Raw genomic sequence first — 57,671 nt, forward strand, 5'->3', positions numbered from 1 at the left:
GTGAAATTCCGTCGGAATCTGGGAGGACCATCTCCCAAGGCTAAATACTCCCTAGTGATCGATAGTGAACCAGTACCGTGAGGGAAAGGTGAAAAGCACCCCGGAAGGGGAGTGAAAGAGATCCTGAAACCGTGTGCCTACAAATAGTCAGAGCCCGTTAACGGGTGATGGCGTGCCTTTTGTAGAATGAACCGGCGAGTTACGATCCCGTGCGAGGTTAAGCTGAAGAGGCGGAGCCGCAGCGAAAGCGAGTCTGAATAGGGCGTTTAGTACGTGGTCGTAGACCCGAAACCAGGTGATCTACCCATGTCCAGGGTGAAGTTCAGGTAACACTGAATGGAGGCCCGAACCCACGCACGTTGAAAAGTGCGGGGATGAGGTGTGGGTAGCGGAGAAATTCCAATCGAACCTGGAGATAGCTGGTTCTCCCCGAAATAGCTTTAGGGCTAGCCTTAAGTGTAAGAGTCTTGGAGGTAGAGCACTGATTGGACTAGGGGTCCTCATCGGATTACCGAATTCAGTCAAACTCCGAATGCCAATGACTTATCCTTAGGAGTCAGACTGCGAGTGATAAGATCCGTAGTCAAAAGGGAAACAGCCCAGACCGCCAGCTAAGGTCCCAAAGTGTGTATTAAGTGGAAAAGGATGTGGAGTTGCTTAGACAACTAGGATGTTGGCTTAGAAGCAGCCACCATTTAAAGAGTGCGTAATAGCTCACTAGTCGAGTGACTCTGCGCCGAAAATGTACCGGGGCTAAATACACCACCGAAGCTGCGGATTGATACCAATGGTATCAGTGGTAGGGGAGCGTTCTAAGGACAGTGAAGTCAGACCGTAAGGACTGGTGGAGTGCTTAGAAGTGAGAATGCCGGTATGAGTAGCGAAAGACGGGTGAGAATCCCGTCCACCGAATGCCTAAGGTTTCCTGAGGAAGGCTCGTCCGCTCAGGGTTAGTCAGGACCTAAGCCGAGGCCGACAGGCGTAGGCGATGGACAACAGGTTGATATTCCTGTACCACCTCTTTATCGTTTGAGCAATGGAGGGACGCAGAAGGATAGAAGAAGCGTGCGATTGGTTGTGCACGTCCAAGCAGTTAGGCTGATAAGTAGGCAAATCCGCTTATCGTGAAGGCTGAGCTGTGATGGGGAAGCTCCTTATGGAGCGAAGTCTTTGATTCCCCGCTGCCAAGAAAAGCTTCTAGCGAGATAAAAGGTGCCTGTACCGCAAACCGACACAGGTAGGCGAGGAGAGAATCCTAAGGTGTGCGAGAGAACTCTGGTTAAGGAACTCGGCAAAATGACCCCGTAACTTCGGGAGAAGGGGTGCTTTCTTAACGGAAAGCCGCAGTGAATAGGCCCAAGCGACTGTTTAGCAAAAACACAGCTCTCTGCGAAGCCGTAAGGCGAAGTATAGGGGGTGACACCTGCCCGGTGCTGGAAGGTTAAGGAGAGGGGTTAGCGTAAGCGAAGCTCTGAACTGAAGCCCCAGTAAACGGCGGCCGTAACTATAACGGTCCTAAGGTAGCGAAATTCCTTGTCGGGTAAGTTCCGACCCGCACGAAAGGTGTAACGATTTGGGCACTGTCTCAACCAGAGACTCGGTGAAATTATAGTACCTGTGAAGATGCAGGTTACCCGCGACAGGACGGAAAGACCCCGTGGAGCTTTACTGTAGCCTGATATTGAATTTTGGTACAGTTTGTACAGGATAGGCGGGAGCCATTGAAACCGGAGCGCTAGCTTCGGTGGAGGCGCTGGTGGGATACCGCCCTGACTGTATTGAAATTCTAACCTACGGGTCTTATCGACCCGGGAGACAGTGTCAGGTGGGCAGTTTGACTGGGGCGGTCGCCTCCTAAAGTGTAACGGAGGCGCCCAAAGGTTCCCTCAGAATGGTTGGAAATCATTCGTAGAGTGCAAAGGCATAAGGGAGCTTGACTGCGAGACCTACAAGTCGAGCAGGGACGAAAGTCGGGCTTAGTGATCCGGTGGTTCCGCATGGAAGGGCCATCGCTCAACGGATAAAAGCTACCCCGGGGATAACAGGCTTATCTCCCCCAAGAGTCCACATCGACGGGGAGGTTTGGCACCTCGATGTCGGCTCATCGCATCCTGGGGCTGTAGTCGGTCCCAAGGGTTGGGCTGTTCGCCCATTAAAGCGGTACGCGAGCTGGGTTCAGAACGTCGTGAGACAGTTCGGTCCCTATCCGTCGTGGGCGTAGGAAATTTGAGAGGAGCTGTCCTTAGTACGAGAGGACCGGGATGGACGCACCGCTGGTGTACCAGTTGTTCTGCCAAGGGCATAGCTGGGTAGCTATGTGCGGAAGGGATAAGTGCTGAAAGCATCTAAGCATGAAGCCCCCCTCAAGATGAGATTTCCCATAGCGTAAGCTAGTAAGATCCCTGAAAGATGATCAGGTTGATAGGTTCGAGGTGGAAGCATGGTGACATGTGGAGCTGACGAATACTAATAGATCGAGGACTTAACCATATAATATGTAGCAATGTTATCTAGTTTTGAGAGAACATAAAAAACTTATTGACTTTTAAAGTAAATGAGTTATAATAATGATTGTCTCAAAAGAATAATGTCTGGTAATGATGGCAGAGAGGTCACACCCGTTCCCATACCGAACACGGAAGTTAAGCTCTCTAGCGCCGATGGTAGTTGGGACCTTGTCCCTGTGAGAGTAGGACGTTGCCAGGCAATATTATTCCGCAGTAGCTCAGCGGTAGAGCTATCGGCTGTTAACCGATCGGTCGTAGGTTCGATTCCTACCTGCGGAGCCATTGGAGAGCTGTCCGAGTTGGCCGAAGGAGCACGATTGGAAATCGTGTATACGTCACAAGCGTATCAAGGGTTCGAATCCCTTGCTCTCCGCCATAGGATTTATAATATTTGGCCCGTTGGTCAAGTGGTTAAGACACCGCCCTTTCACGGCGGTAACACGGGTTCGAATCCCGTACGGGTCACCACTTTGGAGGATTAGCTCAGCTGGGAGAGCACCTGCCTTACAAGCAGGGGGTCGGCGGTTCGATCCCGTCATCCTCCACCATATAAATTTTATATGAATAGTATTATCGCGGGGTGGAGCAGCACGGTAGCTCGTCGGGCTCATAACCCGAAGGTCGCAGGTTCAAATCCTGTCCCCGCAACCAAATGGTCCCGTGGTGTAGTGGTTAACATGCCTGCCTGTCACGCAGGAGATCGCCGGTTCGACCCCGGTCGGGACCGCCATTTTAATAAGGCTCGGTAGCTCAGTCGGTAGAGCAGAGGACTGAAAATCCTCGTGTCGGCGGTTCGATTCCGTCCCGAGCCACCATTTATTTTAATAAAATACGCCGGCTTAGCTCAATTGGTAGAGCAACTGACTTGTAATCAGTAGGTTGGGGGTTCAAGTCCTCTAGCCGGCACCATGTAAGTTTCGGAGGGGTAGCGAAGTGGCTAAACGCGGCGGACTGTAAATCCGCTCCTTCGGGTTCGGCAGTTCGAATCTGCCCCCCTCCACCATTTACATAGGGGCATAGTTTAAAGGTAGAACTGAGGTCTCCAAAACCTCCAGTGTGGGTTCGATTCCTACTGCCCCTGCCAAATATATTTACACAACATGGCGGTTGTGGCGAAGTGGTTAACGCACCGGATTGTGGCTCCGGCATTCGTGGGTTCGATTCCCATCAGTCGCCCCATTTTTATTTTAAAAATTACAAATAATCTAATGGATACTTACATATAATTAAGTAAGAATTCGATGGGCTATAGCCAAGCGGTAAGGCAACGGACTTTGACTCCGTCATGCGCTGGTTCGAATCCAGCTAGCCCAGCCATTTTTGCGGAAGTAGTTCAGTGGTAGAATACAACCTTGCCAAGGTTGGGGTCGCGGGTTCGAATCCCGTCTTCCGCTCCAATAAAATTTAATATGGCGGCATAGCCAAGTGGTAAGGCAGAGGTCTGCAAAACCTTTATCACCGGTTCAAATCCGGTTGCCGCCTTTTCTTTTGTGCCGATGTGGCGGAATTGGCAGACGCGCACGACTCAAAATCGTGTTCCTTCGGGAGTGTCGGTTCGACCCCGACCATCGGTATCATGAACGGCGTAATAAAAGACTCTACACCAAATGTGTAGAGTCTTTTTATGTTTTCATCACACTATAAAATAAGCAAAAATGGTGTGTTGGTGAAATGGTTATAAATGATTAAGGTAAACTTATTCATTTAGTACATGCGATACAGTTGGGGAAAACTACAAAACAATAAAGGGATAAATTTTTATCCCTTTATATAATTTCATTATTTTATAGAGAATTTCTCCAACCTGGTGACATGAAGTTAAATCCGACGCCACCAGTAGATATTAGTACATGATCAGCTGTTAATTTCGTAATTTCTAAGAACTTCTTTTCAAACTCTTCTCTGTTGTATTTGTACATAGTTGAGTGGCATGACCACATGTGCGTTGAAGTACTCAACCAGTCTCCTAATTCCTTTAATTCAGGAAACGACTCAAATCGAATTGGTTCATCTAATTTCATGAATCTCACTTGATAGATAGTTGGGTTTAATTTTTCTCCTATTCCTTTAAAAGCATGTGATTTTTTGTCTTTTGAATGTGTCATAATTCACCCTCCATCTTTTCTTCAAATTTTTTCCTATTTTTATTATACAACAATAGAAAACAATTATGGGAATAATATGGAAATCGGTATTAGCAATATAAAAAGACACTAACAGAAATGTTAGAGTCTTTTTGTTAAATTATACTATGTGCTTCTAAAATTCGTAATAAACGTAGGAATTCATGTATAATATAACTTGTCGAAAGAACAAAATGATAGTGATTTATATTATGTCTGTAATATGAATCAAAAATGAACTTTTTATATTTCTTTTAAAAATGTGTTGAACACACATTATATTTCATATTAATATTTTTATGTAGATTTAAAACGGGAAAGAGAGTGGAAAGTATGGGCCGTAAATGGAACAATATTAAAGACAAAAAAGCATCAAAAGATGCAAATACAAGCCGTATATACGCGAAATTTGGGCGTGAAATTTATGTGGCAGCAAAACAAGGCGAGCCAGATCCAGAATCAAACCAAGCACTAAGAGTTGTATTAGAGCGTGCGAAAACATACAATGTTCCAAGAACAATTATTGATCGTGCAGTTGAAAAAGCAAAAGGCGGTTCAGAAGAAAATTATGACGAGCTTCGTTATGAAGGATTCGGACCAAATGGAGCTATGGTTATTGTAGATACACTTACAAATAACGTAAACCGTACTGCAGCAGATGTACGAGCTGCATTTAGCAAAAACAGTGGTAATATGGGTGTGAACGGTTCTGTAGCTTACATGTTTGATGCGACAGCTGTTATCGGCCTTGAAGGTAAAACATCAGATGAAGTTCTTGAAATTTTAATGGAAGCAGATGTAGATGCACGTGACATTCTAGAAGAAGAAGATTCTGTTATCGTGTATGCTGAACCAGATCAATTTCATGCAGTACAATCTGCACTTAAAGGTGCTGGCGTTGAGGAGTTTACAGTTGCAGAATTAACAATGCTTGCACAAAGTGATGTAACACTTCCTGAAGATGCTCAAGCACAATTTGAGAAAATGGTTGATGCATTAGAAGATTTAGAAGATGTTCAACAAGTTTATCACAACGTAGACTTAGGAGAGTAATACGATAGATGACCCTTTTCGCTTAGCGGATAGGGTCTTTTTTATGAAGTTAATTAAGGTGATGAAGTATTAAAGGTATTTTGTTGTAGGTAGGGAATATGATTATAGGGATATATAAAATATTCATTATCTCTAGGAGGCTTAATATGGAACATAAGACACCAAAGCATATCGTTGCTGTAGCAGGTTATTTAACAAATGAAAAAAATGAAGTGTTATTAACAAAAGTGCACTGGCGAGCTGATACGTGGGAGTTGCCAGGAGGACAGGTAGAAGAAGGCGAAGCGCTCGATCAAGCTGTCTGTAGGGAAATAAAAGAGGAAACAGGGTTAACGGTGAAGCCTATCGGAATTACAGGCGTTTATTATAATACTTCTATGCATATTCTAGCTGTTGTTTTTAAAGTAGCATATATAAGTGGTGAAATAAAAATTCAACCTGAAGAAATACAAGAGGCTAAATTTGTTGATTTAAATGAAGAGAACATAGATGAGTATATAACGCGTCCTCATATGAAATCCAGAACGCTTGATGCAATGAGAGCAACACATTTTATTCCGTATGAAACGTGGGAAGTACAGCCGTATAATTTAATAGGAAGATTGTAAAGAAAAGAGTAGCCGATTTGAGATACATTCGAATCACTACTCTTTTTTTGTATACTGTTTAAGAAAAAGGTCAAAATAATAATAGCACTAGTATTGATTTGAGGAACATTTGTTCTGTATAATAAATCTATATGTTATATACATTTAGATTACTAGATAGTCAAAAGTATATATATTTGTAGATGATATAATTAAAGTGTAAAGTGAAAATATAATAGTCTTAAGGGTTTCTCTATTATTGGTTATTCGTACTTTAACATAACCTATATTCAATATTTCAGATGAATAGTAGATAAAAAAATACTGTGATACAATACTTTTTTATCCCACTATTTGCTGGGCAGTAAGCCTGATTGATGAGGGCTCATTAAAGTTTCACTTTATACCTTACAATGATGTAAGGTACGTGTAAGAGAAATCGATGGGATATTTTTTTACAACAATGTATTCTTAAAGTAAGAGTTATATGCTGTGTGGAAAAGAGGTGTTCAAGATGAAAGAACGAGTATTATCTAGGGTGAACTATCATCAAAAAGTTGCATTAAATCCAATGACTAAACTTTTTTATAAAGCCATCATATTATTATTATTGTTAAGTTGTACGTTATTATTCATTGGAAATGTAATGATTGAGAAAAGTGATATTAGTAAATTACATGTACCGGCTAAGTTAGAGGTGCCAGAATCATTAACATATGCATTTATTGCGACAGAAGATAAAAGATTTTATCATCATAACGGTTTAGATTATATAGCAATTATTAGGGCATCTGTTGAGAATATAAAGGCTGGTGGTGTCGTGCAAGGAGGAAGTACAATTACACAGCAGCTATCTAAAAATGCCTTTTTAACGAATGAACGTACATTTTCTCGGAAGTGGAAAGAGATTTTTTATACGAAAAAAATTGAACGCACATTTACGAAGGATGAAATTTTAAAATTATATGTAAGTAATATTTATTATGGAGAAGGAGCATGGGGAATTGAAAAAGCAGCAAACCTTTACTTCGGTAAAAAGGTGAACCAATTAACGTTGGCTGAAAGTGCAATGATGGCTGCTGTAGTAAAAGCACCTGCTTATTACTCACCTGCACAAAATTATGATAAAGCAGTAGAGAGACGTAATGTCGTTTTGAGACTAATGGAGAAAGAAGGCTATATAAGCCATGATGAGTATGTTCAAGCAGTTAGTGAGAAATTGGTAATTCGTCATGATATAAAAATAGAGCAGTCGATGTTAAATAGCGCACGTAAAAAAGCAGTAAGTTAAGAGAAGTTCCTACAGAGGAGCTTCTTTTTTTGAATAAATTGTGACAAATTGTGACACAATATCGTCACAATTATTGTGTTTTTGTAATTTATGTGAGCGTGTTCATTGCGTGACGTATATAAGTGTTGATATTATGTGTATTGTGTACAATGCTGTATACAGAATATGAATTTAAAGAGGAATGTATATGAAATCAAATAAACTCATGGCTCTTGGTATAGTTTTTTCTATCGCAGTATTAATTGTAATTGGAACAATTGCGTATAGCATCATAAATGACAAAAAAGATAAAGGGAATGAGATGTTTGCTTATTCTACGCAACAATCTTTAGGGAAAGATGATGCTCCAGTTAAGGTAGTTGAATTTGGAGACTTTAAATGTCCTGCTTGTCGTACTTGGGATGTAACAGTATTACCTCGATTAAAAGAAGAGTATATTGATAAAGGCAAAGTGCAGTTATACTTTATTAACTTCCCATTTATTGGAAAAGACTCAGATTTAGGTGCAGCAGCTGGTGAAGCAATTTATAAACAAGATAAAGATTCATTCTGGATCTTCTATGATGAGATCTATCAAAATCAAAAGAAAGATACAGAAGAATGGATTACAGAAGATTTGCTTCTTAGCATTGTGAAAGAGAAACTGCCGAAAGTTAATGTAGAGCAATTTAAGAAAGATTTACACAGTAAAGACATTAAAGAAAAAGTAAGTAAAGATTCAGATCGTGCTCAAAAATTAAAAGTTCAAGGTGCTCCTTCTGTATATGTAAACGGAAATCTTGCAAATCCTGATTTTGATAGTATGAAGAAGGCAATTGATAAAGAATTGAAAAAGTGATGAGGTCTCTCATCACTTTTTCGACTTTTTTCGATAAAATTCTTGCCTCTACTTTTTTTACATGCTATACTACTTTACATAAGTTATTCTAATATCTTATATGTAATTCATATTTGCGGGTGTAGTTTAGTGGTAAAACAAGAGCCTTCCAAGCTCTGGTCGAGAGTTCGATTCTCTTCACCCGCTCCAAATTTTATTAAATGTTTTTCTATAAATTGTGATCAACGCAGTGTTTCGTTTCCGAGATAAACGAGGCATTGCGTTTTTTAATGTTTGAAAAATATAATTACATGCGAAAATAGAAGTAAATAATAGTATTCCAAACGTGAATTACTAACCAATAGAGTGGTTACATAAGGGGTGGATTCATCTGAGGAGGCGATTAAGAGTGGATTTTGAACAATTAAAGCAAGATGTAATTGCGTATAGTAAAACAATTGGCATAGATAAAATAGGCTTTGCGAGCGCTTCTCCTTTTGAGGAATTAAAGCAGCGCTTAATCCAGCAACAACAATTAAATTATCAATCTGGATTTGAAGAGCCTGATATAGAGAAGAGAACGAATCCGCAACTGTTATTACCGGGTGCTAAATCAATTATTGCGATTGCTTTAGCATATCCTTCAAAATTAAAAAATGCACCATTAAGTAAGCGTGGAGAACGCCGTGGGATTTTTTGTCGTGCTTCTTGGGGACAAGATTATCATCTTGTTTTACGAGATCGTTTGCAAAAATTAGAGGCATATTTAATTGAAAAACTTCCCGATATAGAAGTGAAGTCCATGGTTGATACAGGTGAATTAAGTGATCGAGCTGTATCAGAGCGTGCTGGTATTGGATGGAGCGGTAAAAACTGCTCTATTATTACACCTGAATTTGGTTCGTACGTATACTTAGGGGAAATGATTACAAATGTTCCATTCCCGCCAGATAAGCCGATAGAAGATCAATGCGGGGGCTGTACGAAATGTATCGATATTTGTCCTACCGGTGCTTTAATACAGGGGGGACAGTTAGATTCGAAGAAGTGCATTGCGTTTTTAACACAAACGAAAGGATTCCTACCTGAAGAATATCGCGATAAAATAGGAAATCGCATATATGGATGTGATACGTGTCAGACTGTTTGTCCGAAAAACAAAGGAATGGATTTTCATAATCATCCTGAGATGGAGCCGGATCCTGAGCTAGTTAAACCATTATTAACGCCACTTTTAACAATTAGTAATCGTGATTTTAAAGAGAAATATGGGATTATGTCAGGGTCATGGAGAGGGAAAAAGCCACTGCAAAGAAATGCGATTTTAGCATTAGCACATTTTAAAGAAGCATCGGCAATTCCTGATTTAATTGGTGTTATGAAAGATGACCCAAGACCGGTACTACGCGGAACGGCAGCATGGGCACTTGGGAAAATTGGCGGAGATGGAGTAGGCGAAGCGATTGAGAAAGCGATGGAACGTGAGAAAGATAAAGAAGTGCTTCATGAAATGAATCGCGGGCTTGAATTGTTAGCACAGAAAAAAGAGTAGATAATATTTCCCTTTTTCATATTGTAATATGGGAGGGAGACAGAATGGTTGTAAAAACGAAGATTGAAAACCAAGTACAACAATTTTTAGCATATATAACGGAGAAAAGAACGAATGTGGATGGTATTGCTGAGGATTTATTACAAATGGCACTGAGAAAGAAACAATTGTTTCAAAGGCGTAGTGCACATATAGTGAAAGCAACTGCGGATGTTTCTTTCATTAGACAATTAAATAGTAATGACCATCAAGAAATTGATTATCAAATACATTTTAAATATTTAATTAAGCATAAAGAATTATTTTATATTGAAGAGGAACAATTAAAACGAAGAGTTTGTTTAAATAATAGTCGAATTATAGGCGATTCTGCTATTGAAGTGTCAGAAGAAATTAGAATGGGTGAGACATTAGAAAGGGATATTACGAAAGAGAAGTACGGTTCTTATCAGTATAATCGTTTAGAGGCAGTGAAATATGCAGAGCGTTGGTGGGATGACCGGAATCCTATGTATCGTAATTTCCCTGATAATTGTACGAATTTCATTTCTCAATGTCTTCATACTGGAGAAGTACCTATGAACGGGTATCCTAATATTCGTAAAGGATGGTGGCAAAGGGAGAATCAGTGGAGTTGGAGCTGGGCTGTTGCACATTCTTTTTATTGGTATTTGTCAGGTGCTACAACAGGACTTCGAGCAGAGGCGGTAGAGAGGCCAGAAGAACTTATTCTTGGAGATGTCATTGCTTATGATTTCGAGGATGACGGAAGATGGAATCATACGACGATTGTGGTAGCAAAAGATGCAGATGGTATGCCGCTTGTAAATGCACATTCAGCGAATAGCCGTCGACGTTATTGGAACTATGAAGACTCTAGTAAATATACACCACAAATGAAATATAAATTCTTTCATATTATTAATGGGTAGAGATTTTTCGCTCAAGTGGTATAATACGTAGTAGACAAAAAACAGAGGTGAATATCGCGTGGGAGTACATGTTGTTTTATATCAGCCAGAAATTCCAGCAAATACAGGGAATATTGCTCGTACTTGTGCAGCAACTGGAACAGAATTACATTTGATTAGACCGCTTGGATTTTCAACGGATGATAAAATGTTAAAGCGTGCAGGATTAGATTATTGGCAGCACGTAAAAATTACGTATTATGATTCAATTGAAGAATTTTATGAAAAAAATAAAGACGGTGAATTCTTCTATTTAACAAAGTATGGCGAGAAAGCTCATACAGCGTTTGACTATAGCAAGCGTGAGAAGGATTACTATTTTGTATTTGGAAGAGAAACAAACGGCTTACCAGCTAATGTAATCGAAGAAAACTTTGATCATTGTTTACGTATTCCAATGACAGATAAAGTACGTTCATTAAATTTATCTAATACAGCAGCAATTTTAATTTATGAAGCGTTCCGTCAACAAAATTACCCTGGATTAGATTTAGAAATCGTTTATTAAAAGTCGCCATATGGCGACTTTTTTTTATAAAATAAAAATAATATATAATCATACATTTAAAAGAGAGGACATAATCATATAGAATGGGATATATGATTAAAAATAGATAAGACGGGTTGAGATAAATATGAAGGAAGAATATAGTAATCAAAATACCTTTTTAAGTATGATAGATATGGATTTAATTAGACAAGGATTATTACATGCTATTCAAGATTTAGTATTCATATTGAAAGTTATTGATAATGAAACGTTTCAATATATGTATGTGAATAAAATAGGAATGGATTATGCTAGGTTAAGCGAAGAGTGCTATGGAAAAACTTTTGCAGAAGTATTACCAAAAGATATAGCGGGGATATTGCAAAGGCAATATGCAAAAGTAGTGAGAGAAGCGAAAGCACACACCTTTTGTGATGTAGTCAATTTACCAAAAGGTGAGATACATTATGAATCTTCACTTAATCCTGTCTGCGACGAAGAAGGAATATGTCAATTTGTTATTTGTATTACAAGAGATATTACAGCTCAAATTGAGGAGAAGACAAAGATAGAGGAAAAACAAATGTTATTTAAGTCGTTACTGGAATATAATAATGACTCAATTATATCTATAGATTCTATAGGGAGAGTTACATATGCAAATCCGGCAACGTATGAAATATTTGGATACCGGTATGAGGAATTAAATAATAAATTTATTTTTGAATTCATTAATAAAGAATATGAAAAAGATTTTCAAATTATATTTAAGGGATCGATGCAAGGAAAAGCAAAACAAATTGTTTCAAAGAAATATGTTCATAAAGAAGGGTACGAGCTATATATTTCTTTGAGAACTATCCCGATTATTGTGAACGGTGAAATTGTTGGGATTTATATTGTTACGAGAGATGTTACAAGGCAAGTATTAAACGAAATGCGAACAGAATATTTAGCTTACTATGACCAGTTAACGGGATTAATGAATAGAATTTCATGTACAAATAAGTTAAATACTTTTTTAAATGAGAGTGTAAATTTTGCACTTGTATTTATAGATTTAGATGAGTTTCATCGTATTAATGATACATTTGGTCATAAAGAGGGAGATAAAGTATTACAAAAAGTTACAGAATGTTTAAGCAATCTAAAAATAGAAGATATGCACTTATTTAGAGAACACGATGATCAATTTGTTATGTTGATAGAAAATATAACGAAAGAATATGTAGAGGAAGTTGCAAAAAGCATACTGAAAAATATTAGTGAATATTTTGTAATCGAAGAAGAAGATGTATATTTAAGTGCATCAATTGGAATTGTAATGGCTCCAGCAGATGGAGAAGATGAAAAAATACTATTTCAGAGGGTCGATGCTGCTTTAGAAAAAGCAAAAGAAAAAGGAAAAGGACATTATCATTTTTATTGTAGTGGATTAGACTGTGAGCGTGAACAAAGGTTTATAATAGAAAACCAGTTACATCGTGCTATAGAAAAAAATGAATTTTTCTTATATTATCAGCCACAAATTAATATTGAAACGAAAAAAATAGCTAGTATGGAAGCTTTAATAAGGTGGGAGAATAAGGAATTAGGATTTGTTTCTCCAAACCAATTTATTCCATTGGCAGAAAGAACAGGATTTATTATTAAGCTCGATGAATGGGTAGTAAATCAAGTGTGTCAGCAACTGCGCGAATGGTTAAATAAAGGATATGAAGTGGTCCCAATTGCGGTTAATATTTCAGCTAGACACTTTCGTTCTATTACATTAATAGAGATGATTACACGGGCTTTAAATAAGTACAATGTATCAGCTCATTTATTAGCGATAGAGGTTACAGAAGGAGCTCTTATACATAAAGATATATCAAAGAGAGTGTTACTACAATTAAAAGAACAAAATTTAAAGATTCATTTAGATGATTTTGGAACAGGCTATTCATCTTTAAGTTATTTAAAAACATATCCAATTGATACTTTAAAAATTGATCGTTCTTTTATGGAAGGTATACATATAGATGAACGTGATACGAATATTACAGCTGCAATTATTCATTTAGCTCATACTTTAGAATTGAATATAATTGCAGAAGGAGTAGAAAAAAAGGAGCAAATACAGTTTTTGAAAGAAAAGAATGTGAAGCTTGTACAAGGTTATTATTATAGCCGACCACTATCCAAATATGATATGGAAAATATGTATTATAAATAAAAAAATGATGTGCTAAAAGCACATCATTTTTTATGTGTACCTGGTTTGTCATTGTAACCGGATGTAAAAATAGCTGTAAGAAATGTGAGTGATACACCTAAAATTAATAATAATTTCATACTAATATCCTCCTTACTTTTTTCGGTTCATGAGTTTTATTTATTATCCAAAATGTATGTAAGGTTCTTAGAAGAAAAGAATTTATTTATAATGAATAGCAGTGTAAAAACGTTAATACCTATATTATACAGAATTTTCTTTGAATTTTGGAGAGAATTTTAGCGTGCTATTATATATTTCGTTTTGATTTAAAGAATGTTTAAGGACATCCTAGCATACCTTTTATAATAATCCGATTGAACAAGGAGATGGGGGAGGAGCTATAATGGATATTCTAAAAAAGATTGAACAGCATCGAGCAGCAGAAGAACGTTTACAATGGGAAGGTACGTTTGCGGAGTATTTGGAGCTTGTGAAAGAAAGACCATGGGTGGCTCAAACAGCACACTCTCGCATTTACAATATGATAAAAGACGCTGGAATTGAAGAAGTTGATGGTAGAAGAAAGTATAACTTCTTTAGTAATCAGCTCTTTGGATTAGAGGATGCTCTAGAACGTCTTGTAGAGGAATATTTTCATCCATCTGCAAAACGATTAGATGTTAGAAAAAGAATTTTATTATTAATGGGTCCTGTTAGTGGAGGGAAATCAACGTTAGTTACAATGTTGAAACGAGGATTAGAAACATATTCAAGAACAGATCGCGGAGCAATTTTTGCAATTAAAGGATGCCCAATGCACGAGGATCCACTGCATTTAATTCCACATCATTTACGAGATGATTTCTTTGATGAGTATGGGGTTAGAATTGAAGGGAATTTATCACCACTAAATGTCATGCGTTTAGAGCAAGAATACGGATCAAGAATTGAGGATGTAGTTGTAGAGCGTATTTTCTTCTCTGAAGATCGCCGTACAGGGATTGGTACATTTAGCCCGTCTGATCCAAAATCACAGGATATTGCAGATTTAACAGGTAGTCTGGACTTTTCTACGATTGCAGAATATGGTTCAGAATCAGATCCGCGTGCGTATCGATTTGATGGAGAATTAAATAAGGCAAACCGAGGAATGATGGAGTTCCAAGAGATGTTAAAATGCGATGAGAAGTTTTTATGGCACTTATTATCGCTTACGCAAGAAGGGAATTTCAAAGCGGGAAGATTTGCGCTTATTTCAGCAGATGAATTAATTGTAGCGCATACGAATGAAACAGAGTATCGCTCATTTATAGCAAATAAGAAAAATGAAGCATTGCACTCAAGAATTATTGTAATGCCAGTTCCTTATAATTTACGAGTAAGTGAAGAAGAACATATTTATGAAAAAATGATTCGTGAAAGTGATGTATCGAATGTTCACATTGCACCACACACACTTCGCGTTGCAGCAATGTTCACTATTTTAACTCGTTTAAAAGATCCGAAGCGTCCGGATATTGATTTAATTAAAAAGATGCGTTTGTATGATGGAGAAACGGTAGAAGGTTATAATGCGATTGATGTAGAAGAATTACAACGCGAATATCAAGATGAAGGTATGAAGGGTATTGATCCTCGTTATGTCATTAACCGAATTTCGTCTACAATCATTCGAAAAGAGGTACCATCTATTAACGCGTTAGATGTACTTAGATCTTTAAAAGATGGGCTAGATCAGCATCCATCCATTAGTAATGAAGACCGTGAACGTTACATGAACTTCATCTCATTAGCGAGAAAAGAATACGATGAAATCGCGAAGAAAGAAGTACAAAAAGCGTTTGTTTATTCATATGAAGAATCAGCTAAGACGCTTATGGATAATTACTTAGATAACGTTGAGGCGTACTGCAATAAATCGAAATTACGTGATCCGTTAACAGGAGAAGAAATGAGTCCAGATGAAAAATTAATGCGCTCAATTGAAGAGCAAATTGGAATTTCAGAAAATGCTAAGAAAGCGTTCCGTGAAGAGATTTTAATTCGCATTTCTGCTTATGCCCGTAAAGGAAAACGCTTTGATTATAATTCACATGAGCGTCTTCGTGAAGCGATTCAGAAAAAACTATTTGCTGATTTAAAAGATATAGTGAAAATTACAACATCAACGAAAACGCCGGACGAAAATCAGCTTAAGAAAATCAATGATGTTGTTGCGCGTTTAATTGATGAGCATGGCTATAATTCTTCTTCAGCAAATGAATTACTACGCTATGTAGGTAGCTTGTTAAACAGATAGTTTGATAACAAAACGCTGTCTCTTGTATTTTGCGGGACAGCGTTTTATTATCCGTTCATATGTGTATAAAGTGTCATACCTTGTCCAAATGTAATAAATTAAGATGCAATTTTATGAATTTATTGTCAATTATTTTTACAATATGCATATGATAGAGTAACCAACCATTCATACGAAAAAAGCCAACACAATACAATATGTTGCAAAGTAAAAATGTGTGCAACAATGCATTGTGTTTCTTTCTTATCAGTGGCTGAATATTTCTTTCTATTTATGTGAGTGGCAAAATTTTGTTTAGGATGCTCGGGGTATTGTATGAAAAACGTTATAAATGTTTATGGGATGATTTTCTGTGGGCAGTTACCTTTCAAATATTCTAGCTTGCATATTACAGAACAAAATTTATAGATTGCTGTTCATACAGGAAGACAATTACAGTAAGGAGGGAAAGGAATGGGCGAAGAAAATCAACCAAATTATACGATTTCACAGGAAAACTGGTCCCTCCATCGCAAAGGATATGACGACCAACAGCGCCATCAAGAAAAAGTACAAGAGGCAATTAAGAATAATTTACCCGATCTTGTAACAGAAGAAAGTATAGTTATGTCTAATGGCAAGGATGTTGTAAAAATACCAATTCGTTCTCTAGATGAATATAAGATTAGATACAATTATGATAAAAATAAACATGTTGGGCAAGGAAACGGTGACAGCAAAGTTGGTGATGTCGTTGCGAGAGATGGATCAGGTGGTCAAAAACAAAAAGGGCCAGGAAAAGGGCAAGGAGCAGGAGATGCAGCTGGGGAAGATTACTATGAAGCTGAAGTCTCTATTTTAGAATTAGAGCAAGCGTTTTTCAGAGAGTTAGAACTGCCTAATTTAAAGAGAAAAGAAATGGATGAAAACCGGATTGAACATGTTGAATTTAATGACATTAGAAAAACAGGATTATGGGGAAATATCGATAAGAAACGAACAATGATATCCGCATATAAACGAAATGCAATGAGTGGTAAGGCATCTTTTCATCCAATTCATCAAGAAGACTTAAAGTTCCGCACTTGGAATGAAGTATTAAAGCCAGATTCAAAAGCTGTTGTATTAGCGATGATGGATACGAGTGGATCGATGGGAATATGGGAGAAATATATGGCACGTAGCTTCTTTTTCTGGATGACAAGATTTTTACGCACAAAGTATGAAACAGTTGATATTGAATTTATTGCTCATCATACAGAAGCGAAAGTCGTTACAGAAGAAGAATTTTTCTCAAAAGGAGAAAGTGGCGGAACAATATGTTCCTCCGTATATAAAAAAGCATTAGAACTTATCGATAATAAATATTCACCAGACCGCTATAATATTTATCCATTCCATTTTTCAGATGGTGATAATTTAACATCAGATAATGCTAGATGTGTAAAGCTTGTTGAAGAGCTAATGAAGAAGTGTAATATGTTTGGGTATGGGGAAGTGAACCAGTATAACCGCCATAGTACACTCATGTCAGCCTATAAAAATATTAAAGATGATAATTTCAGATATTATATTTTAAAGCAAAAAGCAGACGTATTTCATGCGATGAAAAGCTTTTTTAGAGAAGAATCAGGTGAGAAAATGGCATAACCTCTTTTAAAGAGGTTCTTTTTTTGTAAACTTTTTATTTTTCTAGTTGACAATGATAATGAAAATCATTATCATTTATTCGAGAAATGATTACATTTCGAATTATATATTTCGGAGGAGATGTAAAGTTGAAACAAAATAAAAGAAAACGTATAAATGCAATGATTATAGCGGCGGCGTTATCACTTCCGTTTGCTGTTTATTCAACACCTGCTTTAGCGGCAGTAGCAATTGAGGCGAATAAAACTGGACAAGGTTTAGAAGATGGTACATATGACGCTGTTATTAAAGCGTATAAAGATAAAACGAATGAAGAGTCTATGGCAGCTGTTTATATAAAGGATCCGAAACTAACAATTGAGAATGGAAAGAAAATTGTAACAGCAAGGTTAAGTGATAGTGATTTCTTCAAATACTTGAAAACAGAAGATGTTCATACTCCTGGTGTGTTTCATGATGTAAAAGTAATATCAGAAGATAAAAAGAAAAACGGAACGAAAGTGATTCAGTTTGAAGTAGGAGAATTAGGAAAAAGATATAATATGCAAATGCATATTTATATTCCGACAATGGCCTATGATAATAAATATCAAGTGCAGTTTGAAGTAAATGCTTTAAATTTAGAAAATAATGTTCCAGAAAAGCAAAAGGAAAATAAAGAGGATCAACAGGATGAAGACGGAAATGTAATATTAGATAAGCAATTACAAAGGCATATTAATAAGTATAATTTAAATAGAGAGAATCTAAATACGCCAATAACTAAGGAAGATTTATTAAAAGTTAAATCTTTAATAGTCGTTGAAGCGAAAAGTAAAGGAATACAAGACGTAAGTGGTTTAGAATATATGACGAACTTAGAAAGCTTAACATTGGAAGAAGTTAAGTTAGAAAATATACAATTTATCTCAAGTTTGAGACAATTGAAATCATTAAGTATAACTTATGGTGAACTTAAAGATATTGGACCTTTGGCTGAGTTAGAACATATCGAAAGTTTAAGCTTGAGAAACAATAAAATCTCGGATTTAAGCCCATTGAGTCAAATGAAGAAGATCAAAATTCTAGATTTAAATAGTAATTATATAAAAGATATTAAACCATTATTTACAGTGAAATCTTTAAGGACTTTGATTGTGGCAAATAATCAAATTAGTAATGATAACCTTGCTGGAATTGAGCAATTGAAAAATGTAAAAAACTTATCTTTAAGTAACAATGGACTTACGAATATTGAACATATTACATCAATGAAAAAATTAGTAGAGTTAGATCTTGCTAAAAATGAATTAGAAAACATCGAACCTTTATCAAGATTATCTACTGTACAATCACTTAATTTAGAAGAAAACTATATTTCAGATATAACGCCACTTAGTCACTTAACAGACTTATATGATTTAAAGCTAGGTTCAAATGAAATTCGTGATGTTAGACCTGTTCAAGAGCTAGGAAAAAGAATATATATCGATATTCAAAGACAAAAAATCTTTTTAGATAATGTAGAAAAAGATAAGGAAGTTAAAATACCTATCTATAATTTACAAGGAGAGTCACTTGATACTATTCAATTGAAGAGTGAAGATGGGATAGTTAATAATGGTTCTGTTAAATGGGGGACTACTGGTGAAAAAACATACGAATTTACGTTGGATATAAAGCCAGAAGAGAATCGTATTAAGTTTAATGGAACAGTAATTCAAAATGTTGTTGAAAGATTAGACGAAATCAAGGAAACAATAAAAGAGGATAATGAACAAAAGGAAAATGTAATTCTCGATAAAACTTTACAACAACATATTAATAAAGAGAATTTAGGTAGAGAGAATGTAAACGCTCCTATCACAAAAGAAGATTTATTACAGATTAAAAAACTAGAGATACTTAAAGAAAAAGGAAATGAGATAAAAAATATAACAGGTTTAGAGTACATGACGAACTTAGAAAACCTCACTTTAGAAGGAGTAGGCCTGAAAAATATTGAGTTCATCTCAAACTTGAAACAATTGAATAATGTGAATGTATCTCATAATCAAATTGAAGATATAACACCACTATCTTCATTGGAAAATTTACAGTGGTTAAATCTTGCGGACAATCATATTAAAGATGTAACGGTTATTGGTTCCATGCTAAACTTATTTAGCTTAAATCTAGCTGGGAATGAGATTCGTGATGTAAGGCCGTTAATACAATTAGGTCAGTGGGGAACAATTGATGTTAGAAGGCAAAAAGTCATTTTGGATGATGCAGAAATAAATAAAGAAGTGATAATTCCTGTATATGATTTAGAAGGAGAGCCAATTGAAAAGATTACACTAAAGAGTGAAGGTGGAACACTTACTGATGAGGGAATTATTTGGAGTACTCTAGGGGAAAAAATATATGAATTTGATTTAGATGCAGATCATTATGAGACTGGCATATTATATAGTGGCATTGTCATGCAGAATATAGTAGAAAAATTAATACCGAAAGAAGAAGTAAAAGAGCCAACAAAAAAAGTTGAAGAAGAGAAAGAAGAAGTAAAAGAGCCAACAAAAGAAGTTGAAGAAGAGAAAGAAGAAGTAAAAGAGCCAACAAAAGAAGTTGAAGAAGAGAAAGAAGAAGTAAAAGAGCCAACAAAAGAAGTCGAAGAAGAGAAAGAAGAAGTAAAAGAGCCAACAAAAGAAGTTGAAGAAGAGAAAGAAGAAGTAAAAGAGCCAACAACAGGAGTTGAAGGATCGAAAGCGAAGGTAAAAGAAACAGGAAAAGAAATTGAAGGTTCAAAAGACGCGGTAAATCAATCAGCAGTAGTCCAAGAACAAAACGTGAATAATCAAGTTGTGAAAGAAAATAAACCAGCTGTTAATAAGCAAGAAGAAAATAAGAAAGCATTAGGAGCAACAGGTGGACAAGAGAATACATCAATATTACTTTCAGGCATAGCGTTAGTTCTTTCAGCGATGAGTATGCTTGTATTTAGAAAGAGATTATTTAAGAAATAAAAAACGTTTTATCTTATTATAACGTAAGATGATTATATGAGTTTTTGAGAAGACATTATCATGGCGATTTCATTTTGAAATATGCTTATGGTGATGTCTTTTTTAGAAGGAGATAAATGGAAAAGGTGTGAATATATTAGAGAAGGAGGAGAGATTATGTATGTTAGTTCAATTTCAAAAGTTGAAGACGCAGCATCATTTATTGCGAATATGAATAAAGATGCTATTCATCATGTTGGTTATTGCGGAGATGAGAAAAAGGAGGTGTTACATACGATTCTTCATGATTTTTCTGATATAGGCTGGGAGAAATCTTTCGTTGTTACTTATGAGGACAATAAAATAATTGGCGTATTAGGGTTTGATGTGGATGAAGTAAAGAGATGTGCAGAAATTTGGGGGCCGTTTATTAAAGCAGAGAATTGGGAAGAAGTTGCTTTACATATGTGGAAGGAACTTATAGAAAAGGGGCCTTTTCATATTGAAAAATTTTATGGTTTTTATCATGTAGAAAATAATAATTGTGCCCGTTTAATGAAGAATTTATATGCAAAAGAACAAGATCAACATAGTATTTTCAGTTTAAGTCATAATATTGTGGAAGAACGTAGTATATGCAATGTAGAAGAGGCTTTACCAAAAGTATTCGAGCAGTTTATCTCTTTACACAATCATACTTTTCCTAATGCATATTATCAAGGAAATGAAATTATCGAACATTTAAGTGATACGAATAAATTATTTGTAAGTATGAAGAATGGTAAATTAGAGGGTTACGTATATGTTGAAGTAAATCCGGAGTTTCAAGAAGCGAATATCGAATTTATTGCAACCGCTGAAAATAGTAGAAGAAAAGGTGTCGGAGAGCAGTTATTACAAGGGGCAATTCAGTATATTTTCTCCTTCCAAGAGATGAAAGAGATAGAACTATGTTTGAATACGAATAATGATCGTGCGATGGAGTTGTACAAGAAAGTAGGGTTTGAGGAGAAGGCATGTTTACAACACTATATAATAGAGTAAAAACCCATTCGTATGAAGATTATATTTCATACGAATGGGTTTTATTTCATTTACTTTGCCGCCCTCGGTAATAACAGATTCAGGACTAATTTGAGGGCCGAATTCTTCTTGTATAAGAGGTGATAATCGTTACATAACCTTTTTTATTTTTTTCGGAATTTCTTTCGTTTGCGAATTAACATCTTCTTTTTTTAGCTCTTTAAAAAGAGAAGTGACCATAAGAACGACTACAATAGAAAATGGTAGCGCAGCAATTATAGCTGCGATTTGTAGTGCATTTAATCCTCCAGCTTGTAATAAAATAGCGGCAATTATCGCGATTGTTAATCCCCATATAAGTTTTAAACTATTTTTCGGTGATAAGCTTCCGTTACTCGTTTGCATTGAAACAACAAATGTTGCTGAATCGGCAGAAGTAACGAAAAATGTGGCTACTAAAATTAACCCGATAATCGTTAAAAATGTAGAGAATGGTAGATGTGAAATAACAGCAAATAATCCAATCTCTGTACCATTTTTTGCAATTTCATCAGCTATTCCAAGCGATTGGAACATTTCCATATGAATTGCGGTACCACCAAATACTGCAAACCAAAATGTACAGATAAGAGTTGGGACTAATACAACTCCAAAAATAAATTCTTTTATTGTGCGTCCTTTAGAAATACGTGCGATAAATGTGCCGACGAATGGAGACCAAGAGATCCACCACCCCCAATAGAAAATAGTCCAGTTTTCAATCCAAGAAGAAGATTTTTCACTAAATGCTCCTAAATTTAATCCCATACTAGGTAAAGCGCCGATATAAGAACCGAGTGTAGATGTGAAATATTTCATAATAAATACAGTTGGTCCTAAAAGTAAGAAAGAGATGAGTAAAATGCCTGCAAGAGAGAAATTCAAGTTGCTCAAATATTTAATCCCACGATCTAAGCCAGTTTGTGCACTTGTTAAATATAAAACAGCGAATATAGCTATAAGTACGAGCTGAGTAAGTAAAGTGTTATGAATGGAAGGGAATAAATAGCTTAATCCTCCAGCAATTTGTTGAGCACCAATCCCAACAGATGGTACAATGCCAAATACTGTGGCTAAAACAGCTAGAATATCAACTGTTTTTCCAATACGAGAATTTTTCGATCGATTAAATAATGGAGTAACTGTAGCCCCGATAGTGCTACCTTTTTGTTTGCGGAATGTGAAATATGCAATTGTTAAAGCGACCATTGCGTATAGTGACCACGGAAAGAGTCCCCAGTGGAAAAATGAATATTGCATAGCGAGTTTGGCGCTTTCTTCTGTACCTGCTTTTCCTGTTAACGGATCTGTAAAATGTGAAATCGGTTCAGCGATTCCATAAAAGAGGAGTCCAATTCCCATTCCTGCCCCAAACAACATGGATAGCCAAGATGGATAATTATATTTTGGCTTTTCTCCATCTTTACCAAGACGAATAGAACCGTACTTGGAAAATGCTAAATAAGCAGCCAAAATAATCATTGTAGTCATAAGTAGAGAGTAAAACCATCCAAATTTATTGAGGATAAATGAGTTTAAAGAAGATGTAACACTTTGTAAATCGTAGCCTTGTATCCAACTTGCTGGGGTAATTCCCCATATAATGAATAATGTTGTTAGCAAGAAGGAGATATAAAATACACTGTTTTCTTTTTTTATCATAGAATCCCACCCTTATTTAATAAAGTTAACAATTATAATAATCATAACAATTAAGTTTTTAATTGTCAAAAAATTCCCTTTTTATAATGTGAAAGGATGCAATTTGTTTTAGAGAGGTAAAGAGCAATGCGTTCACGATATGTACAAATTATAGGAAGAAATAATATGAAATATTGCATTTTATATTGTTACATCCAGATTTTATGTTAAATTCTTGAATGGAATATTAAAATAGGGGGCAAGGATATGAACAAGAAATCAAAGATCAATAAAGTGATGCTTAGCATTAGTACAATGGCTTTATCGCTAGGCGCACTTCAAACTCATGCAGCAGCGGAAGAAAAAGTACCGTATAACGTGTTAAAAACGAAACCGGTTGGAATTGAAAAGTCGGTAGATGAAGTTGGACATATTTCAAAAGTTGATGAAACTTTATCATTTCAAGAACGTTTAAAAGTAGGAGATTTTTCACAGCGACCAGCATCTATTACGAAGAAAACTGCAGTAAAGCAGGTTAAAGAAAGCTATTCAATGGCTGATTTAAACAAAATGAATGACCAAGAATTAGTTGAAACGTTAGGCAGTATTAAATGGCACCAAATTACAGACTTATTCCAGTTTAATGAAGATGCAAAGGCTTTTTATAAAGATAAAGGAAAAATGCAAGTCATTATAGATGAATTAGCTCATAGAGGTAGTACATTTACGAAAGATGATTCAAAAGGAATTCAAACGTTTACTGAAGTGCTGCGTTCAGCTTTTTATCTTGCATTTTATAATAGTGAATTAAGCGACTTAAATGAAAGAAGCTTCCAGGATAAATGTTTACCTGCTTTAAAAGCAATCGCAAAAAATCCAAACTTTAAGCTTGGTACAGTTGAACAAGATACAGTCGTATCTGCGTACGGTAAATTAATTAGTAATGCTTCAAGCGATGTTGAAACGGTTCAATATGCATCGAATATTTTAAAGCAATACAATGATAATTATACTACTTATGTAAATGATCGAATGAAGGGACAAGCAATATACGATATTATGCAAGGTATTGACTATGATATGCAGTCGTACTTAACTGAGGCTCGTAAAGAAGCGAATGAAACGATGTGGTATGGAAAAGTAGATGGGTTTATTAATGAAATAAATCGTATTGCTCTTCTAAATGAAGTAACGCCAGAAAATAAATGGCTCGTTAATAATGGCATTTATTTTGCTAGCCGTTTAGGGAAGTTTCATAGCAATCCAAATAAAGGATTAGAGGTTGTTACACAAGCAATGCATATGTACCCGCGCTTAAGTGAACCGTATTTTGTTGCGGTAGAACAAATTACAACAAATTATAATGGTAAAGATTATAGCGGGAATACAGTAGATTTAGAGAAAATACGTAAAGAAGGAAAAGAGCAATACCTACCAAAAACGTATACATTCGACGATGGATCAATTGTGTTCAAAACAGGAGATAAAGTATCAGAAGAAAAAATTAAGAGACTATATTGGGCTGCGAAGGAAGTAAAGGCACAGTATCACCGTGTAATTGGAAATGACAAAGCGTTAGAGCCAGGAAATGCGGATGATGTATTAACGATCGTAATTTATAATAGTCCAGATGAATATCAGTTAAATAGACAATTGTATGGATATGAAACAAACAACGGTGGAATTTATATTGAAGAGACAGGTACATTCTTTACATATGAGCGTACACCAGAGCAAAGTATTTATAGTTTAGAAGAGTTATTCCGTCATGAATTTACTCATTATCTGCAAGGGAGATATGAAGTTCCTGGTTTATTTGGAAGAGGAGATATGTATCAAAATGAAAGGCTAACTTGGTTCCAAGAAGGAAATGCAGAGTTTTTCGCAGGATCTACTCGTACGAATAACGTTGTACCAAGAAAGAGTATAATTAGCGGATTATCATCTGATCCTGCAAGCCGTTATACAGCAGAGCGTACACTATTTGCTAAATACGGTTCTTGGGATTTCTATAATTACTCGTTCGCATTGCAGTCTTACTTATATACGCATCAGTTTGAAACATTTGATAAAATTCAAGATTTGATTCGTGCGAATGACGTGAAAAATTATGATGCATATCGTGAAAATCTAAGTAAAGATCCTAAGTTAAATAAAGAGTATCAAGAGTATATGCAGCAGTTAATTGATAATCAAGATAAATATAATGTACCGGAAGTAGCAGATGATTATTTAGCTGAACATGCACCGAAATCGTTAACTGAAGTGAAAAAAGAAATTAGTGATACGTTGCCTATGAAAGATACAAAAATGACAAAACATAATTCTCAATTCTTTAATACATTTACATTAGAAGGTACGTATACAGGTAGTGTCACAAAAGGTGAATCAGAAGATTGGAAAGCAATGAGTAAAAGAGTAAATGAATCTTTAGAACAATTGGCGCAAAAAGAATGGAGTGGCTACAAAACTGTTACAGCATACTTCGTCAATTATCGTGTGAATAGCTCAAATGAATTTGAATATGATGTAGTCTTCCATGGAATCGCAAAAGATGATGGAGAAAATAAAGCTCCAACGGTTAATATAAATGGCCCTTATAGCGGTCTTGTAAAAGAGGGAATTCAATTTAAAAGTGATGGCTCAAACGATGAAGATGGAAAAATTGTTTCTTATTTATGGGAATTTGGAGATGGAAGCACAAGTGTAGAAGTGAATCCAGTACATGTATATGAAAGAGAAGGTTCTTATAAAGTATCGTTAAGAGTAAAAGATGATAAAGGCAAAGAGAGTAGAAGCGAAACAACTGTTACGATTAAAGATGGAAGTTTAACAGAATCAGAACCAAATAATCGTCCAGAGGAAGCAAATCGTATCGGGCTAAATAGTACGATAAAAGGTAATCTTATTGGCGGGGACCACACTGATGTTTATACATTTAATGTAGCATCAGCGAAAGATATCGACATTTCTGTTTTAAATGAGTATGGAATTGGGATGACATGGGTACTTCACCATGAATCAGATATGCAAAATTATGCAGCTTACGGTCAAGCCAATGGGAATCATATAGAAGCGAAATTTAATGCAAAACCAGGCAAGTATTACTTGTATGTATATAAATATGATAATGGCGATGGAACGTACTCATTATCAGTAAAGTGAAACTTTAATCATTCATCCTCCAATGATTATTAGCCCACACCAATCGGGGGAAAATAAGCACTTTTCCAATGTATGTTTAACTTTACTTTTTGTGGAAAATAGTATATTATATAGATATATAATATATCGGTTATTTTCTAGGAGGAGCCTGTCACAATAGGTTTCTCCTGTTCTTTTTTAGGGGCCTGTTTTACAGGCTTTTCTTTAAAGAGTAAATAACTGAAAATTAAGAACTATAATCTTTGAAAGAGGTGGGGCATACACATAACAAAAAAGGGATTGTTTAAGAAAGGGGGATAAGAAATGGTCTTGTTTGGTTATCCACTTGAAACAATTTATTTATATGGATTTATTATTGCTACTATACTCACTGTTATTTATATCTTCTTTGGAGATATATTTGAATCGATATTTAGTTTTGGGGGCGGATCTGTATCCGTTGTTACTTTATTACTTAGTTTCTTCGCCATGTTATGTGGGCTTAGTTATATAGGAGAGTACTTATTTTCCTTTAATAGTATTACTATTTTCGGGGCTGCATTTGCTATATCTTTTATCGGTGTTTTCATCATGAAAATACTAATTTTAAAACCGATTGCAGAAGCAGAACAAAATACGATGCAACGTATGGATGAATTTATCGGTTGCAAAGGAGAAGTCATTACGACAATTCCTACAGAAGGATTTGGTGAAGTATTAATTTTATCCCAATTTGGAAGTAATGCAATCCCAGCTAAAACTGTTGGAAAAAAAGATATTTCGCAAGGAACAGAGGTTATTATCGAGGGAGTCCAAGATGGTGTTTTACTTGTACAAAACATCGCTTATTCTTTAAAAAAACCAAAATTATAAGGGGGAATTTACATGACGATTCCATTAATTATCGGTGGAGTTTTACTGGCAATTTTAATTCTACTCATTTTAGTATTCATTACGAAGTATCGTACGGTTGGTCCAGATGAAGCGTTAATTGTTACAGGGAACTGGCTTGGTGGAGGAAAGAATGTTGTTACCACTGATGATGGAAAGAAGATTAAGATTATCCGTGGGGGCGGTACTTTCGTAGTTCCAATTATGCAAAGAGCAGAGCCTTTAAGCCTATTAAACTACAAATTAGAAGTTGGTACACGTGATACGTATACGAAGCAAGGTGTTCCAGTTACAGTAAATGGTGTTTCTATTATTAAAGTAGGTTCTACAATTGAAGAAGTATCTACTGCAGCTGAGCAATATTTAGGAAAAGAAACAGAAGAGTTAAAAGTAGAAGCAAAAGAGGTTTTAGAAGGTCACTTACGTGCAATCTTATCTTCTATGACAGTAGAGGATGCGTATAGTAATAGAGAGCAATTTGCTCAAAAGGTACATGAAGTAGCTTCTACAGATTTAAAGAAGATGGGACTTCGCATTGTTTCTTTCACAATTAAAGAAATAATGGATAAAAACGGATACTTAGATGCGCTTGGTCAGCCGCAAATTGCGACAGTTAAGCGTGATGCAACAATTGCAAATGCAGAGCGTGAAAAAGAAGCACGTATTGAAAAAGCACGTGCTGAAAAAGAGGCAAAAGAAGCAGAATATCAACGTGATGCACAAATCGCTGAAGCTGAAAAACATAAAGAATTAAAAGTACAGTCCTATAAGAGAGAACAAGAGCAAGCACGTGCAGATGCGGATCTTTCTTACGAATTACAACAAGCGAAAGCACAACAAGGTGTTACAGAAGAGCAAATGCGCGTTAAAATCATTGAGCGTGAAAAGCAAATCGAGTTAGAAGAAAAAGAGATTGCGCGTCGTGAAAAGCAATACGATGCAGAAGTTAAGAAAAAAGCAGATGCAGATCGCTATGCTGTTGAGCAATCAGCAGAAGCAGAAAAAGTAAAACAAATTAAAAAGGCAGATGCGGATCAATATAAGATTGAGGCTGAAGCGAGAGCGCGTGCGGAAGAAGTACGTGTGGAAGGTTTAGCGAAGGCGGAAATCGAAAAAGCGCAAGGTCAAGCGAAAGCGGAAGTACAAAAAGCACAAGGTACGGCAGAAGCCGATGTTATTAGGTTAAAAGGTTTAGCAGAAGCAGAAGCGAAACAAAAAATTGCAGAGGCATTTGAGTTATATGGCCAAGCGGCAATTATGGATATGGTACTTAAAATGCTTCCAAGTTATGCGAAGGAAGTTGCAAGTCCGCTTAGTAATATTGATAAAATCACAGTTGTCGATACAGGCGGCGGTGGTAAAAATAGCGGGGCCGGAAAAGTTGCGGGCTATGCGACTGATTTAATGGCAACGATGCAAGAAACGTTAAAGGCTTCTTCTGGAATTGACTTAAAAGAGCTATTAGAAGGATTTGCAGGAAAAGGAGCAGTACAACAATTATCAAGTGATAAACCTGTTGTATCTGTAGTAGAAGATGAGAAAAAAGAAGTAGAAAAAGATAAAGAATAATAAGGTGGAAAGAACCTCTAGTAAGTGAAATACTAGAGGTTCTTCTGTGAATTATAATATTTCGAATAATATACATTTTTATATATTGTTTTAATTATTTAATTTATATAGAATGAAAAAGATATGTATCAATTCTTTATGATGTAGAAAAAGATAGAGAGTCTCATCGATACATTTAAATCGTATTATTTTTATAGAAAGATTAAATGTTAATTAATTACATTTAAAACGGTATGGAGGGGTAGAAGTATGTTTCAAGGGAAATTAAGGAGTAGTAGTTTAAAAACAAAGTTACTTGTATCATTTATTATCATTTTAGTTCTTCCAAGTATTGTAATTGGTTGGACGTCTTATCAACAGGCGAAGACGAATTTTAATGAAACGATTTTAAACTCGGCGAAAGATAATATAAAAATTTTGGATAATGTAATTAATAAAGAATTGGATAGTAAAAAAGTAGATGCAACTTATTTTACGAAATTATTTACACAATCAAGTTACCAAGCAGATCAAATTCAAAACATACAAAATAAACTAGAAGAATACAATAAACTGCATCCAGAAATGGAAGCAATCTATACAGGATCTAGTAATGGACAGTTCATTCAATCACCAGCTATTCAGATGCCAGATGGATATAATCCTACAGAAAGAGATTGGTATAAAGAGGCCGTGAAGAAAAGTGGAGAGGTAATTGTAACTGCTCCATATAAGTCAAAAACGACAGGGAATATTGTTATTACACTAGCAAAACAAAACGAGGATAAAAGTGGAGTTCTTGGGATTGACTTAATCATTAATAATATTGTTACTACTTCCAAGATGGTTAATATCGGTAAGGAAGGATATGTAGCGATATTTGATCAAGATAAAAATGTAGTAGCGCACCCGAAAATGAAGCCAGGAGAGAAATTAGAAGAGAAACTTAGTAAAGAATTGTATAAACAGGAAGCTGGGGATTTTCATTATTCATTAGATGGTGAAGATCGCAATATCACTTTTAAAACGAATAAGAAAACTGGGTGGAAAATAGCAGGAATTATGCCTTCCAAAGAAATTATTGAAGCGGCTGAACCTATTTTCTATAAAACAGTAACTGTTCTTGGAATTTCACTAATAATCGGTGGGATTGTAATTTACTTCATAATTGCGTCTATTATTAAACCGTTAAAACAACTTGTCATATCATCGAAGAAGATTAGTGAAGGTGATTTAACAGAATCAATTACAGTTCATTCTAAAGATGAAATTGGACGGCTAGGAGAAAGTTTTAACGAGATGGCTGCATCGTTACAAAGTGTCATTTCCAATATAAACACTTCAGCAAGTCATGTAGCGGCATCTTCAGAAGAATTAACAGCTAGTATGAAGCAGACAAGCGAAGCGACGGAACAAATTACACAGGCGATAGAGCAAGTATCAAGTGGTGCAGAAATACAAACGAAAGAAGTTGAAGAAGGAGCAACATTGTTAGAAGAAGTTACAGAAGGAATTCAGCGTGTTGCAGATAGTTCTTCATTAGTATCTACAGCCTCTATGTATACGAAGAAAAAAGCTGAAAATGGTGGGAAGTTAGTTGAACAAACTGTGAATCAAATGCAATTAATTCATGAGTCTGTTTCACAGTCAGACAAAATCATTGGTTTGTTAGACGATAAGTCGAAACAAATTGGAGCAATCCTTGAAGTGATTCAACATATTGCAGAACAGACAAATTTATTAGCGTTAAATGCGGCAATTGAGGCTGCGAGAGCTGGAGAGCAAGGAAGAGGATTTGCAATTGTAGCAGATGAAGTGCGAAAGCTAGCAGAACAATCAGGACAGTCTTCTACGGAAATTGGGAAACTAGTGAAAGAGATTCAATTTGATATAAAAGAAACAGTAAGCTCTATGAATCAAGTTGGAGCAGAAGTACAATCAGGACTTGTAGTTGCAAATGAAACGAAGCAAAGCTTTGCCGAAATATTGAAGTCTACAAATGATACAGTTGTACAAATTGATAGCATGGTAGATGTAGCAAAACAAATGACGGTAGATGCAAAACAAGTAAGTGCATCTATTAATGAAATTGCAGCCACAATTGAAGAAAATGCAGCAAGCGTTCAAAATATTGCTGGTTCTTCAGAAGAACAATTAGCTTCAGTAGATGAAATAAATGCAGCAGCAGTCCATTTATCACAAATGGCAGAAGAATTACAAGAGATGATTAGTAAGTTTAAAGTGTAATAACGAATATTAAGAAACGAGGTAATAATTTTACTTCGTTTCTTTTTTTATGAAGAGAAAAAGAAAGAAATATAGAGTAACCGTGTTATGATTAAGTATAATTAAAGAGACTGTATATTCTTTAAATTCTATCTTTAATCATGTTAGGGGAATGGTTTTGAAATTAAAAAAATTAAAACTCCAACCGAGAATTACATTAACTATTAGTACACTTATTTTAGTGGTACTTCTGCTAACGAGTTATTTATTTTATTACATATTATCTGAAACGGTAGAAGAGCAAATTGGGAAACGAGCTTTGCATGTTGCGAAAACAGTTGCCGCGATACCAGAAATTCAGGAAGCTTTTCAAAAAGAAAATCCAGCTTCTATTATTCAGCCAATCGCAGAAAAAATTCGAATGGATACAGAGGCTGACTTTATTGTAGTTGGAAACAAAGAGGGGATTCGTTATGCGCATCCTGAGCGAGATAAAATAGGAGAAAAAATGGTTGGCGGAGATAATAAAGGCGTTTTATTAGAAGGGAAATCTTATGTTTCTAAAGCTAATGGATCATTAGGCCCTTCATTGCGTGGGAAAGTCCCAGTCCGTAACCAGGAGAATGAAATTATTGGTGTGGTGTCTGTTGGGTTTTCAATGGCTGATATTCATGGAGCAGTAGAAGTGTATGGAAAGCGGGTATTTTGGATTACAATAATAGGGCTATTAATTGGAGTAATCGGCTCTATATATTTAGCGGCAAGTATAAAAAGAATGATGTTCGGGATGGAACCAGAAGAAATTTCATCTTTATATGAAGAGCATAGTACAGTGATTCAATCTGTACGTGAAGGGATTATTGTAATCGATAAAAATGGCATGATTAGTTTAGTCAATCAAGCAGCTTATGATATTCTTTCGCTAGATAAACAACAAAATATTATTGGGGAATTTATTTTAAATGTAATTCCTAATTCAACGATACTAGATGTACTTCAAACTGGTGAAGAACAGTTTGATCGCCAATTAAATATAAAAGGACAGGCTGTTATTGCGAACCGTCTACCTATTAAAGTAAAGAATAAAGTAACTGGCGTTGTATCGAGCTTACGTTTGAAATCTGAAATGGATCAGTTAACAGCAGAATTATCTCAGACGAAGCAATATACAGAGGCATTACGAGCGCAAGCGCACGAATATAACAATTTATTGTATACGCTTTCAGGTCTTATTCAATTAGAATCATACGAAGATGCTTTAGAGCTTATTCATAAGGAAACAGCGGTATATCAAGATTTTGTTCAATTTATTATGAAGCGGATTCAAAATCCATGGCTAGGTGGAATTTTAATTGGATTTTATAATAGAGCACGAGAGTTGAAGATTGATTTTATGCTAGATAGAGAAAGTGGTTTAGAAAAATTAAGTCCACATATTGAGAGTAATTATGTCGTTTCTATTTTAGGAAATTTAATTACGAATGCATTTGAAGCAATTGAAAAAAATGAAGAGAATGATAAGAAAGTAAGGATGTTTGTAACTGATATTGGAGAAGAAATATTAATTGAAGTGGAAGATTCAGGACAAGGGATTCATGATGAAATAATTACTAGCATATTCTATAAAGGCTTTTCGACGAAAGAAGGAGGAGAGCGAGGATATGGATTAGCAAAAGTGAAAGAGTTAGTAGAAGATTTAAATGGAAGTATTGCAATTGAAAAAGGGGATTTAGGTGGTGCGTTATTTATTATTGCACTACCGAAAGAGAGAGGCGAATAGTAATGGGTGAGGAGATTGAAGTATTAATTGTAGAAGATGATATTCGGATTGCTGACATTCATCGTCGTTTTACTGAGAAAATTGAGGGATTTAAAGTAATTGGAACGGCAACGACTGGAGAACAAGCGAAAGAATGGCTAGAGCTTGTGAAGCCACAGCTTGTTTTATTAGATGTGTACTTACCTGATATGCAAGGAACGGAACTTGTCACATATATTAGGCATCATTTGCACGATACAGATATTATTATGATTACAGCGGCATCGGAAACAGATGTAGTGAGGCACGCCCTGCGGGGCGGAGTAACAGATTATATCGTAAAGCCACTAATGTTTGACCGATTTAAAGCAAGTCTGGAAGGCTATCAAAAAAAGATTATACAGTTAAAGAAAAATAATCAATTATCTACGGAGCAAATTGAATATTTATGGTCTCAAAGAGGGGTGAAGGGAGATCAAATAGAATATGCCCCGAAAGGGATAGATCCTTTAACTTTAGCGAAAATAAAAAAGCATATGTTAACAGTTAATGAAGAAGGGATTACAGCAGAGGTGCTAAGTTCAATGGTAGGCGTAAGCCGATCAACTGCAAGGCGTTATTTAGAGTATTTGATATCTGGGAAGAAAGTCCACGCAGAGCTAATATATGGAAGTGTTGGGAGACCGGAGAGACGTTATTTTCTTGTTTCTTCATAATAAAAAACAGTAGAGGATTTTATTCCTTCTACTGTTTTTTTTGCATCTTATATTGGAATAATCCCAATTACAATGCCAGTAATCAACATCACCATTGTCGTTCCAACTGCCCACAATAAAGTAAAGCGTTGATGTTCACCAAAATCAACTTTTGCCATCCCAACTAATAAATAAGTGGATGCAACAAGGGGGCTTAATAAGTGAACAGGTTGTCCCAGTAAGGAAGCACGTCCCATTTCAGCTGCACTAATTCCGTAAGTAGCAGCAGCTTTCGTCAAAATAGGTAATACCCCGAAGTAAAATGCATCATTAGACATGAAAAATGTGAATGGCATACTGAGAAGTGCTGTAATAACTGGCAATTGTGGTCCAAGTGCATCTGGTATAAGAGTTACTACACTGTTAGCCATTGCATCTACCATTTTTGTTCCAGATAAAATACCAGTGAAAATACCGGCAGCAAATACGAGAGAAACAACTGCTAATACATTCCCAGCATGAGAAGCAATACGTTCTTTCTGTTGCTCTAAGTTTGGATAGTTAATCATAACAGCGATAGCAAAAGCGACTGTAAATAAAACAGGTAACGGCATAACTTCTAGTATGAGACAGACAAGTAATGTGGCGGTTAATAAAAAGTTAATCCATAGAAGTTTAGGGCGTTTATGCACTGCTGCTTCGACAGTTGCAGCTTGCTCATCCATTGATTGCATTTGTTTTAAATACTGTACATCCATAATTCCTAAACGTTTTCTTTCTTTTTTTCCAAGATAGTAGGCAACGAAAACAACCCAAATTGCACCAGCAATCATTCCTGGAATAAGAGGTGTAAATAATTCGGAAGCCTCAAGTCCAAGTGCGCTCATAACACGAGCTGTCGGTCCACCCCACGGTGTAAGATTTGTCACCCCTGCACCTAACATAACAACCCCAGCTAATATAAGTGGATTCATCCCAAGGCGTTTATATAGTGGGTACATTGCGGAAACAGTAATCATATACGTTGTCGTTCCATCCCCATCTAATGAAACGATAATAGTAAGAATTGCTGTGCCAACAACAATTTTTAAAGGATCTCCTTTTACAAACTTCAAAATCCTACTAATGACAGGATCAAATAACCCGCTATCAATCATAATTCCAAAATATAAAATAGCAAACATAAGCATAATACCAGTAGGTGCTAGTTTTTGAATTCCCTCTAACATCATAGGCCCCATATTTGCATAAAATCCTCCAATTAATGCGAAAGTAATTGGAATTAATATTAATGCTACTAGTGCTGACATACGTTTCGTCATAATTAAAAACATAAAGACAAATACCATCGCAAATCCAAGTAGTGCTAACATGTAATCTCCCCCTCAAAAATGATTACGCTTTCAAAATAAAATAAAAATTCAGAAAAAAGTTTTTTTGTTTATCATAAAAGCATCTATTTGAAAGGTAAATAATTTGAAAAATAACATCATTAGAAGCATAATTTTTATTTTGTTCATTTTGTTCACGGTAGTTAATTTGAATTTTTAAAAAGTAAGCTGCTTCTCGTAAGAATGGTAGAATAAGATGAAAATAGTGAAGTGTGAAATAGGGAGTAGATGTTATATGAAAACGAGAATTGAAGAGATTTATAGCTCTTATGAAGGAAAAGTAGAGGAGATTTTTATTAATGAATCTTCTTACGTATATGAATGGGAAAAATTACTGATGATCCGAAAAAATGACGGTGAGCTTAAAAAAATTGCAGTCGGGATTAGTGGAAATATAAGATTGGTAAATGTAGAAGTTGGACAGGAAATTAGTGCGGATACATTATTAGTTAAATTAGAAGATGATTTGTTAATTACAGGTTGCGAGTGATGAGAGATGTGTAGAAATAACTACACATCTTTTTTTGTTTCCTATATTACAAAAAGCACATTGTTTTTTCACAAATCTCACACAACCTTTTGGTATTCTTTTCGTGGAGTATACGGTTTCTAGGGAGGAATATTGATGAAAGTAAAATATGTCGTACTTGCTATATGTTTATGTTTCGTATTTACGGTAGTCGGGTGTGGGAAAAAGGAAACAGCAGCTGTTGCCATTGATGAGAAACATGATAAATGTGATATTTGCCAAATTGGGGTAACAGATAATCAATTTGCAACAGAAATTATTTTAGAAAATGGAAAAGCGTTAAAGTTTGATGATATCGGTTGTATGTATAAATGGATGGAGATCAACTCAGATGAAAAGACGAAAGAGAAATTTGTCCGAGATTATGATTCGAAAGATTGGATTTCGTTAGAAGACGCTACTTACGTATATGATAAAACAATAACGACACCGATGGCTTATAATGTCATCTCATTTAAAAATAAAAAAGATGCAGAGAGCTTTGTATCTAACTATAAGGGGAAAGTTCTTTCGTATAAAGAGCTAGCAGAGCATAAATGGGAAATGAATAAAGAGATGATGGGGAAACCGAAGGCAGGAAATCATGGTGGACATCATTAATAATAGAAAAAGACAACTATATAGTTGTCTTTTTCTATTATTACTCAGGTGCAAATATAGAAAAGGTGTAAAATTTTTAGAAGAACGGTTACAATGGAATATAGTAACCTAAAGCAATCATTTATCCCGCATTAACGGGCGGTAAGATCCCCACCTCAAAATTTAGTGAAAGCAAAGAAGTTAGGTGGAGTCGGGCTGCCCGTAAAAGCCCAACTGGTGTGGGCTAATAATTAGTGGTGGATGAACAAAACCCCCACTAATTAAAATTTCACTTTATGTACTTTTTAGAAATGTATACAAATGCGGTAAAAACGTGCTAAACTAATTGCTTCATAATGTTAATGATGGGGCCATCAGGCGTATCATTTCAATAGGTTGAGAAACATAGTATAAGCTTAAGATAATCCGATTAAAGAAGGAATCTAAAGGGCTTATGGATAAATGTACTCAAGAAGAGTTATTGTATGTGATGGAGGAATGGTTAAGAAAACATTATCTTTCATAGGAGCTGTAGTTGTGAGAAAACAAAAAATTTTATTATGTATTTTATTAGGACTTTTAATGACGGTAGTGGCTTGCGATAAGCAAGAAGAACCAGAATCGAAACCGGTTCATGTGAAAAATGAGAAGAAAAAAGAGAAGCATAAAGAACAGGAAGAATCTAAAGAAGAGAAAAGTATAAATTTAATGGACAAACAGTTGTTACTTTCAGCTACTCTTGGAGACACAGAGACAGCTATGAAGTTGATTCAGGATGGAGCGAATATAAACGTAGAAGGTGACAACGGAGAAACGCCTGTCCTTGCAGCGACGTACCAAAATCATGTAGAGACAGTTAAAGCATTAATTGGTGCAGGTGCTAATATTGAAATTAAAGATGAGAAAAAAAGTAATCCACTTCTTTATGCAAGTAGAGAAGGATATACGGATATTGTAAAAGTATTAATTAATGCAGGAGTTAATACGAAAGAAACGACTAGGTCAGGTGGGACAGCACTTATTTCTGCATCTGAGCGTGGCCATGTAGAGGTTGTTAAAGAATTATTAGAGCATACAGATATTGATGTGAATTATAAAAATGAACGTGGTGGAACAGCGTTATTAGAAGCAATTGTATTAGGAAATGGTAGTGAAAACCATAAGAAAGTAATTCAATTACTTATTGATCACGGTGCAGATGTAAACATGGCTAACAAGGAACATCTGACACCACTGCAATACGCTGAAAAAAGAGGTTTTAAAGATATTGTAAATATGTTGAGGGTAGCTGGAGCGAATGAAGTAGTACAGCCACAACAACCAGTAGAGTAAAAAACGAAAAATAATCCCATTTAGATAGACAGAATGAAGAAATCAGTTAGTATGATGGATTCAGTAATGTGTATTTGAATGGGATTTTTATTTTGAACATGAAAAATAGATTATGAATGGATGGTAAATGGAGTAAATAAGGAGGCAACCTTATTTGGCAATTGTAAAAAATGAAAAAGTAGTTTCTGTTTGTTGCATTGCCAGAAGTACGCCCGTAGCTGCTGAGGCAAGTGTGGAAACTTTAGCTGAGTTTCAAGGGAACGGATATGGTACTGATGTTGTTACAGCCTGGGCCATATCAATACAAGAGAAAAGGCGCATTCCACTTTATAGTACTGCTTGGGATAACTTTAGTTTGCAAACAAACTAAAAATCATTAACTATGGAATGAATTTACATATTGATTGGATTTTAAGTATTGTTTCGTTCTATTTATTTATATTTTAATATCTAGATTAATGTAAATAATGATATGGTGAATATTAACATTCGATTAACAACTAATTAACAATCTATCAAAACTGACTTAATAAATGCGTAATATAGTAAAGGTAACAAAATAACTAGGGTAGAGAACATTTGAGAACACCCACTTACATATAATGTGCCACTTTCTTAGGTGTGCTCTATTCCCTAGAGTTCAAATAAGGAGAAAGGCGTTCTATGTAAGTAGGTGTTTTTAGTTTGGATAAAAATAGAACAGTTAGGTGGAATAAATGTTTAAAGAACCTTATATTGCGATGATAAAGGATTGGAAAGGATACAAAGCATACAAAAAATTGCCGAAAACAGTTTTTCTTATGACTGGTTCAATGCTGGAATTACCAGAGCGTGTATATGAATTGCAGAAACATGGACATGATGTATTTCTTCATTGTGATTTTATACAAGGCTTAAATACGAATACAGAGGAAGCGCTTTTGTATATTCAAGATGTTATCGGGGCACAAGGTATTATTTCAACAAAGGGTTCAACAATTCGAAATGCTAATAAAATTGGATTGAAAACAATTCAACGTATTTTTATTGTAGATACTTTATCTCTTACTAAATCAATTGAAAATTGTAAAACGACTAAACCAAATGCAGTAGAGATTATGCCGGGGATTATGCCTTCTATTATTAAGCAGCTAGTAGAGGAAATAGAGTTTCCTATTATTGCAGGAGGGCTGATTCAAACGCGAGAAGATGCGGAAATTGCAATTCGTGCAGGGGCAAGTGCGATTTCAACAAGTCATTATGAAGTATGGATACAAGAAGAAAAAAGGAGTGCAACCTTGTGATTGAATTGAAAAATGTTTCAAAGGTATATAAAAATGCAGAAGAGACAGCGGTTAAAGGCGTATCGGTTCATATTAAGAAGAGTGAATTTTTTGTTTTAGTTGGACCTTCGGGATGCGGGAAAAGCACATTATTACGAATGATCGCTGGCTTAGAAGAGATTTCTTCAGGAGATTTAATTATTAATGAACGTGTTGCAAATGATCTAGAGCCGAAAGACCGTAATCTATCAATGGTATTTCAAAATTATGCATTATATCCACACTTATCTGTAGAAGAAAATATTTTATTTGGACTTAAGGTAAGAAAAGTACAAAAAGAAGAGCGACAAAAGCGATTAATGGAAGCTATTGAAATGGTAGGACTGAAAGAGTATGTGAAAATGAAACCAGGCCAATTATCAGGCGGACAAAGACAGCGTGTTGCACTTGCCAGGGCAATTGTGAGTCAAGCGCCAATCTGTTTAATGGATGAACCACTTTCGAATTTGGATGCGAAATTACGTGCGCAAATGAGAATTGAAATTAGAGAAATTCAGCAGCGATTAGGAATTACGATGATTTACGTTACCCACGATCAAATAGAAGCGATGACTATGGGTGATCGTATCATGGTTTTAAATAAAGGAAGTATACAGCAAGTTGGAACACCACTTAACATATATAACGAACCAGCAAACGAATTTGTTGCAAGCTTTATAGGTTCTCCTTCTATGAATATAAATGATGGGGAAGTAAATAAAGAAAAAGGTGTATTACATATAGGACAATTGCAAATTCCATTATCTATTAGACAGTTAAAGCAATTACCAGAAGGAACAATTCGCATAGGCATGCGCCCTGAGCATATTGCACTGTCTGAGGAGGGACAAGAAGTGACGTTGCAATCTGTAGAAGTATTAGGGAATGAATCTATATTGAACTTTGCGGTAAATGGAACAACTTGGAGTGCGAAAGTTATAGGACAGTTACTCCTGAACAAAGGTGACAAAGTAAAATTATTATTCTCGCAAGAAAAGTTATGCTTCTTTAACGAAAACACGAATGAACGCTTAAAAGTGGTAGCTGAAGAAGAGTTGAAAGTGGTGGCGAAATAATGATCGAAGTAAGTAAGTTACCAGTTCAAACAAAGGTGTCAAAAAAGAAAAAATTATGGGAGAGAACGAAAGATTTAAGAATAGGATTATTGTTTTTGGCGCCATCTATTTTGCTATTTTCGATTTTTCTGTTCTATCCATTGTTTAGGACGATTTATTATAGTTTTTATTTAACCGATATACATGGAGAAGCTAATCTTTTCGTTGGCTTAGAAAATTATCAATATTTATTCTCTGATCCAGCCTTCTACAAAAGTATAAAATCAACTTTATTATTTGTTTTATATACAGTTCCTACGAGTATTATATTTGCTTTGTTTCTTGCATTGATTGCAAATGGAAAGGTAAGAGGTATTGGGTTATTCCGAGTTCTGTTTTCTTCGACGATGGGAATATCAGTAGCTGCTAGTGCAGTGATTTGGCTATTTTTATTTCATCCAAGTGTAGGATTATTTAATAATATATTAGCCTCTATGAACCTTCCTGCAATCGCATGGTTAACGAGTCCGGACTGGGCACTATTCTCTGTATCAGTTACAACAGTTTGGGTGAATACAGGTTTTGCATTTTTAGTTATATTAGGTGGTTTACAAAATATTGATACGTCTTTATATGAGAGTGCATCTATAGATGGCGCTAGTTATTTATATAAGCTTCGCCGTGTTACATTACCGATGCTATCACCAACTTTATTCTTTATTGTAACAGTAACATTAATTAGTGCGTTCCAAAGCTTTGGACAAATTGATATTTTAACGCACGGTGGACCAAATGATGCAACGAATTTAATTGTGTACTCGATTTACAAAGAGGCGTTTGTGAATCATCAATTTGGAACAGCAAGTGCACAAGCGATGGTATTATTTGTTTTCATTTTCGTTGCTACATTACTTCAATTTAAGTTTGCTGAGAGAAAGGTGCATTATAAATGATTGTTAAACAGTGGAAACAAAATTTCCTATTATACATGCTACTCATTATTAGTGCAGTGATGGTATTTTTTCCTGTACTGTATGCATTTTTAATAAGCTTTATGACACCAGACGATATTCAAATGAGAAGGTTATTTCCGACTCAGTTTACTTTTGATAATTTCATTAATATTTTTCAAAAAGTACCGCTTTTTACATACTTATATAACAGTTTAATTGTATCGACAGTCGTTATGATTGGACAACTTATCGTATCAAGTTTAGCAGCTTATGCTTTTGTTTTTCTTCAGTTTAAAGGGAGAAACTTAATTTTCTTCCTGTTTATTTCAACGATGCTTATTCCGTGGGAAGCAACGATGGTGCCTAACTTTTTAACGATTCAAAACTTTGGCTGGATCAATAGTTTCGCCGGGATGACAGTGCCGTTTTTTGCAACAGCTTTCGGTATTTTCTTGTTACGTCAACATTTTATGACACTCCCGAATGAACTGAAAGAAGCTGCTTTTATTGAAGGGATTGGAAATATAAGATTTTTATTCAGCGTTGTAATACCGTATTGTAAAACGAGTTTTATTACGCTTGGAGTATATAGCTTTTTAACAACATGGAATATGTATTTATGGCCACTTTTAGTGACCACTGATGAAAAAGTAAGAACAGTGCAAATCGGTGTGAAGCAGCTTCAGTCTCAAGAAGTTGCAACTGATTGGGGAAGCGTAATGGCCGGTGTTACGGTTATCGTTATTCCAACATTGATTTTACTATTTTTAGGGCAAAAGCAATTACAACAAGGATTAACAAAAGGTGCAATTAAATAACTAAGAGAAGGTGAGATTTAAATGAGTCTAGTTAAAAAAGGTGCTGCTCTATTAATGGTAGCAACAATGGCATTATCTAGTGCAGCTTGTTCAAATAGTAAAACAGAGGGAAAACCTGAAGCACAGGCAAAAGTAGCACCAGTTGAAAAAAATGGTGATAAAACTGTAATTCGCTTCTGGCATGCGATGGGTGGAAAAACACAAGGAGTATTAGATGGTCTTGTTGCAGACTATAATAAGTCGCAAAATAAATATGAGATAAAGGCAGAGTTCCAAGGGACATATGAAGAGTCTTTAACGAAATTTAGAACGATGTCTGCAACGAAAGAAGCGCCAGCTCTTGTTCAATCGAGTGAAATTACAACGAAATATATGATTGATAGTAAAAAAATCACACCAATTGATAGCTGGATAAAAAAAGATAAGTACGATACGTCAAAATTAGAAAAAGCAATTACAAATTATTATTCAGTTGATGGAAAAATGTATTCTATGCCATTTAATTCATCTACACCAGTATTAATTTATAATAAAGATGCTTTCGCAAAGGCGGGCTTAGATCCAGAGAAAGCTCCAAAAACATATGCGGAATTACAAGAAGCAGCGAAAAAGTTAACGATTAAAGAAGGCGGAAATGTAAAACAATATGGATTCTCCATGCTTAACTACGGTTGGTTCTTTGAAGAATTGTTAGCGACACAAGGTGCTTTATATGTAGATAACGAAAACGGTCGTAAGGATGCTGCAAAGAAGGCGGTATTCAACGGTAAAGAAGGACAGAAAGTATTTGGAATGTTAGATGATTTAAATAAAGCTGGCGCCCTTGGAAAGTATGGAGCAAGTTGGGATGATATTCGTGCCGCGTTCCAATCTGGACAAGTTGCTATGTATTTAGATTCTTCAGCAGGTGTTCGTGATTTAATCGATGCATCTAAGTTTAATGTAGGTGTTTCATATATTCCGTATCCAGAGGATTCGAAACAAAATGGTGTTGTTATTGGTGGAGCATCATTATGGATGACGAATATGGTTTCAGAAGAAACGCAACAAGGTGCTTGGGACTTTATGAAATATTTAACGAAGCCAGACGTACAAGCAAAATGGCATACTGCAACAGGTTATTTCTCAATTAATCCAGATGCATATAATGAGCCATTAGTAAAAGAGCAATATGAAAAATATCCACAGTTGAAAGTAACAGTAGATCAATTGCAAGCGACGAAGCAATCTCCAGCAACACAAGGGGCTTTAATTAGTGTATTCCCAGAATCACGAGATGCAGTTGTAAAAGCATTAGAAGCGATGTATGACGGGAAGAATAGTAAAGAAGCGTTAGATGAAGCTGCCAAAGCAACAGATAGAGCAATTAGCATTTCAGCTCGTACGAGTCAAAAATAAGAGAAAGCCGTATCCTTAAAAGGGATACGGCTTTCTTTATAGGGAGATAAGGGATCAAAGAAATGATGAAGTCTTATCTCTTTTATATGAGTAAAGGGTCTAGAGTGAATGTTGTCCTTTTCATTATTTATTTAACTCCATTGCGACTTGTTTACCATTTACGAAAACCTCTACTACCGCTACTACAACTTCCATTACTTTTTTCATCTCTCATCTCTCCTTATTTTTTGTTTCATTTCTTACTCTCAGTATAAGGAAATACAGTAATTACAACTATCGAATTGGATGACAAGAGACTTACATTGTTGTAAGGATAATAGTTTAGTTTGTAATAAAGTGAAACTGTAATCAGTGGGGGGGCTTACTGCCCGTTAATGCGGGATTTCAATTCTGAACTTTCTGTTGTTTTGAACTATAATTAGAAAGAGGGGGGATAATATGAAAAGAATTCTTGTTATTAGTGATATTCATGGAGAGATAGAAAAGTTCGAACAGTTATTGGAAGAAGCTCAATATGATGCGAAACAGGATCAATTAATCTTACTGGGAGATTATGTAGATCGTGGTCCAAATGCGCGTGCTGTAATTGAAAAGGTAAGAGAATTGAAAAAAGAGGGAGCACTCATTTTAAAAGGAAATCATGAAGATATGATGATTAAGGCGTTAACGACAAATGAGGAACGTTCATGGAACCATTGGGTAAAAAGAAATGGTGGAGATAAGACATTATATAGCTATGGATTTGTAGAAGAAGATATTGCGGTTAATGAGAAAGACTTCCAAAAACCGATTTTACACTCTCGTGTATTAGAGGAACATATAAAGTTTATTCAAGAATTAGATCATTACATTGAAACAGAAGAGTATATATTTGTACATGCTGGGGTTGAACCGATGAAACGAGTTTCTGAATCTGAACCATATACATTAATGTGGATCCGTAATGAATTTCATAATGGATATAGCGGTGAAAAGGTTGTTGTATTTGGGCATACGGAAACAAAAACGCTTCATGGTAGTGAGGATTGCGGAGTGTATTTTGGTAGTAATCGTATTATTGGGATTGATGGCGGGGCTGTGTATGGCGGTCAGCTAAATTGTTTAGAGTTGCCGAGTAAAAAGGTATATGTAATAAAAAATTGAAAGAGATAAGAGGAATCTTATTTCTTTCAATTTTTTATTAAGCTAAATTTAAGACAAAGTTTTTATAATAAAACTTCAAAATTTTAGAAGGAAATAGTTAAAAATGAAATTACGTAATGTAACTACATTCTTTTGTTATAAAGAGAAGAAATGTAATAATAAATAGAATTGAACTATTTGATGGAAGGTGAGAGCATGCGTTTACTTGTAGTAGAAGATAATGCTTCGTTATTAGAGTCTATCGTACAAATTTTACGTGATGAATTTGAAGTAGATACGGCAATAAATGGAGAAGATGGATTGTTTTTAGCTTTTCAAAATATATATGATGCAATTTTGCTGGATGTGATGATGCCAGGGATGGACGGATTTGAAGTGATTCAAAAAATACGAGATGAAAAGATTGAAACACCAGTCCTGTTTTTGACAGCGAGAGATTCTTTAGAAGATCGGGTGAAGGGATTGGACTTTGGTGGAGATGACTATATTGTTAAGCCATTTCAGGCCCCTGAATTAAAAGCGAGAATTCGTGCTTTACTACGCAGAAGTGGTAGTTTAACAACGCAGCAAACAATTCGTTATAAAGGGATTGAATTGTTCGGAAAAGATAAAGACGTTCAAGTAGATGGACAAAGTATTAAGTTGACATTGAAACAATATGAGCTACTAGAGTATCTCATTCAAAATAGCGGGAAGATTTTAATGCGTGAACAAATTTTTGATCGTGTTTGGGGATTTGATTCAGATACTACAGTAGCGATTGTAGAAGTATATGTGCATCATTTGCGTAAAAAATTAGAACCATTCGGTTATCAGAAAGGTATTCAAACCGTTCGAGGTATTGGATATATATTAAAAGAACAATGAAAAAAGGAAGTATGTTTCAAAAAACACGCATTCGTTTGACTATAGTGAACTCATTAGTATTTATTCTATTAATAGGTATATTAGGTAGTATTATTTATTCATACACATATAAGCGTATTTATAATGAAGTGGATCAATCTATAAAAATGATGGCTCAGTATAGAGAAAAATTAGATGTTAAAATACCACCAAGAAAACGCATGGAGAATATCCAAATTGGAGATCCGCGAGTAACTAGAATAACTTGGAATGGAAAAATAGTGAAAATAGAGGGCGATAACCGTAAATTCCGTTCTATTTTTGAAGAGAATTTGGAAAGTTTTTCTCCCGAAAAATTAGAGGAGTTACAAGATATTGAAGTACAAGGACGATATTTTAGAGCATTTTCGCTTCAAAAAGATGGAGAAATAGTTCAAATCGTGCGAGATATAACAGCGGAAGAAGGAATGTTAAATACTTTATTTTTAATTCTCGTTATAGGTTGTAGCATAGGAAGCCTCTGTGCGATAGGTATTGGCTTTTTCCTAGCTGGTAGAGCACTTGTACCTATTCAAAGTTCATGGGAGAAACAGCAGCAATTCGTTTCTGATGCATCACATGAACTCAGGACACCACTTGCAGTTATTCAATCAAAAACGGATGTTTTATTCCAGTCACCATCCGCTACGATAGAAGAAAAAGCGATGGATATTTCTACAATTTCAAAAGAATGTAGGCGGTTATCGAAACTCGTTAGTAATTTATTATTGCTAGCACGTTCTGATTCTAATCAAATTGAGATGGATAAGAAAACATTTGAACTTGATAAATTGTTAGAAGAAATAGTAGCTCCATATAAAGAGATTGCTTCTTATCAAGAAAAAGAAATGATGCTAAAAGTAGAACGTGGTGTATCTTTTATGGCTGATAGAGAGCGGATTCATCAAATGATGGTCATACTGTTAGATAATGCGATGAAGTATACAAACGAAGGTGGGCATATTCAAATTGATTGCACGCAAACGAGTAGTTCAATTCGCATACAGGTGAAAGATGACGGGATAGGAGTGAAAGAAGAAGATATTCCGAAATTATTTGATCGTTTTTATCAAGGGGATAAAGCAAGAAGTACGTCAGAAGGAGCTGGATTAGGTCTTTCAATCGCAAATTGGATTGTAGAAAAGCATTACGGAAAAATATCAGTAGAGAGCAAATGGGGAGATGGCACTTGTTTTGAAGTGATTTTCCCTAAAAACCAAAAAATATAAGTAAGAAGACGACCTTGTTTTTACAGGGTCGTCTTTTTTAAGGTAAAGTTAAGAAACTATTTATATTATGTATGGCATCAAGAAAGTTCGTTATATGAAGAAGAGACTAGGTGTATGTGAGTGGGGGTTATCAATCATAATGTTATCTCAAGCAGCGATGAGATGTATGTATAGTATTAAAAAAACTAGGGGAATGATGGGAAAGAAAGTATAAGAGGGAGGAATTAATTTTGAAAAAGAAAATGATGACGGTATTCACTATTGGAGTAATAAGTTTAAGTATATTAGGGGGTGCCTCTCCTTCTGAAACACAAAAAGGAAAGACAGATTACACGCAGCGCAGTAAAGAACAATTGAACAATGGTAAGATACATGCAGTGCATACAGAAGAAAAAGCAGAGAAACTAGGTATTGAAACGGAAGGAAAAGAACAAATTACACTAGAAAAAGAAATTCATGAAACAGAAGTAGGAAGGGAAGCAGAGCAGTTAGGCATATCGATTGAAGGAAAAGATGTTGGGACGCTGTCAGAAGAAATCTATGAAACAAAAGTAAAGCAAGAAGCGTTAAAGCTAGGTATATCTATAGAGAATACATCAATTGTAGATTTAATTACTCAAATTAATGCGATTAAAATTAAAGATGAAGCAGATAAATTAGGTATTTCGACAGATGGAAAAGAAATCGAAGACATCGCGGAAGAAATCTACGGAAAGAAAGTAAGAGAAGAAGCAGAAAAGCTAGACATTTCTCAAAAAGGAAAAGAAATTGAAGAGTTAGCACAAGAAGTGTACGAACAAAAAGTACAAGAAGAAGCAAAAAAACATCATATTGATTTGTATGGTAAAGATATATATCAAATATTAAGAGAAATTAATGAACAAAAGGTGCTACAAATGGCAGATGAGCTTAATATGGATAAAATGAATATGAATATTCAAGAGTTAGCGGAAAAGATAAAAAAAGATCAGCCTGAAAAAGGAAAAGAACTAAATTTTGTACCGATGGTACGAACGGATGCTGACGCATTTTATTCTTATTTAACGAATTAATAAGGGTGTGAAAGCGATAAGAAAATTGAAGTGGTATATATGTACAGCTTTACTAGGTGCAGCAATATGGAGTGTATATACAAATGGAATTCCAAAGTATGTAGAGAAGTTAACATTCTCAAATATACAAAGAGGAAAAGAAACGGAGTTTAGTAATAACGATGAAAAAGTCATCTTATCAAATGTTCCCTTAATTCAGCAGTTACCAGAATTGGATAGAGGCTGTGAAGTGACGAGTTTAGCGATGATGTTACAATACGCTGGTGTTTCAGTGGATAAGATGACATTAGCAAATGAAATAAAAAAAGTTGATTTTATAGACGATGGTGTGCGCGGGAATCCAAATGAAGGATTTGTAGGTAATATTTATACATTTTCTGAATCGGGATATGGTGTATATCATGGGCCACTTTTTCAGTTAGCGGAAAAATATTTACCTAATAAAGCTGTAGACTTAACAGGGAAGAATATAGAAGAAATTTATAAGAGTATAAAAGCAGGGCAACCTGTAGTCATGATCACAAATGCAACATTTGCACCATTAGATGCAGATGAATTTACTACATGGGAAACAAATAGTGGAGATGTTTCTATTACGTATAATGAACATTGTATTGTACTTATCGGGTATGATCAGGAATCTGTATATATTCGAGATCCACTTGAGGGTAGCTTAGATGTAAAAGTACCGAGAGAAACCTTTGAACAGGCATGGGCGCAAATGGGAAGTCAGGCAATTAGTTATGTAAAGAGCGTCAAATAAATTAGGACGAAGAGTTTTAGTAATATGACTATAAGGCGAAGGATAAAGATTTGAGGATTATAAGAGAAGTTTTATAGAGTATAAGCTGTTAAGAAATAAGAGAACTTTAGCATATATAATGCTAAAGTTCTCTTATTTTTATGATTAAAATACGTATAAGGAGTGAATATGCAAAAATGCATAATTGACGAAAAAATTACATGTTATCATTATATATTGTTTTATATATGTTAATTGTATAAAATGACACAAGTATCCACATTACATAAAGGAGGCTTATTATGCAAAAAATATTTAACTGGGTTAAATGTATGAGTATCAATAAAAAATTAATCATTTCATTTTTTATTATTTTAACTATACCAGGAATTATTATCGGTGGTGTTTCATATCAAACTGCCAAAACAAATTTTGAACATCAAATGACAGCTAAAGCAAAGGAGAATATTTCGATTTTAAATACTGTTATTTCTCAAAATATAGAAGAGAAATTTGTTGATGCGACGTACTTTGCAGACATCTTAACAGAGGATACATATCCAAACGGACAAGAAGAAATAGTAAGAACGAAGTTAGCGCAATATATAAAGCTTCATCCAGAAGTAGAAGGTATTTATATTGGAACAGAGACGGGAAAGTTTATAAGAGAACCATTTATCCAGATGGCTGATGGGTATAATCCAACAGATAGATCTTGGTATAAAGAAGCACATGAAAATAAAGGAAAAGTAATTGTTACTGCACCATATCAGTCAGCATCTACAAAAAATATGGTAGTGACAATTGCAAAAGAAGTAAAAGATGGTAAAGGTGTTATAGGAATTAATTTAAACTTAGATAACATCTTAAAAATTTCCAAAATGATTAACATTGGTGAAAAAGGTTATACAGTTATTTTAGATCAAAATAAGCAAATTGTTAGTCATCCATCTAGAAAACCAGGTGCAAAAGTTACTGATCCTTGGATTAAACCAATTTATGAAGATAAACAAGGAAATGTGTCTTATACAGAACAAGATGATAAAAAGAATTTAATCTTTGCAACAAATGAGAAAACGGGCTGGAAAGTAGTTGGCGTTATGTTCGATGAAGAAATTACCCAAGCTGCCAGTCCAGTGTTTTATAAGACTTTGATTGTCATTGCTATCGCTATTGCATTTGGTAGTATATTAATTTATTTCATTACAAAGTCTATTACAAGGCCATTACGAAAAATAGCTGAATCGGCATATAAAATTAGTAAGGGAGATTTAACAGAGAAAATTACAATCCATTCCAAGGATGACATAGGGAAATTAGGGAATTCATTTAATGAAATGTCTACGTCTTTACAAGATGTTATTACCCAAATTAGCTTTTCAGCAGAACATGTTGCAGCATCGGCAGAAGAGTTAACAGCGAGCGTACAGCAAGCAAATGATGCGACAGATCAAATTACAATTGCAATGGAACAAGTATCAGGTGGGGCTGAATCACAAAGTCAAGGTGTTGAAGAAGGTGCAGCTACATTGCAACAAGTAAATACAGCAATTCAAGATGTAACTGGAAGCGCAGAGTCAATTTCTATTTCCTCATTACATGCGCGAGAAAGAGCTGAAGAGGGAGAAGATTTAGTTGAACAAACTGCAAAACAAATGCAGTCTATTTCTAGGTCGGTATCCGAGTCAGATGCTATTATTAAACTGCTTGATGAGAAATCAAAGCAAGTAGGAGCTATTTCTGAAGCAATTCAAAACATCGCAACTCAAACAAACTTATTAGCTTTAAATGCGGCTATTGAAGCAGCAAGAGCAGGTGAACAGGGACGAGGATTTGCTATTGTAGCAGATGAGGTTAGAAAATTAGCAGAGCAATCAGGAGAGTCATCTGGAGAGATTGCAAATTTAATTGCAGAAATTAAGGCGGATATTGAACATACTGTTAAGGCGATGGATAATGTGAATGGAGAAGTTCAACAGGGCCTTGATGTTGTAACAAAAACGAAAGTAAGTTTTACGGAAATTTTAAGTTCTACTACACATATTGTTTCTCAAGTTAATCAAATGGTAGAAACAACGAAGAGAATTGCTGGAGATGCAAATGAAGTGACAAATGCTATTGATGAAATTGCAGCTGCTGCAGAAGAAAATACAGCTAGTATGCAAAGTGTTGCAGCTTCAACAGAAGAACAGGTTAATTCCATGGAGGAAATTAGTTCAGCTTCGCAAAACTTAGCTGAGATGGCAGAAGAACTACAAGCGATGACTAGTAAATTTAAAGTATAATAACAGCAGATAAGTAAGGTGAAAATAATATCACCTTACTTATTTTTCTATTCAGCAATTAGGGGAGTCATTAACGGGATGAAAAAAAGAAGAAGACTATGGAATTTATGGAAAACGATTACATTGTTAGTTTGTACAGTTGTAATTTTTTCTTTACTTGTGACAGATATATTAATTAGTCATAATGTAGAACGGACGACGGAGGATAGCCAAGCAGAGAAGGCAAAAACAATTGCACACATTGTGGCGAATGATTCGATTGTAATCGATGGTTTGGTTGGGAAAGCAGATACCTCTGCAATCCAAACGTATACAAATAGAATATTACAAAACACAGGTGTTCAGTTTATTGTAGTTATGGACATGAATGGAATAAGAAAGTCACATCCAAATCCTCAAAAAATAGGGCATCATTTTATTGGGGGAGATGAAGGGCCTGCATTGAAAGGAAAAGAACATGTATCGTTAGCAGAAGGAACTTTAGGTATTTCCATGCGAGTGTTTGTACCAATATTTTCTGAAACAGGTGAACAACTTGGAGCTGTGGCTGTTGGTATTTCAGCAGATAATGTAAAAGAGAGAGTTAAGGAAAGTAGACATATCATTTATATTGGTGTCGGAGTTGGTGTATTAGTCGGAATTATAGGAGCAATATTGCTAGCTAGACATATAAAGAAAAGTTTATTCGGTCTTGAGCCGCACAGGATAGCAAAAATTCTTGAAGAAAGAAATACGATGCTACAATCTGTAAAGGAAGGTATTATTGCTGTAGATAAAGAGGCTAGAGTAACATTAATTAATAATGAAGCGAAACGTCTATTTAAAAAAAGCGGACTTGAAGAAGATTTTATCGGTAAAGATGTTGAGTTGTATATGCCAAATTCACGTATAAAAGAAGTATTGCAAACGGGAGAAGTACAATTAAACGAAGAACAAAATATTTATGGAATTACGATTGTGACGAATCGAGTTCCTTTATATGTAAAAGGAGAAATAGTTGGTGCAATTGCAACATTTCGTGATAAAACAGAGATTAGAAAACTAGCAGAGGAACTAACTGGTATTAGACTATATGCAGAAGCATTACGGGCACAATCTCATGAGTTTATGAATAAGATGCATGTCGTATTAGGGCTTACACATATGAAGCAGTATGAAGAATTACAGAAGTATATAAGCGGCATGGTATCAGAGCATCAATATGAAATTGGTGGAGTTATGAAAAGAATAAAAAGTCCAGTATTTGCTGGTTTTTTACTAGGTAAGCTCAGCTATGCTAGAGAGAAAAATATAAAATTAATTATAAGTGAAGATTCTTATATGCCGGAAATAGATGATGAAAGTATTACTCATGAACTTATTACGATTGTCGGAAATTTAATTGATAATGCATTAGAGGCAGTTACGAATTGTGAAAAGAAGCGAGTTGAAGTTAAGATACAACATGGGGATATACTAACTATTACAGTACAAGATACGGGAAAAGGTATACAAGAAAAAGAAATAGAGGAATTATTTACGAAAGGTTATTCCACAAAGGGAGATAACCGCGGTTATGGTTTGTATCTTGTAAAAGAAAGTATACAGCGAATAAATGGGGAAATTCATATGCATTCATTAGTAGGTAAGGGAACAACGATAACAATTGAAATACCTAAAGGTAGGGATGAGAGGCAAATATGATTAAAGTTTTAATTGTAGAAGATGACCCGATGGTAGCAATGCTAAATACGCATTATTTAGAGCAAGTAGGAGGATTTGAACTTGTTCAAGCAGTTAACTCAGTAAAGTCGGCGATCGAAATATTAGAGAAATCACGAGTAGATTTAGTATTACTTGATATTTTTATGCCTGAAGAGACTGGTTTTGAGCTTTTAATGTATATCCGGAACCAAGAAAAAGAAATCGATATTATAATGATTTCAGCTGTACATGATATGGGAAGTATTAAAAAAGCATTACAATATGGTGTAGTAGATTATTTAATTAAACCATTTACATTTGAACGATTTAAAGAGGCATTAACTATATATCGAGAAAAACTTACTTTCATGAAAGAACAACAAAAAATTAGTCAATCGGAATTAGATTCGTTAATTTTACAAAAAGAAAAAAGGGAGCCTACTGTCACGAAAGAGCTTCCGAAAGGGTTAACGAAGCAAACGTTGCAATTAATTTGGCAGAAGATCGAGTCGTTGAATGGAAGAGTGTTTACAACAGATGAAATGGCACAATTAGTTGGAATTTCAAGAGTTTCTATTCGAAAATATGTAATGTTTTTGACTGACATTGGGGTGTTAGAAAACGAAATGATGTACCAACATGTGGGCAGACCTGTAAGTAAATTAAGATGTGTTGATCAAAAGAAAATAGAGTTTTACGTATAAGCGACTTAATATAAGTCGCTTATACTTTTTTTAATTACAAAATCAATTACAAAACTTACAAAAACTATTTTTACTATTGAAAGCGTTTTAATATTGTTATTAAGAAAACGAGGGGGTGCCATATGGGAATTCAAAAGAATGTGGAAGCGGTATCATTTTCTGAAGGAAATGAAGTACAAAGAGAATCTTTCGCTTCTAAAATTATGAATGTAAAAATCGGTGTTATACCTTTACCGTTATATGTAGTATTGGCTGCTATTATTTATGGGGCATCTGTATATAATAAATTGCCAGCAGATATGATTGGTGGATTTGCAGTTATTATGATCATGGGGATTTTCTTAGGCGATATTGGGATGAGAATTCCAATTTTAAAAAATATCGGCGGTCCAGCAATACTTTCGTTATTTATTCCATCATTACTTGTATTTTTTAACTGGATGAATCCAGCTTCAATGGAAGCTGCGACTATGTTAATGAAAAAATCGAACTTTTTATATTTATATATTTCTTGTTTAGTAGTCGGAAGTATTTTAGGAATGAACCGTAAAGTGTTAGTACAAGGTTTCGTTCGCATGTTTATTCCTTTAGTAGTAGGGACATTAGCTTCTGTAGCAGTAGGGTTATTGGTCGGTTCATTATTTGGATTTGAAATGAAGCACACATTCTTCTTTATCATCGTACCAATTGTGAGTGGTGGTATCGGGGAAGGGATTTTACCATTGTCGCTAGCTTATAGTGATATTTTAAATGAATCATCAGCGACGTTTGTATCACAGCTTATTCCAGCAGCTATTATTGGAAATATGTTCGCAATTGTAAGTGCAGGGTATATGAAGCGTTTAGGTGAGAAGAAACCGGAGCTTAGTGGTAACGGTGTATTAGTGAAAACAGACAATCAAGCAGAATTATTAAAAGAACAAAATACAGAGAAGCCAATTGACTTCTCATTAATGGGAGCAGGTTTATTAATTGCGTGTACGTTCTTCATCTTCGGAGGATTTGCTTCTAAGTTCATCGGTATTCCTGGGGCAATCATTATGATTTTTTCAGCAGCACTTGTGAAATACTTTAAATTAATGCCAGCAAAAATGGAGCAAGGAGCATTCCATTTATATAAATTTATTTCGAAGAATTTAACTTGGCCTTTAATGGTTGGATTAGGATTGCTATATATTCCGTTAAAAGACGTAGCAGCAGTTCTTTCAGTAGGATATGTTGTTGTGTGCGCATCGGTTGTTCTTACAATGGTAGCATCAGGTTTTCTTGTAGGGAAAGTGATGAAGATGTATCCAGTTGAATCGGCGATTGTAACTGGATGTCATAGCGGTTTAGGCGGAACTGGAGATGTTGCTATTTTATCGGCTTCAAATCGTATGGAATTAATGCCGTTCGCGCAAATTTCAACTCGTTTAGGCGGGGCGGCAATGGTTGTAACGGCGACAATATTATTAAAAATGTTTTCATGATCAAACAAGCTAGCTATATTCGTATAGCTAGCTTGTCAAATTAAGGGGAGATTATAAGTATGTTAGCAAATCAAATTAATGAAAGATCATTGTTATTGCATAAAGAATTAGTAGGGAAAATTGAAATTACAAGTAAAGTGGAGGTAAATTCAGCGGATGATTTAAGCCTGACGTATACACCAGGTGTAGCGGAGTCGTGTAAAGCGATTGCGGCAGATGAAGAAACAGTGTATGACTATACAGCACGTGGCAATATGGTGGCAGTTGTTTCAGATGGAACAGCGGTACTCGGTTTAGGAAACATTGGACCGAAAGCCGCTATGCCTGTTATGGAAGGAAAAAGTATTTTGTTTAAGAAGTTTGCGAATGTAGATGCTTTCCCATTATGTTTAGGCACAACGGATGTAGATGAAATCGTTACCCTTGTAAAAAATTTAGAGCCTACATTTGCAGGGATTAATTTAGAAGATATTGCAGCACCGCGTTGTTTTGAAATTGAAAAACGATTAAAAGAAGAAACGAATATTCCTGTATTCCATGATGATCAACATGGAACAGCTATTGTCGTTTTAGCAGCTGTTATTAATGCATTAAAAGTTGTTAGCAAACAAATGGATAATGTGAAAATCGTTATTAACGGTGCGGGTTCGGCAGGAATTGCAATTGGAAAATTATTATTAAAGGCTGGTGCAAAGCACATTACGCTAGTTAGCCTAGAAGGTATTGTTTGTGAAGGTGAAACATGGATGAACGAAGCACAAATTGAAGTTTCAAAAAAGACAAATCGTGAACATGTGCGTGGAACGTTAAAAGAAGCAATTCACCAAGCTGATATTTTTATTGGCGTATCTGCTCCTAACGTATTAACGAAAGAACTTGTACAGACGATGAATGAGAAAGCAATTGTGTTTGCAATGGCTAATCCAATTCCAGAAATCTTCCCTGAGGATGCATTAGAGGCTGGGGCAGCTGTAGTAGGAACTGGACGCTCGGATTATGCGAATCAAGTAAATAATGTATTGGCGTTTCCCGGAATATTCCGCGGTGCGTTAGATGTGCGCGCAACTGATATTACAGAAGAGATGAAATTAGCGGCAGCATATGGGATCGCTAACATCATTACTGATGAAGAACGTAATGCGAATTATGTAATCCCCAATCCATTAGATAAAAGAGTTGTTCCAAGTGTTGCAGAAGCAGTAGCGAAAGCAGCTATTGATTCAGGCGTGGCACAAATTACGAAAATACCACGTTATTAATAGCGAAAAGCAGTGCCTAAAAGGCACTGCTTTTTTGAGATAAGAAATCAAAATAATGAAGAAGTGTAGAATTATTTATGTTTCTTCACTATTTATTTAATTCCATTGCAACTTGTTTACCATTCACTAAAACCTCAGTTACTGCTACGATCACTTCTATCATTTTTTTCATCTCTCATCTCTCCTCGTTTCATTTCTTACTTTAAGTATAAGAGAAGAGAGATAATTCAACTATCGAAGTACATGACGTAGAAATTACATTGTTGTAAGAAAGTGGCTTATTTTTGTCACTTTACTCAGCGGTGATTACAAACTGATTATAATATTTTTCATTCACATATATATTTAATAACCATAATCCAGATGAAGGTAGTGACATAGCGAGAGGGAGTTCGCTTGTAGTAGAATCGATTGTATTTGAAGTAGTCCAAGTTTGTTTGGAAGTTTCTTTTTGAAAGAGTACTGGTGTTGGAGTTACAGATCCTTGTTTTAGCGCAATAATAGACAATTTTCCAGTTGGTATTTCAGAATCTAGAAAGTACCACATTATTTCATTTTGTTCATTTGCGATAATAGGACTATCAGCCATTGCGACTTTACCTTCGATGCCTTTTAAAGGTATTTTTCCGTCTATGAATGAGGGTGCTTCTTCCCAATTTACATCTTTTAAAACACTAAGGTGAAAGAAGGAAGGTGCGTTCACTTGAGTGGATGACGTTGCTATTACGTCTTTTTTTTGTTCTTTTGAATCCGGTTGCGTTTGTGTACATCCAGTGATGAGGAAGGAGAGAAGTAGCATAGTTCCGATTTTTTTCATGGTGCCACACTCCTAGTTTTTATTGTTAGTGTAATTGTATTTGCTAGAAGGCGGGACAATTCCTTTAAAGTATAAAAAGAGGTCGTAAGTTTTGTACGACCTCTTTTGACATTTTTATCACGTAAAAGCCCGATTGGTGTAGGTTAATAATTAGTGGGAGATAGTCCCCACTAATTAAAGTTTCATTTTATATTTGTTCCGTTGTATAGGCTGGTTCGGTTTCTTTTTGAGGCATCGTCAAAAAAATAACGGACAGAACGATACATACGCCGCCTAATAATTGATATGTTCCAAAAGATTCATTTAGCCAAGTGATTGAAACGATGGCAGCTACAAGGGGTTCAATGCTAGATAAAATGCTTGTTTCTGTTGCTGCTAAATATTTAAGACTACCGATATATAGAAGGAAAGAAAGGGTACCACTAATAATGATAAGAATAAGCATAGAAAAAGTTTTTAGTGTAAGGGTTTGTGAAAATTGATTCCACCCGAATGAACGATTATAAATAAGTAGTGCAATTCCTCCGATTAACATCCCCCAACCAATTACTACAGTTGTCCCGCATTCTTTAATGAGAGAAGCCGGATGAAGGGTATAAAATGCAAATCCGATTGCTGTTAATAGTCCAAAAATAATAGCTTCTTTGGATAAAACAATATTTTCAATTGAGCCATTTGTAATAATAAAGTATGTTCCTATTAGCGCGGCTATAATTGCGAATAGTTGCATGGAAGCAGGGAATTTTCTTTGTTCAAATGCAACATACATGGTAATAAGAACAGGACCTAGAAATTGAAATAGCGTTGCTGTGACTGCATTACTAATATGAACCGTTTCGATAAAGGCGTATTGCGCACCGAGCATGCCGAGAATAGAAAAAATAATAAGTTGTATAGAATATCTAGGGTGTTTCCAAATTTGAAATATGTTTTGTTTCTTTATAAGTAAGAAAGACAAAATAAATATTCCTGCAAGCAACAATCGAATTGTTAAAAAATCAATTGAGGATACATTAGTATGCTGAAATAGCCACTGAATCATTGGACCAGATAATCCCCATAATGTAGCCCCTGTAATAATCATAATAAGTCCGATACGTCTACCATTATTCATTATCATGTTTCTCCTCTCCGGTATTTGATTTTTTATGTGTGACATGATAATAGGAATTATATATAACTTCTGGTACTGTAAAAAGTATCAGATTTTAGTTTTATTAAGGGGTCAGATACTATGTTAGAATTAACGCCTAATTTAAATATGAATAGTAAAAAGGCATTATATGTGCAATTGTATGAGTATATAAAAAAAGAGATTAAAGATGGATCGATTGTCCCTTTTACGAAATTACCGGCTAAGCGAAAGTTAGCGATACATTTACAAGTAAGTAAAAATACAGTAGAGGCAGCGTACGAACAATTACTTGCAGAAGGTTATATTGAGTCGATATCGAGAAAAGGTTATTTTGTATGCAAGATTGAGCAAATGGCTCATGTAGAGGATAGCGGAGAGAGAATAGAAGAAGTACCGTTTCAGGAGAAGAGTTATAAATTTGATTTTACACAAACAGGAATTGATACAAATGCTTTTCCATTCAA

At 35.3% G+C, this 57,671-nt stretch carries 42 protein-coding genes, 16 tRNA genes, 2 rRNA genes and 2 pseudogenes (2 of these 62 running past the window's edge); 57 read left to right on the forward strand and 5 right to left on the reverse strand.

Annotated features, from left to right (window positions below; all coding sequences use genetic code 11):
* The 17 genes from DN399_RS02725 to DN399_RS02805 form a co-directional block, all read left to right on the forward strand.
* Positions 1-2,490: ribosomal RNA gene (locus DN399_RS02725) — 23S ribosomal RNA — on the forward strand; it begins 432 nt to the left of the window's first position.
* A 100-nt stretch (positions 2,491-2,590) separates the two neighbouring features.
* Positions 2,591-2,706, forward strand: a 5S ribosomal RNA gene (gene rrf / locus DN399_RS02730).
* An 8-nt stretch (positions 2,707-2,714) separates the two neighbouring features.
* A tRNA-Asn gene (locus DN399_RS02735) sits at positions 2,715-2,789 on the forward strand.
* Between the two features lie 2 nt (positions 2,790-2,791).
* A tRNA-Ser gene (locus DN399_RS02740) sits at positions 2,792-2,883 on the forward strand.
* Positions 2,884-2,900: 17 nt separating this feature from the next.
* A tRNA-Glu gene (locus DN399_RS02745) sits at positions 2,901-2,975 on the forward strand.
* 4 nt (positions 2,976-2,979) lie between these two features.
* A tRNA-Val gene (locus tag DN399_RS02750) sits at positions 2,980-3,055 on the forward strand.
* A 26-nt stretch (positions 3,056-3,081) separates the two neighbouring features.
* Positions 3,082-3,158, forward strand: a tRNA-Met gene (locus tag DN399_RS02755).
* A gap of 3 nt (positions 3,159-3,161) precedes the next feature.
* Positions 3,162-3,237, forward strand: a tRNA-Asp gene (locus DN399_RS02760).
* Between the two features lie 9 nt (positions 3,238-3,246).
* Positions 3,247-3,322, forward strand: a tRNA-Phe gene (locus DN399_RS02765).
* An 18-nt stretch (positions 3,323-3,340) separates the two neighbouring features.
* Positions 3,341-3,416 (forward strand) — tRNA-Thr (locus DN399_RS02770).
* A 10-nt stretch (positions 3,417-3,426) separates the two neighbouring features.
* Positions 3,427-3,510 (forward strand) — tRNA-Tyr (locus DN399_RS02775).
* Positions 3,511-3,517: 7 nt separating this feature from the next.
* Positions 3,518-3,591, forward strand: a tRNA-Trp gene (locus tag DN399_RS02780).
* Between the two features lie 19 nt (positions 3,592-3,610).
* Positions 3,611-3,686: transfer RNA gene (locus tag DN399_RS02785), tRNA-His, on the forward strand.
* A 63-nt stretch (positions 3,687-3,749) separates the two neighbouring features.
* Positions 3,750-3,824 (forward strand) — tRNA-Gln (locus DN399_RS02790).
* Positions 3,825-3,829: 5 nt separating this feature from the next.
* Positions 3,830-3,904 (forward strand) — tRNA-Gly (locus tag DN399_RS02795).
* Between the two features lie 14 nt (positions 3,905-3,918).
* A tRNA-Cys gene (locus tag DN399_RS02800) sits at positions 3,919-3,989 on the forward strand.
* Positions 3,990-3,999: 10 nt separating this feature from the next.
* A tRNA-Leu gene (locus DN399_RS02805) sits at positions 4,000-4,081 on the forward strand.
* Between the two features lie 210 nt (positions 4,082-4,291).
* Here the strand turns inward: DN399_RS02805 and DN399_RS02810 are convergent.
* On the reverse strand, positions 4,292-4,612 hold the full coding sequence (locus tag DN399_RS02810; protein WP_000149743.1) for a DUF3884 family protein: 321 nt from the start codon (positions 4,610-4,612) through the stop codon (positions 4,292-4,294).
* Positions 4,613-4,963: 351 nt separating this feature from the next.
* On the opposite strand from DN399_RS02810, the gene DN399_RS02815 reads away from it, so the two are divergent.
* The 13 genes from DN399_RS02815 to DN399_RS02875 all read left to right on the forward strand — a co-directional run bounded on the left by DN399_RS02815 (position 4,964) and on the right by DN399_RS02875 (position 21,526).
* Positions 4,964-5,683 (forward strand): YebC/PmpR family DNA-binding transcriptional regulator, encoded by a 720-nt coding sequence (locus DN399_RS02815; RefSeq protein ID WP_000532952.1) that lies wholly within the window; start codon positions 4,964-4,966, stop codon positions 5,681-5,683.
* A gap of 146 nt (positions 5,684-5,829) precedes the next feature.
* A complete protein-coding gene (locus DN399_RS02820; protein ID WP_000400455.1) occupies positions 5,830-6,291 on the forward strand; it encodes an NUDIX hydrolase in 462 nt (153 codons plus the stop codon).
* 493 nt (positions 6,292-6,784) lie between these two features.
* The gene (locus DN399_RS02825) at positions 6,785-7,561 is read left to right on the forward strand and encodes a transglycosylase domain-containing protein (protein ID WP_006915721.1); all 777 of its coding nucleotides are present in this window, start codon (positions 6,785-6,787) and stop codon (positions 7,559-7,561) included.
* Between the two features lie 187 nt (positions 7,562-7,748).
* Complete coding sequence (locus DN399_RS02830; protein ID WP_000841309.1) at positions 7,749-8,399, forward strand: DsbA family protein; 651 nt, start codon at positions 7,749-7,751, stop codon at positions 8,397-8,399.
* Positions 8,400-8,514: 115 nt separating this feature from the next.
* A tRNA-Gly gene (locus DN399_RS02835) sits at positions 8,515-8,588 on the forward strand.
* A gap of 199 nt (positions 8,589-8,787) precedes the next feature.
* Positions 8,788-9,930 (forward strand): tRNA epoxyqueuosine(34) reductase QueG, encoded by a 1,143-nt coding sequence (gene queG / locus DN399_RS02840; RefSeq protein WP_149149314.1) that lies wholly within the window; start codon positions 8,788-8,790, stop codon positions 9,928-9,930.
* Between the two features lie 44 nt (positions 9,931-9,974).
* Positions 9,975-10,862 (forward strand): amidase domain-containing protein, encoded by an 888-nt coding sequence (locus DN399_RS02845; protein ID WP_000260591.1) that lies wholly within the window; start codon positions 9,975-9,977, stop codon positions 10,860-10,862.
* 58 nt (positions 10,863-10,920) lie between these two features.
* A complete protein-coding gene (gene trmL, locus DN399_RS02850) occupies positions 10,921-11,409 on the forward strand; it encodes a tRNA (uridine(34)/cytosine(34)/5-carboxymethylaminomethyluridine(34)-2'-O)-methyltransferase TrmL (protein ID WP_000538147.1) in 489 nt (162 codons plus the stop codon).
* A 127-nt stretch (positions 11,410-11,536) separates the two neighbouring features.
* The gene (locus DN399_RS02855; protein ID WP_016121804.1) at positions 11,537-13,606 is read left to right on the forward strand and encodes a sensor domain-containing protein; all 2,070 of its coding nucleotides are present in this window, start codon (positions 11,537-11,539) and stop codon (positions 13,604-13,606) included.
* Positions 13,607-13,991: 385 nt separating this feature from the next.
* Complete coding sequence (locus DN399_RS02860) at positions 13,992-15,887, forward strand: PrkA family serine protein kinase (protein ID WP_000353273.1); 1,896 nt, start codon at positions 13,992-13,994, stop codon at positions 15,885-15,887.
* A 453-nt stretch (positions 15,888-16,340) separates the two neighbouring features.
* Positions 16,341-17,516, forward strand: a complete 1,176-nt coding sequence (gene yhbH, locus DN399_RS02865) for a sporulation protein YhbH (RefSeq protein WP_000503519.1) — start codon at positions 16,341-16,343, stop codon at positions 17,514-17,516.
* Positions 17,517-17,644: 128 nt separating this feature from the next.
* The gene (locus DN399_RS02870; protein WP_149149315.1) at positions 17,645-20,503 is read left to right on the forward strand and encodes a leucine-rich repeat domain-containing protein; all 2,859 of its coding nucleotides are present in this window, start codon (positions 17,645-17,647) and stop codon (positions 20,501-20,503) included.
* A gap of 156 nt (positions 20,504-20,659) precedes the next feature.
* Positions 20,660-21,526 (forward strand): GNAT family N-acetyltransferase, encoded by an 867-nt coding sequence (locus tag DN399_RS02875; protein ID WP_048558560.1) that lies wholly within the window; start codon positions 20,660-20,662, stop codon positions 21,524-21,526.
* A gap of 129 nt (positions 21,527-21,655) precedes the next feature.
* On the opposite strand, the gene opuD is transcribed toward DN399_RS02875, so the two are convergent.
* Positions 21,656-23,206: a glycine betaine transporter OpuD gene (gene opuD / locus DN399_RS02880; protein ID WP_000591573.1), complete on the reverse strand. Its 1,551-nt coding sequence runs from the start codon at positions 23,204-23,206 to the stop codon at positions 21,656-21,658.
* Positions 23,207-23,452: 246 nt separating this feature from the next.
* On the opposite strand from opuD, the gene colA reads away from it, so the two are divergent.
* From colA to DN399_RS02910, 7 genes and pseudogenes are all read left to right on the forward strand, one after another.
* The gene (gene colA, locus DN399_RS02885) at positions 23,453-26,350 is read left to right on the forward strand and encodes a collagenase ColA (protein ID WP_061113507.1); all 2,898 of its coding nucleotides are present in this window, start codon (positions 23,453-23,455) and stop codon (positions 26,348-26,350) included.
* A gap of 303 nt (positions 26,351-26,653) precedes the next feature.
* Entirely contained in the window at positions 26,654-27,202 is a 549-nt protein-coding gene (locus tag DN399_RS02890) for an NfeD family protein (protein ID WP_000242444.1), read from the forward strand.
* Between the two features lie 12 nt (positions 27,203-27,214).
* Entirely contained in the window at positions 27,215-28,789 is a 1,575-nt protein-coding gene (locus tag DN399_RS02895; protein ID WP_000155019.1) for a flotillin lipid rafts scaffold protein FloT, read from the forward strand.
* 249 nt (positions 28,790-29,038) lie between these two features.
* Positions 29,039-30,073, forward strand: a pseudogene (locus DN399_RS28685) (HAMP domain-containing protein); the annotation flags it as partial.
* An 81-nt stretch (positions 30,074-30,154) separates the two neighbouring features.
* Positions 30,155-31,015: a methyl-accepting chemotaxis protein gene (locus DN399_RS28690; protein WP_370622813.1), complete on the forward strand. Its 861-nt coding sequence runs from the start codon at positions 30,155-30,157 to the stop codon at positions 31,013-31,015.
* A 151-nt stretch (positions 31,016-31,166) separates the two neighbouring features.
* The gene (locus DN399_RS02905) at positions 31,167-32,774 is read left to right on the forward strand and encodes an ATP-binding protein (protein WP_080353255.1); all 1,608 of its coding nucleotides are present in this window, start codon (positions 31,167-31,169) and stop codon (positions 32,772-32,774) included.
* Between the two features lie 2 nt (positions 32,775-32,776).
* Complete coding sequence (locus tag DN399_RS02910) at positions 32,777-33,469, forward strand: response regulator (protein WP_000503461.1); 693 nt, start codon at positions 32,777-32,779, stop codon at positions 33,467-33,469.
* Between the two features lie 47 nt (positions 33,470-33,516).
* On the opposite strand, the gene DN399_RS02915 is transcribed toward DN399_RS02910, so the two are convergent.
* Positions 33,517-34,821 carry a CitMHS family transporter gene (locus tag DN399_RS02915; RefSeq protein ID WP_016121812.1) on the reverse strand — a complete coding sequence of 435 codons (1,305 nt, stop codon included), beginning with the start codon at positions 34,819-34,821 and terminating at the stop codon, positions 33,517-33,519.
* 253 nt (positions 34,822-35,074) lie between these two features.
* On the opposite strand from DN399_RS02915, the gene DN399_RS02920 reads away from it, so the two are divergent.
* The 19 genes and pseudogenes from DN399_RS02920 to DN399_RS03010 all read left to right on the forward strand — a co-directional run bounded on the left by DN399_RS02920 (position 35,075) and on the right by DN399_RS03010 (position 55,255).
* A complete protein-coding gene (locus tag DN399_RS02920; RefSeq protein WP_000857376.1) occupies positions 35,075-35,329 on the forward strand; it encodes a hypothetical protein in 255 nt (84 codons plus the stop codon).
* A gap of 135 nt (positions 35,330-35,464) precedes the next feature.
* Entirely contained in the window at positions 35,465-35,968 is a 504-nt protein-coding gene (locus tag DN399_RS02925) for a nitrous oxide reductase accessory protein NosL (RefSeq protein ID WP_000865665.1), read from the forward strand.
* A gap of 441 nt (positions 35,969-36,409) precedes the next feature.
* Entirely contained in the window at positions 36,410-37,279 is an 870-nt protein-coding gene (locus DN399_RS02930) for an ankyrin repeat domain-containing protein (RefSeq protein WP_000287336.1), read from the forward strand.
* 142 nt (positions 37,280-37,421) lie between these two features.
* Positions 37,422-37,726, forward strand: a pseudogene (locus DN399_RS02935) (GNAT family N-acetyltransferase); the annotation flags it as partial.
* Between the two features lie 269 nt (positions 37,727-37,995).
* The gene (locus DN399_RS02940; protein ID WP_000472003.1) at positions 37,996-38,562 is read left to right on the forward strand and encodes a glycerol-3-phosphate responsive antiterminator; all 567 of its coding nucleotides are present in this window, start codon (positions 37,996-37,998) and stop codon (positions 38,560-38,562) included.
* A complete protein-coding gene (locus DN399_RS02945; protein ID WP_140159179.1) occupies positions 38,559-39,656 on the forward strand; it encodes an ABC transporter ATP-binding protein in 1,098 nt (365 codons plus the stop codon). Before DN399_RS02940 ends, DN399_RS02945 begins: the two co-directional genes overlap by 4 nt.
* Positions 39,656-40,588: a carbohydrate ABC transporter permease gene (locus DN399_RS02950; protein WP_000573797.1), complete on the forward strand. Its 933-nt coding sequence runs from the start codon at positions 39,656-39,658 to the stop codon at positions 40,586-40,588. Before DN399_RS02945 ends, DN399_RS02950 begins: the two co-directional genes overlap by 1 nt.
* Positions 40,585-41,406 carry a carbohydrate ABC transporter permease gene (locus DN399_RS02955; RefSeq protein WP_000635946.1) on the forward strand — a complete coding sequence of 274 codons (822 nt, stop codon included), beginning with the start codon at positions 40,585-40,587 and terminating at the stop codon, positions 41,404-41,406. Before DN399_RS02950 ends, DN399_RS02955 begins: the two co-directional genes overlap by 4 nt.
* 21 nt (positions 41,407-41,427) lie before the next feature.
* Complete coding sequence (locus DN399_RS02960) at positions 41,428-42,804, forward strand: ABC transporter substrate-binding protein (protein ID WP_000060602.1); 1,377 nt, start codon at positions 41,428-41,430, stop codon at positions 42,802-42,804.
* A 438-nt stretch (positions 42,805-43,242) separates the two neighbouring features.
* A complete protein-coding gene (locus DN399_RS02965; RefSeq protein ID WP_000821975.1) occupies positions 43,243-43,947 on the forward strand; it encodes a metallophosphoesterase family protein in 705 nt (234 codons plus the stop codon).
* A gap of 195 nt (positions 43,948-44,142) precedes the next feature.
* Positions 44,143-44,814 (forward strand): response regulator transcription factor, encoded by a 672-nt coding sequence (locus tag DN399_RS02970; RefSeq protein ID WP_149149316.1) that lies wholly within the window; start codon positions 44,143-44,145, stop codon positions 44,812-44,814.
* Positions 44,811-46,061: a sensor histidine kinase gene (locus DN399_RS02975; RefSeq protein ID WP_006925058.1), complete on the forward strand. Its 1,251-nt coding sequence runs from the start codon at positions 44,811-44,813 to the stop codon at positions 46,059-46,061. The genes DN399_RS02970 and DN399_RS02975 overlap by 4 nt, the downstream gene beginning before the upstream one ends.
* A 230-nt stretch (positions 46,062-46,291) precedes the next feature.
* Positions 46,292-47,113 carry a transporter gene (locus tag DN399_RS02980; protein ID WP_149149317.1) on the forward strand — a complete coding sequence of 274 codons (822 nt, stop codon included), beginning with the start codon at positions 46,292-46,294 and terminating at the stop codon, positions 47,111-47,113.
* A gap of 7 nt (positions 47,114-47,120) precedes the next feature.
* Positions 47,121-47,876, forward strand: coding sequence for a C39 family peptidase (locus DN399_RS02985; protein WP_002023225.1), 756 nt, complete (start codon positions 47,121-47,123; stop codon positions 47,874-47,876).
* 281 nt (positions 47,877-48,157) lie between these two features.
* Positions 48,158-50,140 carry a methyl-accepting chemotaxis protein gene (locus DN399_RS02990; RefSeq protein ID WP_016121817.1) on the forward strand — a complete coding sequence of 661 codons (1,983 nt, stop codon included), beginning with the start codon at positions 48,158-48,160 and terminating at the stop codon, positions 50,138-50,140.
* 78 nt (positions 50,141-50,218) lie between these two features.
* Positions 50,219-51,823 carry a sensor histidine kinase gene (locus DN399_RS02995; protein ID WP_000747345.1) on the forward strand — a complete coding sequence of 535 codons (1,605 nt, stop codon included), beginning with the start codon at positions 50,219-50,221 and terminating at the stop codon, positions 51,821-51,823.
* Complete coding sequence (locus DN399_RS03000; protein WP_000598666.1) at positions 51,820-52,527, forward strand: response regulator; 708 nt, start codon at positions 51,820-51,822, stop codon at positions 52,525-52,527. Before DN399_RS02995 ends, DN399_RS03000 begins: the two co-directional genes overlap by 4 nt.
* A gap of 122 nt (positions 52,528-52,649) precedes the next feature.
* The gene (locus tag DN399_RS03005) at positions 52,650-53,996 is read left to right on the forward strand and encodes a 2-hydroxycarboxylate transporter family protein (protein ID WP_000512722.1); all 1,347 of its coding nucleotides are present in this window, start codon (positions 52,650-52,652) and stop codon (positions 53,994-53,996) included.
* A gap of 59 nt (positions 53,997-54,055) precedes the next feature.
* Positions 54,056-55,255: an NAD(P)-dependent malic enzyme gene (locus tag DN399_RS03010; RefSeq protein WP_000880780.1), complete on the forward strand. Its 1,200-nt coding sequence runs from the start codon at positions 54,056-54,058 to the stop codon at positions 55,253-55,255.
* 292 nt (positions 55,256-55,547) lie between these two features.
* On the opposite strand, the gene DN399_RS03015 is transcribed toward DN399_RS03010, so the two are convergent.
* On the reverse strand, positions 55,548-56,072 hold the full coding sequence (locus DN399_RS03015) for a DUF4871 domain-containing protein (protein ID WP_006925045.1): 525 nt from the start codon (positions 56,070-56,072) through the stop codon (positions 55,548-55,550).
* A gap of 187 nt (positions 56,073-56,259) precedes the next feature.
* On the reverse strand, positions 56,260-57,186 hold the full coding sequence (locus DN399_RS03020; RefSeq protein WP_016121820.1) for a DMT family transporter: 927 nt from the start codon (positions 57,184-57,186) through the stop codon (positions 56,260-56,262).
* Positions 57,187-57,306: 120 nt separating this feature from the next.
* On the opposite strand from DN399_RS03020, the gene pdxR reads away from it, so the two are divergent.
* Positions 57,307-57,671, forward strand: the 5' portion of a protein-coding gene (gene pdxR, locus DN399_RS03025) for a MocR-like pyridoxine biosynthesis transcription factor PdxR (protein WP_016121821.1). 1,036 nt of this gene lie beyond the right edge of the window; the window shows 365 of its 1,401 coding nt (coding positions 1-365); its start codon is at positions 57,307-57,309; its stop codon lies beyond the right edge, outside the window.

The sequence above is a fragment of the Bacillus sp. AR4-2 genome (assembly GCF_008274865.1).
GTDB lineage: Bacteria > Bacillota > Bacilli > Bacillales > Bacillaceae_G > Bacillus_A > Bacillus_A cereus.

Bases quoted from the DNA above. Each gene is read 5' to 3' on its own strand.
- DN399_RS02920 (WP_000857376.1), top strand. From the start codon at position 35,075: ATGAAAACGAGAATTGAAGAGATTTATAGCTCTTATGAAGGAAAAGTA.
- DN399_RS02890 (WP_000242444.1), top strand. From the start codon at position 26,654: ATGGTCTTGTTTGGTTATCCACTTGAAACAATTTATTTATATGGATTT.
- DN399_RS02820 (WP_000400455.1), top strand. From the start codon at position 5,830: ATGGAACATAAGACACCAAAGCATATCGTTGCTGTAGCAGGTTATTTA.
- DN399_RS02830 (WP_000841309.1), top strand. From the start codon at position 7,749: ATGAAATCAAATAAACTCATGGCTCTTGGTATAGTTTTTTCTATCGCA.
- DN399_RS02875 (WP_048558560.1), top strand. From the start codon at position 20,660: ATGTATGTTAGTTCAATTTCAAAAGTTGAAGACGCAGCATCATTTATT.
- DN399_RS02860 (WP_000353273.1), top strand. From the start codon at position 13,992: ATGGATATTCTAAAAAAGATTGAACAGCATCGAGCAGCAGAAGAACGT.
- DN399_RS03020 (WP_016121820.1), bottom strand. From the start codon at position 57,186: ATGAATAATGGTAGACGTATCGGACTTATTATGATTATTACAGGGGCT.
- DN399_RS02990 (WP_016121817.1), top strand. From the start codon at position 48,158: ATGCAAAAAATATTTAACTGGGTTAAATGTATGAGTATCAATAAAAAA.
- opuD (WP_000591573.1), bottom strand. From the start codon at position 23,206: ATGATAAAAAAAGAAAACAGTGTATTTTATATCTCCTTCTTGCTAACA.
- DN399_RS02815 (WP_000532952.1), top strand. From the start codon at position 4,964: ATGGGCCGTAAATGGAACAATATTAAAGACAAAAAAGCATCAAAAGAT.
- DN399_RS28690 (WP_370622813.1), top strand. From the start codon at position 30,155: ATGAAGCAGACAAGCGAAGCGACGGAACAAATTACACAGGCGATAGAG.
- DN399_RS02925 (WP_000865665.1), top strand. From the start codon at position 35,465: ATGAAAGTAAAATATGTCGTACTTGCTATATGTTTATGTTTCGTATTT.
- DN399_RS02960 (WP_000060602.1), top strand. From the start codon at position 41,428: ATGAGTCTAGTTAAAAAAGGTGCTGCTCTATTAATGGTAGCAACAATG.
- DN399_RS03005 (WP_000512722.1), top strand. From the start codon at position 52,650: ATGGGAATTCAAAAGAATGTGGAAGCGGTATCATTTTCTGAAGGAAAT.
- DN399_RS02955 (WP_000635946.1), top strand. From the start codon at position 40,585: ATGATTGTTAAACAGTGGAAACAAAATTTCCTATTATACATGCTACTC.
- DN399_RS02970 (WP_149149316.1), top strand. From the start codon at position 44,143: ATGCGTTTACTTGTAGTAGAAGATAATGCTTCGTTATTAGAGTCTATC.
- yhbH (WP_000503519.1), top strand. From the start codon at position 16,341: ATGGGCGAAGAAAATCAACCAAATTATACGATTTCACAGGAAAACTGG.
- DN399_RS02950 (WP_000573797.1), top strand. From the start codon at position 39,656: ATGATCGAAGTAAGTAAGTTACCAGTTCAAACAAAGGTGTCAAAAAAG.
- DN399_RS02910 (WP_000503461.1), top strand. From the start codon at position 32,777: ATGGGTGAGGAGATTGAAGTATTAATTGTAGAAGATGATATTCGGATT.
- DN399_RS02855 (WP_016121804.1), top strand. From the start codon at position 11,537: ATGAAGGAAGAATATAGTAATCAAAATACCTTTTTAAGTATGATAGAT.
- DN399_RS02975 (WP_006925058.1), top strand. From the start codon at position 44,811: ATGAAAAAAGGAAGTATGTTTCAAAAAACACGCATTCGTTTGACTATA.
- DN399_RS02930 (WP_000287336.1), top strand. From the start codon at position 36,410: ATGTACTCAAGAAGAGTTATTGTATGTGATGGAGGAATGGTTAAGAAA.
- DN399_RS02965 (WP_000821975.1), top strand. From the start codon at position 43,243: ATGAAAAGAATTCTTGTTATTAGTGATATTCATGGAGAGATAGAAAAG.
- colA (WP_061113507.1), top strand. From the start codon at position 23,453: ATGAACAAGAAATCAAAGATCAATAAAGTGATGCTTAGCATTAGTACA.
- DN399_RS02915 (WP_016121812.1), bottom strand. From the start codon at position 34,821: ATGTTAGCACTACTTGGATTTGCGATGGTATTTGTCTTTATGTTTTTA.
- DN399_RS02940 (WP_000472003.1), top strand. From the start codon at position 37,996: ATGTTTAAAGAACCTTATATTGCGATGATAAAGGATTGGAAAGGATAC.
- DN399_RS02825 (WP_006915721.1), top strand. From the start codon at position 6,785: ATGAAAGAACGAGTATTATCTAGGGTGAACTATCATCAAAAAGTTGCA.
- DN399_RS02845 (WP_000260591.1), top strand. From the start codon at position 9,975: ATGGTTGTAAAAACGAAGATTGAAAACCAAGTACAACAATTTTTAGCA.
- DN399_RS02810 (WP_000149743.1), bottom strand. From the start codon at position 4,612: ATGACACATTCAAAAGACAAAAAATCACATGCTTTTAAAGGAATAGGA.
- DN399_RS03010 (WP_000880780.1), top strand. From the start codon at position 54,056: ATGTTAGCAAATCAAATTAATGAAAGATCATTGTTATTGCATAAAGAA.
- DN399_RS03000 (WP_000598666.1), top strand. From the start codon at position 51,820: ATGATTAAAGTTTTAATTGTAGAAGATGACCCGATGGTAGCAATGCTA.
- DN399_RS02895 (WP_000155019.1), top strand. From the start codon at position 27,215: ATGACGATTCCATTAATTATCGGTGGAGTTTTACTGGCAATTTTAATT.
- DN399_RS02995 (WP_000747345.1), top strand. From the start codon at position 50,219: ATGAAAAAAAGAAGAAGACTATGGAATTTATGGAAAACGATTACATTG.
- DN399_RS02905 (WP_080353255.1), top strand. From the start codon at position 31,167: ATGGTTTTGAAATTAAAAAAATTAAAACTCCAACCGAGAATTACATTA.
- DN399_RS03015 (WP_006925045.1), bottom strand. From the start codon at position 56,072: ATGAAAAAAATCGGAACTATGCTACTTCTCTCCTTCCTCATCACTGGA.